Origin of the sequence: Bowmanella denitrificans (assembly GCF_002887595.1) — a bacterium.
GTDB lineage: Bacteria > Pseudomonadota > Gammaproteobacteria > Enterobacterales > Alteromonadaceae > Bowmanella > Bowmanella denitrificans.
The window spans coordinates 344,232-401,902 of the sequence record NZ_PEBU01000001.1 but is presented as its reverse complement, the minus strand read 5'-3'; the positions used below and the strand labels follow the sequence as shown (position 1 = coordinate 401,902).

At 50.7% G+C, this 57,671-nt stretch carries 56 protein-coding genes (2 of these 56 cut by a window edge); 34 read left to right on the top strand and 22 right to left on the bottom strand.

The window, feature by feature from the left end; translation table 11 throughout:
- On the bottom strand, positions 1-524 hold the 5' portion of the coding sequence (locus CSR04_RS01910; protein WP_102794535.1) for an NAD(P)H-hydrate dehydratase. It extends 958 nt beyond the left edge of the window; 524 of the gene's 1,482 nt are visible here — the first part of the coding sequence; it begins with the start codon at positions 522-524; the stop codon falls past the left edge of the window.
- A gap of 20 nt (positions 525-544) precedes the next feature.
- Between CSR04_RS01910 and queG the strand changes: the two genes are divergently transcribed.
- Positions 545-1,681, top strand: a complete 1,137-nt coding sequence (gene queG, locus CSR04_RS01905; protein WP_102794534.1) for a tRNA epoxyqueuosine(34) reductase QueG — start codon at positions 545-547, stop codon at positions 1,679-1,681.
- 54 nt (positions 1,682-1,735) lie between these two features.
- Here queG and hemE read toward each other — a convergent pair whose 3' ends face one another.
- Positions 1,736-2,803 (bottom strand): uroporphyrinogen decarboxylase, encoded by a 1,068-nt coding sequence (hemE, locus tag CSR04_RS01900; RefSeq protein ID WP_102794533.1) that lies wholly within the window; start codon positions 2,801-2,803, stop codon positions 1,736-1,738.
- Positions 2,804-3,129: 326 nt separating this feature from the next.
- Positions 3,130-3,936 (bottom strand): NAD(+) diphosphatase, encoded by an 807-nt coding sequence (nudC, locus tag CSR04_RS01895; RefSeq protein ID WP_102794532.1) that lies wholly within the window; start codon positions 3,934-3,936, stop codon positions 3,130-3,132.
- A 234-nt stretch (positions 3,937-4,170) separates the two neighbouring features.
- Between nudC and rsd the strand changes: the two genes are divergently transcribed.
- On the top strand, positions 4,171-4,635 hold the full coding sequence (gene rsd, locus CSR04_RS01890) for a sigma D regulator (RefSeq protein ID WP_102794531.1): 465 nt from the start codon (positions 4,171-4,173) through the stop codon (positions 4,633-4,635).
- Between the two features lie 143 nt (positions 4,636-4,778).
- Here the strand turns inward: rsd and rho are convergent, their stop codons facing one another.
- Together rho and trxA are read right to left on the bottom strand one after the other, a co-directional pair.
- Positions 4,779-6,044, bottom strand: a complete 1,266-nt coding sequence (rho, locus tag CSR04_RS01885) for a transcription termination factor Rho (protein WP_102794530.1) — start codon at positions 6,042-6,044, stop codon at positions 4,779-4,781.
- Between the two features lie 324 nt (positions 6,045-6,368).
- Positions 6,369-6,695 (bottom strand): thioredoxin TrxA, encoded by a 327-nt coding sequence (gene trxA, locus CSR04_RS01880; RefSeq protein WP_102794529.1) that lies wholly within the window; start codon positions 6,693-6,695, stop codon positions 6,369-6,371.
- Positions 6,696-6,800: 105 nt separating this feature from the next.
- On the opposite strand from trxA, the gene rhlB reads away from it, so the two are divergent.
- The gene (gene rhlB, locus CSR04_RS01875; protein WP_102794528.1) at positions 6,801-8,063 is read left to right on the top strand and encodes an ATP-dependent RNA helicase RhlB; all 1,263 of its coding nucleotides are present in this window, start codon (positions 6,801-6,803) and stop codon (positions 8,061-8,063) included.
- Positions 8,060-9,571, top strand: coding sequence for a Ppx/GppA phosphatase family protein (locus tag CSR04_RS01870; RefSeq protein WP_102794527.1), 1,512 nt, complete (start codon positions 8,060-8,062; stop codon positions 9,569-9,571). Before rhlB ends, CSR04_RS01870 begins: the two co-directional genes overlap by 4 nt.
- A gap of 19 nt (positions 9,572-9,590) precedes the next feature.
- Here CSR04_RS01870 and CSR04_RS01865 read toward each other — a convergent pair whose 3' ends face one another.
- A complete protein-coding gene (locus CSR04_RS01865) occupies positions 9,591-10,874 on the bottom strand; it encodes an amidohydrolase (RefSeq protein WP_102794526.1) in 1,284 nt (427 codons plus the stop codon).
- A gap of 163 nt (positions 10,875-11,037) precedes the next feature.
- On the opposite strand from CSR04_RS01865, the gene CSR04_RS01860 reads away from it, so the two are divergent.
- Positions 11,038-11,928: a patatin-like phospholipase family protein gene (locus tag CSR04_RS01860; protein WP_245921284.1), complete on the top strand. Its 891-nt coding sequence runs from the start codon at positions 11,038-11,040 to the stop codon at positions 11,926-11,928.
- 15 nt (positions 11,929-11,943) lie between these two features.
- On the opposite strand, the gene CSR04_RS01855 is transcribed toward CSR04_RS01860, so the two are convergent.
- From CSR04_RS01855 to CSR04_RS01825, 7 genes are all read right to left on the bottom strand, one after another.
- A complete protein-coding gene (locus CSR04_RS01855) occupies positions 11,944-15,060 on the bottom strand; it encodes a CHAT domain-containing tetratricopeptide repeat protein (protein WP_172449202.1) in 3,117 nt (1,038 codons plus the stop codon).
- A complete protein-coding gene (locus CSR04_RS01850; RefSeq protein ID WP_102794523.1) occupies positions 15,048-15,413 on the bottom strand; it encodes a hypothetical protein in 366 nt (121 codons plus the stop codon). The genes CSR04_RS01855 and CSR04_RS01850 overlap by 13 nt, the downstream gene beginning before the upstream one ends.
- Positions 15,414-15,435: 22 nt before the next feature.
- Entirely contained in the window at positions 15,436-16,884 is a 1,449-nt protein-coding gene (locus CSR04_RS01845; protein WP_102794522.1) for a peroxidase family protein, read from the bottom strand.
- A gap of 64 nt (positions 16,885-16,948) precedes the next feature.
- Complete coding sequence (locus tag CSR04_RS01840) at positions 16,949-17,575, bottom strand: hypothetical protein (RefSeq protein WP_102794521.1); 627 nt, start codon at positions 17,573-17,575, stop codon at positions 16,949-16,951.
- The gene (locus CSR04_RS01835; RefSeq protein WP_102794520.1) at positions 17,575-18,387 is read right to left on the bottom strand and encodes an RNA polymerase sigma factor; all 813 of its coding nucleotides are present in this window, start codon (positions 18,385-18,387) and stop codon (positions 17,575-17,577) included. Before CSR04_RS01835 ends, CSR04_RS01840 begins: the two co-directional genes overlap by 1 nt.
- A gap of 29 nt (positions 18,388-18,416) precedes the next feature.
- Positions 18,417-19,361 (bottom strand): nucleoside hydrolase, encoded by a 945-nt coding sequence (locus CSR04_RS01830; RefSeq protein ID WP_102794519.1) that lies wholly within the window; start codon positions 19,359-19,361, stop codon positions 18,417-18,419.
- 50 nt (positions 19,362-19,411) lie between these two features.
- Positions 19,412-20,305, bottom strand: coding sequence for a ribokinase (locus CSR04_RS01825; RefSeq protein ID WP_102794518.1), 894 nt, complete (start codon positions 20,303-20,305; stop codon positions 19,412-19,414).
- 210 nt (positions 20,306-20,515) lie between these two features.
- Between CSR04_RS01825 and CSR04_RS01820 the strand changes: the two genes are divergently transcribed.
- From CSR04_RS01820 to CSR04_RS01805, 4 genes are all read left to right on the top strand, one after another.
- The gene (locus CSR04_RS01820) at positions 20,516-21,967 is read left to right on the top strand and encodes an NAD-dependent succinate-semialdehyde dehydrogenase (protein WP_102794517.1); all 1,452 of its coding nucleotides are present in this window, start codon (positions 20,516-20,518) and stop codon (positions 21,965-21,967) included.
- Positions 21,968-22,062: 95 nt separating this feature from the next.
- Positions 22,063-23,220 carry a PepSY-associated TM helix domain-containing protein gene (locus tag CSR04_RS01815; RefSeq protein WP_102794516.1) on the top strand — a complete coding sequence of 386 codons (1,158 nt, stop codon included), beginning with the start codon at positions 22,063-22,065 and terminating at the stop codon, positions 23,218-23,220.
- Positions 23,220-23,690: a hypothetical protein gene (locus CSR04_RS01810; protein ID WP_102794515.1), complete on the top strand. Its 471-nt coding sequence runs from the start codon at positions 23,220-23,222 to the stop codon at positions 23,688-23,690. Before CSR04_RS01815 ends, CSR04_RS01810 begins: the two co-directional genes overlap by 1 nt.
- 53 nt (positions 23,691-23,743) lie before the next feature.
- The gene (locus CSR04_RS01805; protein ID WP_102794514.1) at positions 23,744-24,346 is read left to right on the top strand and encodes a YiiX/YebB-like N1pC/P60 family cysteine hydrolase; all 603 of its coding nucleotides are present in this window, start codon (positions 23,744-23,746) and stop codon (positions 24,344-24,346) included.
- 4 nt (positions 24,347-24,350) lie between these two features.
- Here CSR04_RS01805 and CSR04_RS01800 read toward each other — a convergent pair whose 3' ends face one another.
- Together CSR04_RS01800 and mpl are read right to left on the bottom strand one after the other, a co-directional pair.
- Positions 24,351-24,977, bottom strand: a complete 627-nt coding sequence (locus CSR04_RS01800) for a flavin prenyltransferase UbiX (protein WP_102794513.1) — start codon at positions 24,975-24,977, stop codon at positions 24,351-24,353.
- Positions 24,967-26,325: a UDP-N-acetylmuramate:L-alanyl-gamma-D-glutamyl-meso-diaminopimelate ligase gene (gene mpl, locus CSR04_RS01795; protein ID WP_102794853.1), complete on the bottom strand. Its 1,359-nt coding sequence runs from the start codon at positions 26,323-26,325 to the stop codon at positions 24,967-24,969. Before mpl ends, CSR04_RS01800 begins: the two co-directional genes overlap by 11 nt.
- A gap of 192 nt (positions 26,326-26,517) precedes the next feature.
- Between mpl and CSR04_RS01790 the strand changes: the two genes are divergently transcribed.
- On the top strand, positions 26,518-27,489 hold the full coding sequence (locus CSR04_RS01790; protein WP_102794512.1) for a class 1 fructose-bisphosphatase: 972 nt from the start codon (positions 26,518-26,520) through the stop codon (positions 27,487-27,489).
- Positions 27,490-27,587: 98 nt separating this feature from the next.
- Here the strand turns inward: CSR04_RS01790 and CSR04_RS01785 are convergent, their stop codons facing one another.
- The gene (locus tag CSR04_RS01785; protein ID WP_102794511.1) at positions 27,588-27,878 is read right to left on the bottom strand and encodes a YebG family protein; all 291 of its coding nucleotides are present in this window, start codon (positions 27,876-27,878) and stop codon (positions 27,588-27,590) included.
- Between the two features lie 133 nt (positions 27,879-28,011).
- Here CSR04_RS01785 and CSR04_RS01780 point away from each other — a divergent pair, with 133 nt between their 5' ends.
- Positions 28,012-28,233 carry a hypothetical protein gene (locus CSR04_RS01780; RefSeq protein WP_102794510.1) on the top strand — a complete coding sequence of 74 codons (222 nt, stop codon included), beginning with the start codon at positions 28,012-28,014 and terminating at the stop codon, positions 28,231-28,233.
- Positions 28,234-28,319: 86 nt separating this feature from the next.
- On the opposite strand, the gene CSR04_RS01775 is transcribed toward CSR04_RS01780, so the two are convergent.
- A complete protein-coding gene (locus tag CSR04_RS01775; RefSeq protein ID WP_102794509.1) occupies positions 28,320-30,314 on the bottom strand; it encodes a sodium-translocating pyrophosphatase in 1,995 nt (664 codons plus the stop codon).
- A 371-nt stretch (positions 30,315-30,685) separates the two neighbouring features.
- Between CSR04_RS01775 and ppa the strand changes: the two genes are divergently transcribed.
- The 3 genes from ppa (at position 30,686) to CSR04_RS01760 (ending at position 33,010) form a co-directional block, all read left to right on the top strand.
- Complete coding sequence (ppa, locus tag CSR04_RS01770; protein ID WP_102794508.1) at positions 30,686-31,234, top strand: inorganic diphosphatase; 549 nt, start codon at positions 30,686-30,688, stop codon at positions 31,232-31,234.
- A 95-nt stretch (positions 31,235-31,329) separates the two neighbouring features.
- Complete coding sequence (locus CSR04_RS01765) at positions 31,330-32,547, top strand: MFS transporter (RefSeq protein WP_102794507.1); 1,218 nt, start codon at positions 31,330-31,332, stop codon at positions 32,545-32,547.
- Positions 32,548-32,551: 4 nt separating this feature from the next.
- Positions 32,552-33,010: a DUF3299 domain-containing protein gene (locus tag CSR04_RS01760; RefSeq protein WP_102794506.1), complete on the top strand. Its 459-nt coding sequence runs from the start codon at positions 32,552-32,554 to the stop codon at positions 33,008-33,010.
- Between the two features lie 58 nt (positions 33,011-33,068).
- Here CSR04_RS01760 and CSR04_RS01755 read toward each other — a convergent pair whose 3' ends face one another.
- Positions 33,069-33,485: a type 2 periplasmic-binding domain-containing protein gene (locus tag CSR04_RS01755; RefSeq protein WP_102794505.1), complete on the bottom strand. Its 417-nt coding sequence runs from the start codon at positions 33,483-33,485 to the stop codon at positions 33,069-33,071.
- A gap of 12 nt (positions 33,486-33,497) precedes the next feature.
- A complete protein-coding gene (locus tag CSR04_RS01750) occupies positions 33,498-34,652 on the bottom strand; it encodes a porin family protein (protein ID WP_102794504.1) in 1,155 nt (384 codons plus the stop codon).
- A gap of 296 nt (positions 34,653-34,948) precedes the next feature.
- Between CSR04_RS01750 and CSR04_RS01745 the strand changes: the two genes are divergently transcribed.
- Positions 34,949-36,568, top strand: a complete 1,620-nt coding sequence (locus CSR04_RS01745) for a methyl-accepting chemotaxis protein (RefSeq protein WP_102794503.1) — start codon at positions 34,949-34,951, stop codon at positions 36,566-36,568.
- Here the strand turns inward: CSR04_RS01745 and CSR04_RS01740 are convergent.
- From CSR04_RS01740 to uvrA, 3 genes are read right to left on the bottom strand one after another with little or no spacing between them, the layout of a single operon-like run.
- The gene (locus CSR04_RS01740; RefSeq protein ID WP_102794502.1) at positions 36,565-37,260 is read right to left on the bottom strand and encodes a 2OG-Fe(II) oxygenase; all 696 of its coding nucleotides are present in this window, start codon (positions 37,258-37,260) and stop codon (positions 36,565-36,567) included. The genes CSR04_RS01745 and CSR04_RS01740 overlap by 4 nt on opposite strands.
- A complete protein-coding gene (locus CSR04_RS01735) occupies positions 37,257-37,655 on the bottom strand; it encodes an acyl-CoA thioesterase (protein ID WP_102794501.1) in 399 nt (132 codons plus the stop codon). Before CSR04_RS01735 ends, CSR04_RS01740 begins: the two co-directional genes overlap by 4 nt.
- A gap of 28 nt (positions 37,656-37,683) precedes the next feature.
- Positions 37,684-40,512, bottom strand: coding sequence for an excinuclease ABC subunit UvrA (uvrA, locus tag CSR04_RS01730; protein WP_102794852.1), 2,829 nt, complete (start codon positions 40,510-40,512; stop codon positions 37,684-37,686).
- 185 nt (positions 40,513-40,697) lie between these two features.
- Here uvrA and CSR04_RS01725 point away from each other — a divergent pair, with 185 nt between their 5' ends.
- The 19 genes from CSR04_RS01725 to CSR04_RS01635 form a co-directional block, all read left to right on the top strand.
- On the top strand, positions 40,698-42,050 hold the full coding sequence (locus tag CSR04_RS01725; protein WP_102794500.1) for an MFS transporter: 1,353 nt from the start codon (positions 40,698-40,700) through the stop codon (positions 42,048-42,050).
- Positions 42,051-42,105: 55 nt separating this feature from the next.
- Positions 42,106-42,681 (top strand): single-stranded DNA-binding protein, encoded by a 576-nt coding sequence (locus CSR04_RS01720; protein WP_102794499.1) that lies wholly within the window; start codon positions 42,106-42,108, stop codon positions 42,679-42,681.
- 439 nt (positions 42,682-43,120) lie between these two features.
- Positions 43,121-43,951, top strand: a complete 831-nt coding sequence (gene pilM / locus CSR04_RS01715; protein ID WP_146027081.1) for a type IV pilus biogenesis protein PilM — start codon at positions 43,121-43,123, stop codon at positions 43,949-43,951.
- Positions 43,951-44,565 carry a PilN domain-containing protein gene (locus CSR04_RS01710; RefSeq protein WP_102794497.1) on the top strand — a complete coding sequence of 205 codons (615 nt, stop codon included), beginning with the start codon at positions 43,951-43,953 and terminating at the stop codon, positions 44,563-44,565. Before pilM ends, CSR04_RS01710 begins: the two co-directional genes overlap by 1 nt.
- Positions 44,540-45,184 (top strand): type II secretion system protein GspM, encoded by a 645-nt coding sequence (gene gspM, locus CSR04_RS01705; protein WP_172449201.1) that lies wholly within the window; start codon positions 44,540-44,542, stop codon positions 45,182-45,184. The genes CSR04_RS01710 and gspM overlap by 26 nt, the downstream gene beginning before the upstream one ends.
- Positions 45,185-45,186: 2 nt before the next feature.
- The gene (locus CSR04_RS01700) at positions 45,187-45,516 is read left to right on the top strand and encodes a hypothetical protein (RefSeq protein WP_102794495.1); all 330 of its coding nucleotides are present in this window, start codon (positions 45,187-45,189) and stop codon (positions 45,514-45,516) included.
- On the top strand, positions 45,506-47,170 hold the full coding sequence (mshL, locus tag CSR04_RS01695; protein ID WP_102794494.1) for a pilus (MSHA type) biogenesis protein MshL: 1,665 nt from the start codon (positions 45,506-45,508) through the stop codon (positions 47,168-47,170). The genes CSR04_RS01700 and mshL overlap by 11 nt, the downstream gene beginning before the upstream one ends.
- A gap of 2 nt (positions 47,171-47,172) precedes the next feature.
- Positions 47,173-48,081, top strand: coding sequence for an ExeA family protein (locus CSR04_RS01690; protein WP_102794493.1), 909 nt, complete (start codon positions 47,173-47,175; stop codon positions 48,079-48,081).
- Positions 48,000-49,136, top strand: coding sequence for a tetratricopeptide repeat protein (locus CSR04_RS01685; protein WP_102794492.1), 1,137 nt, complete (start codon positions 48,000-48,002; stop codon positions 49,134-49,136). The genes CSR04_RS01690 and CSR04_RS01685 overlap by 82 nt, the downstream gene beginning before the upstream one ends.
- Position 49,137: 1 nt before the next feature.
- On the top strand, positions 49,138-50,871 hold the full coding sequence (locus CSR04_RS01680) for a GspE/PulE family protein (RefSeq protein ID WP_102794491.1): 1,734 nt from the start codon (positions 49,138-49,140) through the stop codon (positions 50,869-50,871).
- A 1-nt stretch (position 50,872) separates the two neighbouring features.
- Positions 50,873-52,093 carry a type II secretion system F family protein gene (locus tag CSR04_RS01675; protein WP_102794851.1) on the top strand — a complete coding sequence of 407 codons (1,221 nt, stop codon included), beginning with the start codon at positions 50,873-50,875 and terminating at the stop codon, positions 52,091-52,093.
- 1 nt (position 52,094) lies between these two features.
- Entirely contained in the window at positions 52,095-52,604 is a 510-nt protein-coding gene (locus CSR04_RS01670; RefSeq protein WP_102794490.1) for a hypothetical protein, read from the top strand.
- Between the two features lie 35 nt (positions 52,605-52,639).
- Complete coding sequence (locus CSR04_RS01665; RefSeq protein ID WP_102794489.1) at positions 52,640-53,242, top strand: prepilin-type N-terminal cleavage/methylation domain-containing protein; 603 nt, start codon at positions 52,640-52,642, stop codon at positions 53,240-53,242.
- 99 nt (positions 53,243-53,341) lie between these two features.
- Positions 53,342-53,857, top strand: coding sequence for a prepilin-type N-terminal cleavage/methylation domain-containing protein (locus CSR04_RS25330; protein WP_102794488.1), 516 nt, complete (start codon positions 53,342-53,344; stop codon positions 53,855-53,857).
- A gap of 39 nt (positions 53,858-53,896) precedes the next feature.
- Entirely contained in the window at positions 53,897-54,463 is a 567-nt protein-coding gene (locus CSR04_RS01655; RefSeq protein ID WP_102794487.1) for a prepilin-type N-terminal cleavage/methylation domain-containing protein, read from the top strand.
- Entirely contained in the window at positions 54,450-55,040 is a 591-nt protein-coding gene (locus tag CSR04_RS01650; protein WP_102794486.1) for a type IV pilus modification PilV family protein, read from the top strand. The genes CSR04_RS01655 and CSR04_RS01650 overlap by 14 nt, the downstream gene beginning before the upstream one ends.
- A gap of 1 nt (position 55,041) precedes the next feature.
- A complete protein-coding gene (locus CSR04_RS01645; RefSeq protein ID WP_102794485.1) occupies positions 55,042-55,914 on the top strand; it encodes a PilW family protein in 873 nt (290 codons plus the stop codon).
- Positions 55,915-55,942: 28 nt separating this feature from the next.
- The gene (locus CSR04_RS01640) at positions 55,943-56,329 is read left to right on the top strand and encodes a type II secretory pathway protein (RefSeq protein ID WP_146027080.1); all 387 of its coding nucleotides are present in this window, start codon (positions 55,943-55,945) and stop codon (positions 56,327-56,329) included.
- A protein-coding gene (locus tag CSR04_RS01635; RefSeq protein ID WP_102794483.1) for a DUF6701 domain-containing protein crosses the window boundary here: on the top strand, positions 56,326-57,671 show its 5' portion. Its footprint extends 1,993 nt past the window's final position; 1,346 of the gene's 3,339 nt are visible here — the first part of the coding sequence; it begins with the start codon at positions 56,326-56,328; its stop codon lies beyond the right edge, outside the window. The genes CSR04_RS01640 and CSR04_RS01635 overlap by 4 nt, the downstream gene beginning before the upstream one ends.

The window sequence follows — 57,671 nt, the reverse complement described above, 5'->3', positions numbered from 1 at the left end:
GCTATATCAGCTTCTGCACCGCTATCGGCCAGCAGTCCAGAGGGCACATCCAGGCTTAAGACCGGAATGTCAGTGTTTTTCAGTACCTTGATCACACTGGCATAAGGTTCTCTGAGCTGCCCTTTGGTGCCGGTGCCCAGCATCGCATCCACAATCAGGTCGAAGTCTTCTAGTGGCTGAGGCCAGCTGCTGATTTCACCGCCAGCCTGTTGCCAGTTATTGCAGGCCTGCAACGTATCCGGACTAAACTTTGATTGGTCGCCCAATGATACCAGGCAAACCTTAAGGCCGGCTTTTTTAGCCATGCGCGCCAAGACAAAGCCATCACCACCGTTATTGCCATGGCCATTTAACACTAATATACGCCTGGCCTGCGGGAATTCGCTTTGTAAGGTGATAAATGCAGCAGCCCCAGCTCTTTCCATCAGCTCATACATACTGATACCCACATGTTTGGCCGCAGTGACTTCATGTTGGCGTACCTGCTCCGCGGTAAAGGCTTTATATGCTAGACTGGCGGGCATTGTGATAGTGAATCGATTCAATGGCTGAACTCTGCGACAAGTTATTAGCTGACCTGACCGAGCATATCAAGAACCTGGGTAAATCGCTGGGTTTTCAGCAGGTCGGTATTTGTGATGTGGATTTAAGCCGCCATGAGGGGCATTTGCAAGCCTGGTTGGACAAAGGCATGCACGGTGAGATGCAATATATGGCAGAACACGGCATGAAACGCGCCCGCCCCCATGAACTGGTGCCTGGTACTTTGCGGGTTATCAGCGTGCGCATGGATTACCTGCCGCCGGATGCCGGCTTTGCCCGCAATCTGAAAAATCGTCAGCTGGCCTACATTAGCCGTTACGCGCTTGGGCGCGACTACCATAAACTGATCAGACAGCGGCTGAAAAAGTTTGGCGAACAAATTCAGCAGAAAGTCAGTGAACTGGCTTTTCGCCCGTTTGTCGACTCGGCACCTGTTTTGGAACATGCGGTGGCGGAAAAGGCTGGTATCGGCTGGACGGGTAAGCATTCTCTGACCATTAACCGCGAAGCCGGTTCCTGGTTTTTTCTGGGCGAATTGTTTATTAACCTGCCTTTGCCGATAGACAGTCCGGTGGCTGAGGGCTGCGGTAGTTGTACCGCCTGCCTGACGATCTGCCCTACTGGTGCCATAGTGGAACCCTATGTGGTGGATGCCAGGCGCTGTATTTCTTATCTGACCATTGAGCAGAAAGGCCCGATTCCCGAGGAATTTCGCCCGCTGCTGGGTAATCGCATTTACGGTTGTGATGATTGCCAGCTAGTTTGCCCCTGGAATCGTTATGCGCAAATTACCGATGAAGCAGACTTTCATCCCCGCCAGCAGTTGCATGGTAAAACCTTATTAGAGCTGTTTGCCTGGGACGAGCAGAAGTTTCTGAAAAATACCGAAGGCTCGCCTATTCGCCGTATTGGCTTTGAGCGCTGGCAACGCAATATTGCCGTGGGGTTGGGCAATGCACCTTATGCCGACGAGATTGTTGCCTCACTGCAAGCAGCCAGAGAGTCTGCCTCGGAACTGGTCAGGGAACATATTGATTGGGCGCTGGTCCAGCAAGCACAAAGAAAGCCGGGGCAAGCAGACCGGCAGACCCTCAGGTTAATCCGTAGTGTGGAAAAAGGTCTGCCCAGAGACGCGTAATAGATGCCTGTTGTTATCAGTCAGTTCTGCTGGTGGCTGATTTAACTGATAACTTTAAGCTTTGTGGTATTGCGCACTGTAGTGGTGCACGGCGTCAACAAATACCTTGGCGTGTTCGGGCGGCACATCCGGGTGAATACCGTGACCGAGATTAAATACATGGCCCTCGCCCTGGCCAAAACCAGCCAGAATAGATTGTACTTCCTGCTCAATTCGGTCTGCAGGTGCATACAGCATGGATGGGTCCATATTGCCCTGCAACGCTACTTTATCGCCGATTCGGGCCTTGGCGTCGGCAATATTGATGGTCCAGTCCAGCCCCACTGCATCACAGCCAGTGGCAGCAATGGCTTCCAACCACATGCCACCGTTTTTGGTAAACAGCGTGACGGGCACCCGGCGCCCTTCGTTTTCTCTTGTCAGACCATCGACAATTTTGTGCATATAACGCAGCGAAAACTCTTCATAATCCCTTGGTGACAGGACGCCGCCCCAGGTATCAAACACCATTACCGATTGCGCACCAGCGGCTATCTGCGCATTCAGGTACAGAATGACTGAGTCGGCAAGCTTGTCCAACAGCAGATGCAATGCGGCAGGTTCAGCAAAAGCCATTTTTTTGATCAGGCTGAAGCTCTTGGTGGAACCGCCTTCCACCATATAAGTGGCCAACGTCCAGGGGCTACCGGAGAAGCCTATTAAAGGCACTTTACCCGCTAATCCCTTGCGAATAGTGCGAACCGCATCCATCACATAACCGAGCTCGCCCTCTGGATCGGGAATCGGCAGGGCCTGGATGGCTGCCATATCTCTGAGTGGCCGCTCAAACTTGGGGCCTTCGCCTGTTTCAAAATACAGGCCCAGGCCCATGGCATCGGGAATGGTCAGAATGTCTGAAAATAGAATGGCCGCATCCAGGTCAAAGCGACGGAGTGGCTGCAGAGTCACCTCGCAGGCCAGTTCAGGATTTTTGCACAGCGACATAAAGTCGCCAGCCTGTGCACGGGTGGCCCGATATTCCGGCAGGTAGCGGCCAGCCTGGCGCATCATCCACACAGGCGTGATATCCACGGGCTGCTTTAACAGGGCCCTTAGATACCTGTCATTCTGTAGTGCTTGCATGATGTTCTCCTGGTCGGCTGCGCTAAAAACCGGCGCATTCTACCAGCTATACGAGATGGATACATCAGACAATCCTTGCGTTGAATTTAAAGCCTCAAAAGACCACCACGCTCTAGGTTGAAGCTGTAAATTAAATGTTATTCGTCCTATTTGAGGCATGAAAGCTTGCACTGCTTCGGTATTCTTTGCTATAAAACCGTTGCGCTAGTGAAATCTAAATAAAAGAAGCCCGGTCACGGGACCTCCACGCTAAAATATTTAAGCCTTACCTTTCGGGGTAAGGCTTTTTTATTTTCAATGGGGGAATGCCCGGGTTGACATCTTCTTCAAAAAGATTGGTCAGGCGCATTGATGGTAGTCTGGATTAATTGACCAGCAATGGAAAAGCTGGGTGGTATCAATGGTAGGTTATTAAAGTCAAACCAGTCAGCCGCCAGAATTTCTTTACCATCTACCTGGATCTCACCTTCATCCCATTCGGCCAAAAAGCCGACCATTAGCGAATGGGGGAAGGGCCAGGGCTGGCTGGAAAAATAACGTAGGTTCTTAACTTTTATGCCTACTTCTTCCATTACTTCACGATGTACGGCCTGCTCCAGACTTTCTCCACTTTCCACGAAGCCAGCCAGGGTCGAATACATGCCTCCTTTGTGGTGAGCTCCCTGCGCCAACAAAATTTGTTGCCCTTTTCTGATGGCGACGATAATGCAAGGAGAAATGCGTGGATAACAGCGGTGCTGGCAGCGATGGCAATGCATCGCCAGTTCCCAGTTGACGGCTTCCATCTGGCTGCCGCACTGCCCGCAATATTTGTGGGTACGAAGAAACAATGCGACTTGCCAGGCACGGGCCAGAATATTAAATGCGTCTTGCTGCTCACTCATCAGGGCGGCACGCAGACTAACAAGTTCCAGGTCGTCATGTTCAGGGGTTTCCTGCCCCAAATCCACCATATAGCAGTTGCTTTGGCGATACTCGCCAACCTTAACCACATCGTCGGCATAAGCAGAGATAAAAGATAACTCTGACCAGCTTTGCTTTATCAGACAAGCCTGTCCTTTGCATTGTACCAGCTTGTCTTGCGACAAAATCAACCAGTAGGCTTGTTCATCTATATCGGGACGGTGTTTCATAGGCAATTCAGATAATCGGCTAGGCGGCAGACTTTAACATATGAGGGCTGAAGTACTGAATGCCAAGGAAATTTTCTTAAAATCTATACCTATAAAGGTTGACCAGCTTAGCGATTGATACCGACATTGGTCTGACCGAGAGGTTAAACGCTTTTGCAATTGAGGCATTTTGATATACTGGCATTTACAACTGATTTACCTCATCTGGTATTCAACCGGTGTGAGAGGGTAGCTATGCTGAATAAAGTCGAACAAGCCGAACAAAAATGGGGTGGCGCCCATGACGCCATTGACAATTGGATTGACGCCCGTAAGGCACTGCTGGTGGAATATTGCCGACTGGCAGGTTTGCCACCATTCGATGCGCGTCGACAAGCCTTGCCCAGCAAGGAAAGCGTAGAGACATTTTGCGAAATGTTGATGGATTATGTTTCGGCAGGTCATTTTGAATTTTATGACAAGATTGTCGATGGCAGTCAGGCCAATGGCGCGGGTAAGCAACTGGCTGATGAAGTGTATCCGAAGATTTCTGATACCACCGAGCAGGCACTGAATTTTAACGACTGCTATGCGGACATTGATGAAGACCAGGATATGCAGGGCTTCGATAAACATCTTTCAGAACTGGGTCAGGCAATGGAGGAGCGTTTTGAATTAGAGGACCGCTTAATCCACACCCTGTATCAGGACCATTTATAAAAAAGGCGCCAATCAGGCGCCTTTTATGTTCAGGATGAACGGTATGCCGTGGGTTCATGGATGAACAGGAACGGCGATGTTCAGGATGAACGGTATGCCGTGGGTTCATGGATGAACAGGAACGGCGATGTTCAGGATTAAAGCTAACTCTTCTGACGACGCATAGCGTCAAAGAATTCATTGTTGGTTTTGGTCATGGACAGCTTGTCGATCAGGAATTCCATGGCATCAATTTCTGACATCTCATGAACAATCTTACGCAGGATCCACATTTTCTGCAGCTCATCCTGAGTGGTCAGCAGCTCTTCGCGGCGAGTGCCTGAACGATTGAAGTCGATGGCCGGGAACACACGTTTCTCTGCAATCTTACGGTTCAGGTGCAGCTCCATGTTACCTGTTCCTTTGAACTCTTCATAAATCACTTCGTCCATTTTCGAGCCAGTGTCGATAAGGGCCGTAGCAATAATTGTCAGACTGCCGCCTTCTTCCACATTACGCGCTGCACCGAAGAAGCGCTTGGGCTTGTGCAGGGCATTGGCGTCTACACCACCTGTCAATACCTTGCCAGAGGAAGGAATTACAGTGTTGTAGGCACGGGCCAGACGGGTAATGGAATCCAGCAGAATTACCACGTCTTTCTTGTGCTCGACCAGGCGCTTGGCTTTTTCAATCACCATCTCGGCAACCTGAACGTGGCGGCTGGCCGGTTCATCAAAGGTTGATGCAACCACTTCACCTTGTACCAGGCGTTGCATCTCCGTTACTTCTTCCGGACGTTCGTCAATCAGCAGCACCATCAACACACACTCTGGGTAGTTGGCGGCGATACTTTGGGCAATATTTTGTAGCAACAGTGTCTTACCGGCTTTGGGCGGAGCCACAATCAAACCACGTTGGCCGCGGCCGATAGGTGAGGCTAAATCCAAAACCCTGGCGGTAATGTCCTCAGTACTGCCGTTGCCGCGTTCCATACGTAAACGCTCTTTGGCATGCAGTGGGGTCAGGTTTTCGAATAGGATCTTGTTGCGGGAATTTTCTGGGCGGTCAAAATTGACTTCGCTGATTTTCAGCAGAGCGAAATAACGCTCGCTGTCCTTCGGCGGTCGGATTTTGCCAGAAATGGAATCACCGGTGCGTAAGTTAAAACGTCGAATCTGGCTGGGAGAGACGTAAATGTCATCCGGACCGGCCAGGTAAGAGGAATCAGCTGAGCGCAAAAAGCCGAAGCCATCCTGCAGTATTTCCAACACGCCATCACCGAAAATGTCTTCGCCGCTCTTTGCATGGGCTTTGAGGATAGAAAAGATGATGTCTTGTTTGCGCGCGCGGGCCATGTTTTCCAGGCCCATTTTTTCGGCCAGTTCTACCAGCTCGCTGACGGGTTTATTTTTGAGTTCCGTTAGGTTCATATCGGTGGGTCTTAATGATTGAAAATGCTCTTAATGCAAGTATGTTCAGACTTAAACAGGGTCGTAAACGTCAGATTGCGTCGGTGTGACGCGGGGATTAAGCTCTGCGCTCCATGCGCCACCCGTCAAGCGGGCCGACTGCAGGCGATAAACACTGTTCCAGACAGCCTTTTGTTCGAATCGAATGGGTTCGACGCTGAGAACGAAATCTAACTTAGCACCAAAAATTAACAGCGTCTAGTAATCTTTCGCTGCTAATTTATTCATTCGCGGTAGCTTTTTACAGGATGATTAAAAATGCCCGGCTTGGCCGGGCATTTTTAATCAGATATTTTCTTTCAAAAATTCGCTTAATTGCGTCTTAGAAAGTGCACCGACTTTGGTTGCTGCTACGTTTCCACCTTTAAAAAGCAGCAGAGTGGGGATGCCACGAATACCATATTTTGGTGGAGTCTCGGTATTATGGTCGACATTCAGCTTGGCAACTGTTAACTTGCCTTCGAATTCGTCAGCCACTTCATTTAGAATTGGCGCGATCATTTTGCACGGGCCACACCATTCCGCCCAGAAGTCAACTAGTACAGGACCTTCGGCGTTGATAACATCTGCCTCAAAACTGTCATCAGTCAACTGGATAATTTTGTCGCTCATTCTTTTCTCCAAACTTGGCTGCCTCGGCAGAAAAAGCCGGGCAAGCGATTGTGGCTATTTATATAGAAACTGTTTTTTAATGCAAGCACTGATAAGCTATAAGCTATGCAAACAACTCATCTAACTGAAACACATTTTTCTGACCTGCCGATGCATGCTGATGTTATTAAGGCATTGTCAGCGGCCAACTTTCAACATTGTACACCGATTCAGGCATTAAGCCTGCCTCCATTATTGGAGGGGCGTGATGTGGCGGGCCAGGCACAGACAGGTACGGGTAAAACCATCGCCTTTCTGACCGCGACTTTCCATCATCTACTGACTCACCCCCAACAGGAAAAAGCCCAGCCAAGAGCCATTATTATGGCTCCAACCAGGGAACTGGCGGTGCAGATCCATAAGGATGCGGAGCTGCTCAGTAAGCACACCGGCATCAGCCTGGGTTTGATATATGGGGGTGAAGGTTACCAGAGTCAACGTGAAAGCCTGGAAAAAGGGGTGGATATCATTATTGGTACCACCGGGCGAATCATTGATTATTACAAACAAGGCATTTTCAGTCTGGCGCATATTCAGGTGGCCGTGCTGGATGAAGCCGACCGTATGTTTGACCTTGGTTTTATCAAGGACATTCGCTATCTGTTCCGACGTATGCCGGCGCCGTCTGAGCGCTTGAGCATGTTGTTTTCTGCCACGCTGTCCATGCGCGTGCAGGAACTGGCATATGAACATATGAACAGTCCTGTGCATGTGCAGGTAGAGCCGGAACAAATGACTGCCAGTCGGGTGAGGGAGGAGCTGTTTTATCCTTCCAACGATGACAAGATGCTGTTGTTGTTAACTCTGCTGGAAGAAGAATGGCCCGAAAAAGCCATTGTATTCGCCAATACCAAGCACAGCTGTGAAAACATCTTTGATTGGCTGCAGGCCGACGGCCACCGTGTGGGACTGCTTAGCGGCGATGTTCCGCAACATAAACGTCTGCGTATTCTGGACGGATTCAGCAAGGGCCAATTGGACGTATTAGTCGCTACAGATGTGGCGGCCCGGGGCCTGCACATTGAAAAGGTCACGCATGTGTTCAATTACGATCTGCCCGACGATGCCGAAGACTATGTGCACCGAATTGGTCGTACCGGCCGGGCGGGTAAGAGTGGCCATGCCATCAGTTTTGCCTGTGAAAAATATGCGTTGAATCTGCCCGCTATTGAGGAATATATTCGTCATACTATTGTGGTGACTGACTATGACCACAGCGCGTTACTGGACGACGTTAAAGCCCCGCGCCAGCAATACAGAAAACGTATGCAAAGTGGTAAGAATCTCAGTAAAGGTAAGCCCAGGAGCAGAAGTCCAAGAAACCGATGAGCAGAGAGTCCATGCTGGCCATGCCCGAGCCGCAGCAATATTATGCTGCGGTGGATCTGGGTTCTAACAGCTTCCATCTGGTGGTCGTCCGGGTGGTGCATGGTTGCATCCATATCGTCGGTAAAGTGAAGCAGAAAGTTCGCCTTGCCGCTGGGTTGGATCCGCAAATGCAGCTCGATGAACTGAGCATGGAGCGAGGCTGGCGCTGCCTGGAAACCTTTGCTGAACGCCTTCAGGATATTCCCGCCGCCAACATTCGGGTGGTTGCTACTGCCACGCTGCGTTTGGCTCGTAACGCCGCAAAGTTCCTGCACAAAGCCGAACAAATTCTCGGCCACCCCATCGATGTGATTAGTGGTGAAGAAGAAGCCCGGCAAATTTATCTTGGCGTTGCTTACACTTCGGCTAATCAGGGCAACAGCCTGGTGATTGATATTGGTGGCGCCAGTACCGAGATTATTCTGGGCAAAGACTTTACACCGAAGAAACTGGTGAGTCTGGACATGGGCTGCGTGACCTTTATGGAACGTTACTTTGCCAATGGTCAGTTAACCCAGGCCAACTTTGATTTAGCCCAGCAGGCCGCCAGAGACTTGCTTTGCGGGGTTGCCGGGGATTTCACCTGCCATCAATGGCGTCAGTGTCTGGGCGCGTCGGGTACACCGCAAGCCATCACCGAAATTCTGGTTGCACAGGGTATCAATGACACTATACGTTTAAGTTATCTCAAGGACCTGATGCAGCAATGTGTTGCCTGCGGTAGTCTGGGTGACTTGCATATTCATGGCCTGTCCGAGGCCAGAAAACCGGTATTTGCCAGTGGGCTGAGTATCCTCACTGTGCTTTTCGAGCTGTTAGGTATTGAACAGATGCAAATATCGGGCGGGGCACTGCGGGAAGGTCTGCTCTACGGCATGCTGGAAAACATTCACCACCATGATGTTCGTCAGCGCACGCTGGACTCGCTGACCCAACGTTTCCAGATAGAAGAAGCGCAGGCACACAGGGTGGCGGAAACGGCCTTATCCCTGTACCGACAATTGCCGCAGGACGCAATAGCCTGTCAGCTGGATGCCGAAGGTATACTGCTGGCGGCAGCCAGGCTTCACGAGATAGGTCTGCACATTGATTTCAAACACAGTCACTGCCACGGTAAGTACATCCTGTCGCATTTAAGTATGTCTGGCTTTACCAAGATTCAGCAGGAGTGCATTAGCGAACTGGTTGGCAGCCATCGTCAGGATATTAATCCTCAGAGCTTCGCTCAGTTCCAGCAGGAAGTGGCACAGCTTCTTAAGCTTCTGTGCCGTGTGCTGCGTATTGCACATGTGCTGTCTATTCGCAGAAAAGATAACTTGTTACCGCAGATAAAAACCAGTCTGGCTACTGACATCCTGACACTGACATTTCCGGCAAATTGGCTGAAATCACATCCTTTACTGGATGCAGAGCTTGCCAATGAGAAATGGTTGCAGCATCGGGCCGGTTGGGAACTGCAAATTCACTAACCGACCCGGTGGTCTGCAGTTACTGACGTTGCTGCATATAGTCCAGCGTCAGGTTAGTGAGCAATTCCACACCCAGTTTCATGCCGGCTTCGTCAATTCTGAATTCAGGTGTGTGATGGGCAGGAGCCTGGTGCTTGGGTAAATCCACCGACTTTCCACCAACAAACAGATACAGTCCGGGGACTTCTTTTTGGAAAAATGAGAAGTCCTCGGCCCCGGTCACGGCTTTCACTTCCTGAACTTTTCCCTGACCAGCAGTACGATGCAGAGTTGGCAGCATTTTGTCCATCAGCGTTGGGTCGTTGTACGTTACTGGATAACTGTCGCCATAAGGTAAAATGACTTCTGCTTCGGCCCGCATGCTATCGGCAATGCCTTTGGCCTTGCGGTGCACCGCGGCATGCAAGTCCTCACGCATAGCATCATCCAGAGTACGGATGGTCCCAACCAGCTCGACCTGATTGGGGATGATATTGGAACGGTTACCACCGTGAATAGAACCCACGGTGATCACTGCCGCATCCTGGGTAAGAGGTAGCTCGCGACTGACGATAGTCTGCAGCCCCATCACGATCTGTGCGCTGGTCACCACAGGGTCAACGCTTAACCAAGGATATGCCCCATGCGCCTGTTTGCCCTTGACCACGATTTTATAAGGATCCACAGCGGCCATGATGCCGCCGTGGCGATATTCTACCGTGCCTACATCAGTGTCAGAGCTTATATGCAGGCCGAATACGACATCCACACCTTTCATTACTCCTTCTGCCACCATGAGTTCTGCACCGCCTTTTTCTCCGACAGGTGCGCCTTCTTCAGCGGGCTGGAACACAAACTTTACTTTGCCGCTGAGCTGCGACTTCATGTCGGTGAGGATTTTAGCTGCGCCCATTAACATGGCCATATGAGTGTCATGACCACAGGCATGCATTACCGGAACTTTTTCACCGTTATATTCGCCTATTGCTTGTGAGCGAAACGGAAGCTCGTTTTGTTCTTTTACCGGTAAACCGTCCATATCGGCCCGCAATGCCACCACTGGCCCAGGCTTCCCCGAATCCAGAATGGCCACCACGCCGGTATGAGCTACGCCGCTTTGTACCTGCAGACCCAGTCCCTTAAGGTAGTTTTCGATATACTTGGCCGTTTCAAACTCACGGTTAGACAGCTCTGGATGCTGATGAAAGTGACGGCGCCATTCGATAACCTGAGGCTCCAGTTGTGTGGCTTGTTGACTGACCTGGTCGGCAACTGCGGCGCTGCTAAGACAAATCAGGGCAATTGCGGATAAGGCGGTTTTCATTATTGTTCTCCTGTTGTTATAGCCCATCACTTTAGAGTCTGGCTCATATGGCGGTCAATGCGCTCTAATCAATCTTTTTGCGCAAAATGCTTATGTTGTCTTGAATCTGTCACTTTTGTCCCTAACCATTAAGACTATGGAAGAGAAAAACCAAGGATTAGCATTGCAAAGTAACACTGAGGTCGGCCCTGCTTTTGCCTTGGTGGCTGAAGGTGGGGGGCAGAAAGGTATCTTTACAGCTGGTGTACTGGATGCATTTTTAGAACAACAATTCTGGCCTTTTGATCTTAAAATTGGCGTCTCTGCCGGCGCGCAGAATCTGGCCGCATTCAGTGCCAGGGCTAGGCAATATGCCAGTCAGGCCATACAGCACTTGACCACTAAGCAGGATTTTTTTCGACCGGCCAAGTTTTTTATGGGCGGCAATGTTATTGATCTTGACTGGTATTTTCGTCAGGTGCAGGAACAGGGCGAGATGCGTTTTCCAACCGATGTGAGTCATCTGAATGGGGAATCGGGTTTCTATGCTGTTGCCACCGATGCTGCCGACTTTCAGCCGGTCTATCTGCCAACCAATAACAGTAATCTTTTTCATCATCTGAAAGCCTCCAGTGCCATTCCATTTCTGTATCGGCCCGGTGTTTGGCTGGAAGGAAGGCAATTGGTAGATGGCGGAGTGGCAGACCCGCTGCCGGTACGCTGGGCTCATGCTCAGGGAGCCAAACGTATTGTGGTGATTCGCACGGTAGCGGCCGACTACTCAGGGCAGGTACCTTTACTGGAAAGGCTCAAACCCTTGCTGAAGAAGGTGCGTCATTCGCCGAGAATGATGGAAATGTATTTACATTATCAGCGTCAGTATGCTGATGCGTTAGCTTTTATCAATCAGCCACCGGATGGCGTGCAGGTATGGCAAATAGCGCCACCGCAAGAGTTGCGTAGTTTAGTGCTGGGTTCTCCGCCGCAGGCCCTTAAACTGGATTATCTGATTGGCCGAAGAGAGGGACAGCGCTTTTTGCGTCAATGGAATAAAGATGAGCGAAGAATGGCGTGATTGGGTTAACACGCCCTATTCAAATCGCATCTGTACATCAGGGACAGTGGAATGCAATACATAAGGCGCCCAGTAATAAGGGCTACGATATCTGGGATGGCGACGAAGGTGACTGCGGGCATCTTTTAATGCTTCGGGCAGTGAGCCCTGCGTAAGCAGGCTCTGATAAAATGCCTGCATAAACAAGGCGGACGCCTTGTCTGCCACCGGCCACAGGGTTGAAACAACGTGTTTGGTGCCCTGAGCCATAAAGCCATGTACCAGTCCAACCATACCTTCCCCAGTTTGGGCTTTACCCATTGCCGTATCACAGCCATTGATGACTACCAATTCATTACTAAACGGATAGCTGAATAATTCAGGTAGCGTAACAAAACCTTCAATTGGTATTCCTGACTGATCCAATGCTGCTAACTGAAAGCCCATATTGTCGGGATTGACGGGATTGAAATAGCCATGGGTGGCAATATGCAGAACTCTTGCGTTGCGTACCTGGGCACTAAAAAGGTTACGACGGTTTGCTTCGGCACCCACATATAAGGTTGCCTTCTGATTGGTGAAAAGCCGGGCAATATCCCGGGCTTCTGTTGCAGTGTAGTGCAACGGGCTGACTCTCTCACTCCAGTTCCGAAACACGGCTTGTTCTGGCGCTGCAGTGCTTGCTGAGGAGAACAGCGGATCGGCGAAGAATGCCATTTCGCCGTTGTCATGTCGCACGGGTCTGGCCTGCAGAATCGTATTGGCAGAAGGAATTCGTGTTAAGGCGAATCGCTCTCCCAGTCTGGTCCCATTCTTTAGCGGCAGTGCAGCAAAAGGTAAGATATGCAAATTAGCATGTGGCACCAGCATCAGCTCAGTAATGTCTTGTTGGTCTGCCAACTCGTCAGGTATCAGCGACGCTAATGCGGTCATCGCACTACTGTGTATTTGCTTAAATTCCACCATTTGGCTGCGGGCCTGGGCAATCAGGGTATTTAGTTGATGCTCAGACAATGCCTGCTGCTGCATGTGCAGGCTGGTCTTGGTGAGGGTGAGTATGACTAAGCGTTGAGGCAATACCAGGTAATACAATATTGCCTGGCGGGGGGAAAGTTTAGCCTGGACTTGCGTCATATCCAGCAACTCGGGAGGTTGTTGAGGTGATTCTCCCAAAACTTGCCCACTATGCAGGGTTTCCAATAAGTAGAAGTCCAGTGGCATGGCCTGGCTGTTTTGAGCAGCACTGTATCCGGCAAGTTCGCTGGCCTGATTCATATCAGCGTTGCTACTTGGGTAACCTGTCGGCGTTTTTTGCAAGTGCTGACGTAAGCTGACGGCTTTAAATCGCTCAATTAAGTTGAACAGTGCAGGAGCTTTTTCATCGGCTGTTTTGTGCTGCTTAAGTAATAACTGCGCCTGCAGGTTATAGATGCTGTTGGTCTTATGACTCCAGGCCGGGCCGTATCGTTGCGCTTCCAGATGTTGATGTAATTGTTCAACCCCGTTTATGGCCATATTCCCTGCTGCAATGGCTGCCTCTGAATGCCCCTGTTCGGCCAGAATCTGGCTGGATAAGTGCTGCACCTCTATTTCCAGCGTCGCATCCCGGCTGATGGCGGCATCGTGTTGTGCTTGTGCGAGAGTCTCAGTGGCGGATTGCCAATCATTGTTTGCCGCTTGCTGCTTGGCCACTGCCATTTTGAGCCTGGTCGACAGGTCGGCATTGCTTAGCTTGTTCGCCAGTGCCTGTATCTGATGTAATTGCTTGACAGCATCCGTGGTGATCAGCCCTAACCTTGCTGTCGCTTCGAGATTGGCATCACTTAGCGCCAATGCCATGGTCAGGCAATCTTGATAAGCATTGGTAGCATCATCCGGCATATTCTGCGCTTCGTGCAATTGCCCGATTCTGCAATGCAGTAATGCCGCTTCAACAGGTTCTGCTTTGTCGATGATGGACAACGCCGCATATAAAAATTGCCGCGCTTTTAAATAATCTCCCAGGTACAAACTAACCGTGCCCAGGTTTCTTAACAGCAGCGCTTTAAGTTCTGGTTCATCCCTATGCTCAATTCTGGACAAGGCCCGGGTATAGTAAACTAGGGCGCTACGCAGACCGCGATGACGTTCGTGGATTGAGCCGATGTTATTCTCGATATTGGCCAGGTTGCGGTAAAAGCCTGCCTGACGGGCATAATCCGCCGCCTGCAATTCGAACTGTAACGCCTTAGCCATGGCCTTGTTTCTGTCTGACTGGGGCTTTCCCACGGATTTTTGCAGTTCAGCAAAGCTCAGATTACTGTGTACATAAGACAGAATTTTGAAGTCGTCTGGAGCCAGTTGTTGTGCGTTGCTAAGATATGATTGACCCTCAGTAAGCTGGCCTGCTAGCAGAGCTATTAAGCCTTTCAGAGTGAATAGTTCTGCTTTTTCGTTGCGCCTTTGTAACTTATCGGCTGCGGCAATGGCTTTATCTGTCCATTGTCCTGCTTGTATGAGATCCCCTTTGGCCAGCGCTATGCGAGCTCTAAGTTCAGCCATTTTATGCAGTAATTCAGGGAGTTCCACTAAGGGAGCGTGTTGTAGCCTGGCGGTTGCTTTGTCCAATTGATGACGGTGTGCATAGGCAAGAAGCAATAGGTGATCAGCTGAATTTGCAAGTACCGGCGCATCCTGGTGCATCGCCGCAACGCGCTCATACAGTGCTAAAGCTTGTATTCTGGCGGCGGTGTGCTCTTCGGCCCAAAGCTGTCCTGCCTGCGATAACAGTTTGCCAGCCAGATCATTGCCTGGTGGCAGTATGACCTGACTGAAGCGCCAGTCACCTTTGCCACTATGCGCAAAACTGGCATAGATGCAGGCTTGAATTGCGGGGCTGGCGGGGGGAAGAAAAAAATACTCAGTGCTGCTGCGGCCACCGGGTTGATCCAGGGTCAGGTCTTGCGCCTGAGTCTGGATATGCAGGGTGATATCCAGGTCCAATTGCTGCCACTGCAAAAGTGTTGGCTGTTGTGAGTGACTGCTAATGTGCTGCTGAGACAATAACGGGCGATGGCCTAAATAGTCCGGACAACCTTGCGCATCTAATGTCAGTGATACAAGCAGCAGAGCGAACAAGCCGCCCTGCCACCATCCATTTTTCAGGGGGTGCACTTCCAATTGCCGAGTTCGCCATCGGACCATAACAAGTAATGATTCATTTTATCCGCGGTAGCATTCCATTCTACAACCTCTGTCATGGAGAGTCCCGGTTGGATTTCAATCGGCGTTGATACCAGTCGCTCGCCGATTAAGAAAAAGCTGGCGGTGGACAGGGCGCTATTGATAGAAGGGTCACTGGACTCCATCTGAATCACCCAGCGGCCAAAACGCTTGACTTTATTCAGGGTAATTTGCGTACCCGCGGCAGGGTAATAAGGTTCTTTGGCGGGGTCTGTGGTGTCAGGAAGATCACCCAGGGCGTGAAACTGGCCACAAAACATGTTGAGCTTTTGTTCGAGGGACATAGTTTTCTCCTTTTGAAAGGCCTTATTGTCTGAGTAGGTCGGCAATCTTATAAACGGCTTTATCCAGAAATTGCCCGCTACGGGTCAACCAAGTGAATGTTTCTCTTTCCGTTTCCAGTAAAACGGAGGGATGGCTTTGCAGGCAAAGGGATAACAACACTTCAGCGATGATTAAACTGCCTAACGGTCCCATGCGTACCCCCTGACCAACACTGTCGGCCTCTGCCAGCAGGTAATACCAAAGCGGGGTTTTGTGTGTCAGGCCGTGAGCCGGAAATGTTCTGGCCACCGCATCCATTATCCCCAGCTTCTGACCATTTTCATCACGCAGTATGGCGGGGTTTAACTCCAGGTCGGTTAGTTCGCGAAGGCCGATACGTTCGGCCAGTTGTGCATGCTGTTTGAACAGATGCCGTACCAATGACTGGCCATCCGGCAACCCTAATTCATTACCTCTGAGCAAATTGAGTACGGCCAGGTTAACGTGCAGGTCCTGGGTTTCTGACAGACGCACATCGACAGACGGATCTATGGCCAGAGCAAAATTGAAAAACCGCGGTAAAGTTTGATCTGCGGGTGGGAAGAACAAGTCCCAGTCAATCAAGTAGCTTGCAGGAAGGTAGGGACTGCCCAGCATGCCGCCCTTGCCGGTCATCTGAAACATTTCTTGTAATGTTGCTGCTTTGCCAGAGTTTAATGTGTAGCGGAATCTGACCATGGAGTGGCCAAACCTATAAGCCGCAGCAGAGAACTCTAAAGGGATACGGGGTTCTTCTGCAGCAATGGGATTAAGTAGCCCGGGTTGTTTGTCCAGCAGCAGATGGTGCAGCACCCTGGCATCCATCAAGGTCGGCATAAAATCATAAATGACGGCCTCCTGATAACATCGCACCATGGACTGCCTGGCGTTGTCGTACCAATGCCTGGGTGTGCTGCGAGGCTCCAGTTGACGGTAATGCTGAACAAAGCGGTTATGTAACTTAATAAACTTAAGGTGCATCTGTGCGACAATCAGATTCTCATCATTGCGGTCGTCGCCAATCAGAGGGCGTTTGTCCGCGCTGACTCTGGGTAGATCTGCACCAGCCAGCAGTCGGCCATCGTCTGCTATGGCATGGCCCAGCAATAGCTCTCCGGTATCCTTATTCAAGGGGATTGTGGGGTCTGCAAAACCCAGTCCATATATTGAATCCAGGTCCATTGCCGGGGTGCGCACCTGAATCAGTTGATCAATCGGGAGTTGCGCATCACCCGCAGGTTCGCTGCCACGTTTGAGCCGGGTAATATCATGGTCGACAAACTGGCCGAAGTAGACATAGCCAGCCGCTACTTTTTGCTGTCGTCCTGAAGGCGAAGCCTGTTTCATGGCTTCACCTAATGCAATAAGCACTGCCTTCTGATAGCGGGTAGCAGGCAAGTTAAATAGTGAATAAAACTGGCCGTTGAGTGGTTGTCCATGGGAAAGAGCCAAGATTGTCTCCTTTAAATTTCTGCCAACCCCCAACGCGCGCTAAATTTGCATTTCGCAGCAGAGCTTATTCCACTCTGGACAGGATAAGGTCAAACACCTGTGGTTGCTGATGCGCATCGGGCGTTAACAGTAGCTTATATTCACCGGCCTTCAGTCTTGATACGGGAACAGATAACGTCAGTTCACCGCTATCAGGTTGGGGGGCCAGATGTTCAAATTGGGCAACGGTGCTTTGGGTCGCCATTGCCTTTAACTCGACCTGATAAGCACTATCTGGGCTAACCGGCTGAACAGACAATACCAGCAGGCTCTGACCTGCATGTATTTGTATATGGTTGGCTGCCGTGCTCTGACTGCGGGTTTGCTCCAGGTAAAAAATATTAACATCGGCAAATTGAGTTGGCGTCATGGCATGCCAGCTCAGAACACCAACCAGCAAACAGCAGGCCAGGGTAACAAGACTGGCCCTGATTGGTGTAGAAAACAACTTACCCAGGCTTATGAAAGGCTTAGCACGCCGTCCTTGAGCAGGCAGTGCCTGAATCATCATTTGATCCAACGCCAGTTGTTCCACCACATCGGGTTTATCCAATAGCCAGATTTCAAATGCCTGGCTTTCCTGCTCTGATAGCTCGCCTCTTAAATAACGCAAGGCCGTTTCTTGCTGCACTTGCAAGGATTCCATGTCCATTATGCTGTCCTTCCATTGTCTGATGAGTCTGTAATATCCTCCGAAACATCCATGCCAGTTTTGAAGCGGCTTGCAGAGGTGTCAGTCAAAAGGTGTTGGCTGACGGCATTTCCTCCCACTTTGTTTGAAAATAAATCGGGTAGCTGGGCAAGGTGTGGTGTGTTGATGGCCAACGCCAATATCAACAGGCCGGGAATTTCCCCACTGGGTACCTTGTTATCCGGGTCCTGCAATTTATGCAGTATGACTTGCTTTAGTCTTTGTCTGGCCCGCGACAGGATACGATCAAAATGATCGGCTTCTAATGATAGGCGGGCACAGATGTCCGCCTTACTTTGCTGATGTAAAAAGTAGCTGCGTAAAATATCCCGATCACGTTCAGTCGGCAGACTGTCCATCATTGCAGATACCCAGCCAACAACTTTATCGGCATAAACCTGTTGATACACCTCCATGCCAGGGTCAGGCACGGTGAATAGCCAGTCGGCCGAATCTGTTGCGCGGCGCTTCTCTTTACGAAAATATCCGCTAAGCAGATTGCGCCCAACCTGATGGATAAAGGCTGCCAGGCCAAGGGGATTGTCTATCTCTGCGCGCCTGGCTTTTTCCAGCACAATAACAAAGGTGTCCTGACAAATATCCGCCACCAGTTCAGGATCCTGAGTCTGGCGATGCAATATAAATTGCAACCCCCGCCAGAATCTATGCACCAGTTCTTGTTCAGCCGCTCTGTCGCCGTCGGCAATACGTTCCAGCAAACTGGCAAAATCACAAGGGTCTGAGGTGTTATACGACCCTGACGGCGGACTCATAATATACCTCTGTCAGCTAAGCTGAGCGCTCAGGCACTCAGACGACCAGTCACCAAATCCAGCAGGGCCTGCGCTCGTACTTTCATACATACTTTCTGTTGTGGCAGATTATCCCAGCCCGGGTAGGGGAATTTCCTGTCATCTGGTGCAAACGTGGTTTGACCTATTGCCAGACCGTCCGTCACTACACGAATTCGTCCTTGTTCCACTTCGAACAGCGAAGGATCAAGAATATAAGCGATGGTGGATGGGTCATGTACCATACAACCTGCAATACCCAGCGTTTGCTGATAGAAGTCAATGTAGAAGTCGCATGCCTGACGCAGGAATTCTCCCTGCTTGGGATTGAGCTGAGCGATTTTTTGCATATCGTCATGTTTAAGCAGTACCTGGCTGGTGACATCCAGACCAATCATGACCACTGGCCAATTTGCAGTGAAAACCTTATCTGCCGCATGGGGGTCGCCCATAATATTGGCTTCGGCAACGGGGGATACGTTGCCACAATGGCGGGCTGCACCGCCCATTAGCACCACCTCTTTGACAAGGGCGGCCACATCCGGTGCTTTTTCCAGAACACGGGCGATATTAGTCAGGGGACCGAGCGGCACCAATGTCACTTCACCCGGATACTTACGTACCTGCTCAATGATAAAGTCGACGGCATGTTGGGTCTGTGCTTGTTTATCTGATTCAGGCCAGTTGATATTGCCAAATCCATCATCACCATGCACAAAGTCAGCATAAGGGGCAGGAGTTCGGGTGACTGGCACGGCTTCGCCTTTGTAAACCGGTATGTCATAGCTGGCAAACTCTGACAGTATCAGTGCGTTGGTGGTGGCCTGCTCTACTGAGACATTGCCGAATACCGTGGTCAGACCCAATACATTTAATTCTGGAGAGTTGGCCGCCATCACGATAGCCAGGGCGTCATCTACCCCAGGATCCGTGTCGATGATAATTTTTCTGCTCATTGTCATTCCTTACTTTTAAATCTGCGAAGCCTGAGCATCGCAAAGCATTATTATGGTTGTCTGGCCAGGAAATCATCGACTTCCTGACGACTGGGTATAGAGGGGATGGCGCCAGCACGAGTTACCGCCAGTGCGGCAGCAGCACTGGCTCTGGGCAGCGCATCTGGTACCGCGAGTCCGGCAGTAAGACTAGCCAGGAAATAGCCGATAAAGGTATCTCCAGCAGCCGTTGTGTCGACTGCATCCACCTTAAACGCATTTACGCTATGGCGCTGGTTGCCCTGACAATAACAGGCGCCCTTTGCTCCCAGAGTGATAAGCAATGCCAGATCTGGCGCTTGCTGCTGCATTCTTTCAATTGCTGTATCCAGATCCGACGCACCAGTTAAGTCCTGAGCTTCAATCTGGTTAACAATTAATAGATCCAGTTTATCCAACAGATTAAGGGTTAAATCCCGGTCCATTGGCGCCGGGTTAAATGCGACCTGCATACCCTTTTGCCTGGCCAATGTGGCGCTTTCATGCAGCAAGTTGGTTTCATTTTGCATTAGCAACCAATCCTGCTTTTCGGCTGACTGCAACTGGCTGGCTATCCAATCCTGTTGTAATGCCCGATTCGCGCCCGCATGCAAAATTATGGCGTTTTCGCCCTCGTCATCAATCTGAATAAGTGCGTGACCTGTGGCGTGCTGATCCTGTTGGTAGATACCGCCGGTCTCTACACCCAATTCCTGCAGCTTGCTGAGCGCTGAATCGGCGCTGGCAACACAACCGATGTGAATGACCTGGCCACCGGCTTTGGCAGCGGCCACCGATTGATTTGCGCCCTTGCCGCCAAGGTGCAGTGCATAAGCGCTGGACATCAGGGTTTCGCCTGGACGAACGAAGTGTTCAACTCTGTAGCAGTGATCCCAGTTGATGGACCCCAGGTTGTAGATTCTCATGTAAATTGCCCGTATTACTTAGAAACCACAATCTACCAGCGAAAAGTGGCAATACCAACGACTATCGGCACCTAAATGGTGCGATTGCGTGGACAATGTGCAGTCGCCGATAGCAGATAAGAAACCCCTTACCTAAAGTTTAGACCTTTGCTATTGAATGCGATGATTAAACGGCTATGGTGTTGAATACAGTCTTAACAGGAGAGTCAGATGCTGGGAATAATCGACAGCGGCCTGATCAAATCAGCCGGTTTTATTAATGGCCATTGGCACATTGGTGACAAGCAGTTTGTGGTGTCTAATCCGGCTGATGGGCAGGAACTGCTCAAAGTGGCGGATTTGGGCCCTGAAGACGCTGAACTGGCAGTGCAGAGTGCGGCTGAAGCCTTTTCTGCCTGGTCAAAGAAGGCCGCCATGGAACGCAGTCAGTTGCTGCGAAAGTGGTTTGAACTGATGATGCAGCATCAGGACGATTTGGCCCGCTTGCTGACCCTGGAACAAGGCAAGCCCCTGACAGAAGCAAAAGGCGAAATTGCCTACGGTGCGCAATATGTGGAATGGTTTGCCGAGGAAGCCAAGCGCGTTTACGGTGACACCATACCCGCCCCGGGCGCAGATAAGCGTCTGCTGATCATCAAGCAACCTGTTGGCGTGGTGGCCGCTATCACCCCATGGAATTTCCCCAATGCTATGATTGCCCGTAAAGCTGCCGCCGCCCTGGCTGCGGGTTGCACCTTTGTGGTTAAGCCCGCTTCAGAAACGCCCTTGTCTGCCCTGGCAATGGCCGAATTGGCTCAGCGCGCAGGCATTCCTGCCGGGGTATTTAATGTGGTGCCAGGCAAAGACGCCAAGGCGATAGGCAAGGTACTGACGGAACATCCGCTGGTGCGTAAGTTCAGCTTTACCGGCTCGACAGCCATTGGCAAATTATTGATAGCACAATGTGCCAGCACCGTTAAACGGGTGTCTATGGAGCTGGGTGGCAACGCGCCTTTTCTGGTATTTGACGATGCCGATCTGGATGCTGCTGTGCAAGGCTTACTGGTGTCGAAGTTTCGCAATGCCGGGCAAACCTGTGTCTGTGCAAATCGGGTTTTTGTGCAACAAAGCGTCTATACGGAATTTTGCCACAAGCTGTTGAAAGCCGTTGAGGGTTTAAGAGCCGGCAATGGTTTGGCAGAGGGTGTCAATATCGGCCCGCTGATTTCCCAGCAAGCGGTGGATAAAGTCGATGAACTGATAAAGCAGTCGGTTCAGCAAGGTGCGCAGGTAAAAGTGGGTGGACAACTGCACCAGAGTGGTGGTTGGTTGTATCAGCCTACTGTGTTGACCGGGGTAAGCAACCAAATGCCGGTGGCCCGTGAGGAAATTTTTGGTCCGGTGGCGCCCCTAATCCCCTTCGAAGACGAACAACAGGCGCTGCAAATGGCAAATGATACCGACTTTGGTCTGGCTGCTTATTTTTATGCCAGGGATATTGGGCGTATTTGGCGGGTTGCTGAAGGACTGGAGTATGGCATGGTCGGCATAAACGAAGGAGCAATATCCAACCCTGCAGCGCCTTTTGGTGGCGTGAAGCAATCCGGTAACGGCCGGGAGGGCTCTAAATACGGCCTGGATGATTATCTGGAAGTTAAATATCTGTGTATGGGTGGCGTTTAGAACCAATAAAAACTATTGCTTTTATAAGTGTTGTTGATAGTAGTTCTCGTTACATTTACCATTGGGCCTGTGTTTGTTGATTTGGCATTGGATAGATGGCGAGAATTTCCAACCGTTTCTGGTTCCAACTGCATGGCTGGTTCGCTTTACCAGTATGGCTGCTGTTCAGTTTTATTTGTCTGAGCGGCACTATCGCGGTGCTTAGCCATGAGTTAACCTGGTTAACCAACCCGGCGGCCCGTGCCGATAATCCGCATAAGTTACCGGCTAAACCTGTTGCAGAACTGGTGCAGACGGTACAGCAGGCGCATCCCACTGCGGCAGTGGGAGCGGTGATGGTGTTTGAACCCTATCTGGTAAATGCGGTGGTTTTCACCGACGCAGACAAACCCCAGGCCATTGCCTACGTCAATCAATACAGTGGCGAAATTCAGGCGGTGGAACAAGGGCTGACCTTTATCGGCTTTATGCGCGCCCTGCATGGCTGGCTGCTATTTCCCTGGCATGGCAGTTACAGCATAGGCTATTACCTGGTGAGCCTGATGTCGGTGATGATGCTGGGCTCGCTGATTACCGGTCTTATTGTTTACAAGCATTTCTGGCAGGCCTTTACCCGGCCGAAAATACGCACCCATCAGGGCCAGCGCACTCTGCTGGCTGACCTGCATCGTTTAGCCGGCGTCTGGTCTATCTGGTTTTTACTGATAATGAGCCTGACCGGGCTTTGGTATTTAGTACAAGCGATATTCTGGCATGCAGATATTGATATTGAGCCCCATGCGCCGCTGGTGGCAGCGTCTCAGTTACCCAGCCAGACTGATTCAACACCCATACCAGTGGTTGACTTTCAACAGGCAATGGACAAGGCCCAGCAGCTGTACCCGCAATTCGCCCCTGCCTACTTGCGCTTGCCCGAGCACAATCGTGATATGTATCAATTGATGGGCGGTGGTGATCATATTTTCTATGATCAGTATGCTTATCAGGTCAGCGTTAATCCCTGGACCGGGGAAGTGGCTGACAGTCGCTCACCTGCTGATATGAATACTCTTCAGGTTATCAGCCATATTGCCGACCCTCTGCACTACGGTACCCTTGGCGGGCTATGGACCAAGATCTTGTGGTTTGTATTTGGTTTAGTTTTAAGTGGCATGTCGATTACCGGCTTTATGATGTGGGGACGTCGCACCTTAAAAGGTGCCAGTAAGTCCAGGGCTCAGGTGGTACAGGCAGAGTTGGGAGAGACCGTCTGATGGCAAGGCTGAAAAACACCTTCTGGCAACGCAATAAATATAAATTAAGTGGTCTGATTCTGGTGCTCCCTTTCTGGTTTCTATATCAGAGCCTGACCCCGGAATTTCCACCTGCATTGGAAAGTCGTCAGGCGGGTCCTTTTTTGGTGACCCCTATGCCTTTTGATCACAAGCCACCTTATCAACATCACGATGAGTTTGTTAAAGACTTCCTGCTGACATTTAACCAGGGGGATATCGCCGATATTCGCCAGGCTTATCTGAATATTGGGCCAAGCCCGCTACCTTTAGCCACACTGCAGCAAGGTGAGTCCGGTATATTGCATGGCAGCCGCCATGGTCAGCATGTACATGCCATCGCCAAGCCAAAGTTAGCAGCAGAGGATCGCATCTGGCTGGTAATCGAAGACTGGCAGGGCAATCAGTACCAGGCGCAGTGGCCAGTGCCGACAGCGCTTTTTCTGCCATAGCATAGGTTGTCAGCAATAGGGTAAACTCCCGGTTTTTTTGCAAGGGACTACCAATGTCAGACGCTGTGTTAGCGGCAGAAGCAACGCCATCTGTACAACATATTAAGCTGGATTATGCCCAGGTTCGTCAGACCATGCAGGATGGCGACATATTGCTATTTGGCGGGACCAATGCCTTTTCTCGTTTAATCCGCTGGGCCTGCAAATCAGACTATTCACATGCAGGTATTGTGGCCTGGTGGGGCGAGCGACTGATGGTACTGGAAGCTAAGGGGCCGGGCGTAGTGACCAGCCCGATCTCAGACAATCTCTGTCACTATGCTGGCAATATTGATTATTTCAGACTCAGGCCGGAACAAGTTCTGGACCCTGTTGCACGCAAGAAAATGCTGGATTTCGCTTTGTTACAGCTGGGTAAGAAATACAACTTCTGGCAACTGGTACCCTTCTTTTTCAGGCTGGTGTTGAACAAGCTGCACAAATACCGGGGCTGGCAAGATCACGATATTGCCAGCGCCTACTTTTGTTCTGAGTTTGTTTCCGCCATCTATAGCAGAGCGGGTCGTGACTTGGATATTCTGTACCCTAATCATTTCACCTCGCCCCAGGCCATTGCGCAGTCCACACTACTGGAAAAAGTAGGGCGGCTGCGTTAACTACCTACTTGCTGGCGGCTCCCTGATAACCCCAACGGGCCATTAATTGCTGGTCGATACCAAGGTGGTCAAGGATACGGGCCACCACAAAATCCACCAGATCCTGGATGGATTGCGGTTGGTGATAAAAGCCCGGGCTGGCCGGCATAATGGTGGCGCCAAGATTTGACAACTTCAGCATGTTTTCCAGATGCAGGCTGGACAAGGGCATTTCTCTTGGCACCAGCAGCAGTTGCCCTCTTTCTTTAAGTACTACGTCCGCCGCCCGCTCAATCAGATTGTCGCTGGCACCCACCGCAATAGCAGACAAAGTGCCAGTAGAGCAGGGGCATACCACCATTTGCTTCGGAGCCGCAGAGCCCGAGGCCACGGGTGAGAACCATTCATCCTTGCCAAATACCCTGATTTGCTCAGGTTGGGCCTGATAACGCTCAATCAGCCAGGCGGCTGCTGCATCTGGCTTGGCCGGGATTTGCAGATTCTCTTCGGTGGCCAGCACCACTTTGGCCGCCGAGGAAATCAGTACAAACACCTGGCAATTAGCTCTTACCAGCAATTCCAGCAGGCGCAAGGCATATGGCGCCCCCGAAGCACCGGTAATGGCCAGGGTAATCTGTCTGTCAAAGGCCATGCTGGTTCTCCAATGCACTGAGTAGTTTCTGATGCAGGCCGCCAAAACCGCCGTTACTCATCACCAGAATGTGGTCGCCAGGCTTGGCTTCGCGAATGACGGCTTGTTGCAATGCGTCCATATCGCGATACACCTGACTGGGTACGGTGCTGGCCTGGCAACTTTGCTGTAAGGACCAGCGAAGTCCCTCAGGTTCAAATATAAAGGCGTTGTCTGCCTGTTGCCAGGCGTTTGCCAGTTGGTCTTTAAAGACGCCCTGTTTCATGGTGTTGGAACGGGGCTCCAGCACCGCCAGAATGCGGGCGTTGCCCACCTTGGCGCGCAGTCCGGCAATGGTCAGGGCGATGGCGGTGGGGTGATGCGCGAAGTCATCATATAAGGTGATATCCGCTACCTTGCCTTTGACTTCCATACGACGTTTTACGTTTTTAAAGCTGTTCAATGCCTCTATGGCCAATGCAGGTTGCACCCCAGCATGACGCGCCGCAGCCACAGCCATCAGAGCATTGTGGCGATTGTGTTCGCCCTGCAGTTGCCAGTCTATGCGGCCCTGTTTGACGTCATTCAGCAGAATGTCAAAGCTACTGCCATCGGCCGAAACCTGGGCTAATTGCCACTCTTTTCCGGTCTGCTGTATGGGGGTCCAGCAGCCCATCCGTAATGTATTTTCAACATTGTCATCAACGGCAGGAGAGATCACCAGACCATTACCCGGTACCATACGCAGTAAATGATGAAATTGCTTCTGAATGGCGGCCAGATTGTCAAAGATATCGGCGTGATCAAATTCCAGATTATTAATAATCAGGGTGCGCGGGCGGTAATGCACAAACTTAGAGCGTTTATCGAAAAAGGCGCTGTCGTATTCATCGGCCTCAATGACAAAAAAGGGCGAGTCGCCCAGGCGGGCTGAAATACCAAAGTTTTCCGGCACACCGCCAATCAGAAAACCAGGATTAAGCCCGGCATGCTCCAAAATCCAGGCCAGCATACTGGCTGTGGTGGTTTTACCATGGGTACCGGACACCGCCAGCACCCAACGGTCTTTGAGCAGATTCTCCAGCAGCCACTGCGGGCCGCTGGTGTAGGGCAGATTGCGATCCAGCACATATTCTACAGCCGGGTTGCCGCGGCTCATGGCATTACCTATGACTACCAGATCGGGTGCCGGGTCTAATTGCTTAGGGTCATAACCTTGCGTAAGACTAATACCCAACTGTTCAAGCTGAGTGCTCATGGGAGGATAAACATTGGCATCGGAGCCGGTTACGCGATGGCCGAGTGCTTTGGTCAGCGCGGCGATACCGCCCATAAAGGTGCCGCAAATGCCGAGAATATGTATATGCATAATTAACAGGTCAATTCGAATCTGCGCCAAGCCTATCAGAAACTTCGACTTTGAATAATACCTGTGACCATGCCCGGCGACATCTGTGGTCAAACTGGTTACAATAAAAGAACAAAAATAAAAACAAAGCCCTACGGCTTAGACCCATGGGCAGTCCCTACATCAATAAAAATTCTCTAAGGTCTGAAGTTTATGAAACGACTCAACACACAGTTACAGGAAGACGGTTGTCCCCTAGAACTTATTCTGCTTATTCGCACCCTGTTGGCGGCCTGTAAGGAGATATCCTTCAGGGTCAGCCAAGGCGCCCTGGCCGGCGTACTGGGGTCTACCCTGAGTGACAACGTGCAGGGCGAAAGGCAAAAAAAGCTGGATGTGATCTCTAACCAAATTCTTAAGGATATCCTCAGTGAATCTGGCTATGTCAAAGCTATTTCCTCTGAAGAAGAGGACCATGTTATTGGTTGCAATCCTGACGGTAAATATCTGATTAGTTTTGATCCGCTGGATGGTTCTTCCAACACCGACATCAACAGCCTGATCGGGACAATTTTCTCTGTGATGCATGCACCGCAGTGGATGGAACCTGATGATCCATCTGCCTTTCTGCAGCCGGGCACTCAGCAAGTAGCTGCAGGTTACGTATTGTATGGCCCGTCGACCATGCTGGCCATGACCACAGGTCGGGGTACACATTTATATACCCTGGATAAAACCCACGGTGGCTTCCTGCTGACCCGCAACAATGTGCAGGTTCCGAAGGAAACCCAGGAGTTTGCTATCAATACTTCTAACCAGCGTCACTGGGAACCTTGCATGCAAGAGTATGTGGCAGATCTGCTGGCTGGTGATCAGGGCCCAAGGGGCAAAAACTACAATATGCGCTGGGTGGCGGCCATGGTAGGGGACATCCACCGGGTATTGTGCCGGGGCGGTATTTTCGCTTACCCCTGGGATAACCGTGAACCGAACAAGCCAGGTAAACTGCGCCTGATGTACGAAGCCAACCCAATGGCATTTCTGATGGAACAAGCCGGTGGCGGCGCGTCAACTGGTCGGGGTCGTATTCTGGAAGTGATGCCTACCGACATTCATCAGCGTGTACCTGTATTGCTTGGCTCGGCCGACGAAGTGGAAGCCTGTGTCAGCTATTACAAAGACTAATTGCGGCAAATGATTCACCCGGCCGCTTGGCCGGGTATCAGGGCTGTTTATCTTTCAAATATCGATATCGTTCAAATCCAGCCCCTGTCGTTATTGGTTCAGGCCTGTTTCTTTTCCAACTTCACCACTTCGGCTTTTTCTTCTTCCAGTAAACCGGCTGCGGCACTTCCTTTAAGTAGCTTGCCAACCGCATCTTTGTTTTGCGCCAGCATAACGGACAGTTCTTCCATTACAGACTCTTCCAGTTTAATGCCCTTGGCCTGAATATAGTCAGCCAGATTGTCGGCAACATCCAGCATCTTGTCATAGAGATCCGCCTCTTTTTTATCTGTTGTCACCAGCTTCTCTACCCCTTTGTGCTCAACCACATAGCGTACGATGATGGCCATCACAGCCTCCTTTGTTGGAAATCTGTTCAGAAGATTAACACGGATACTGTATAAATGAACAGTTATTTTTGTGATTAGGATTAAATCTTCTATGCTCAAGAGGTAGGTGTTAATGAACTTGAAAGGAGAGACAATGACAGATTCCCATTGCGTAAAAGATGCAAAATCCAACGCCATCGCCAGAATGGAAGGATTACAAATGGCCATTGCCAATGGTGAAGTGGACAGGGTCAGGCAATTACTGGCTAATCAGGTGTTGGACAAACTACAAAAAAGTTACTTGCTTGATCTGGCCGAATTAAATCAAAAAGCGGAGATAGTTAAGTTGCTTGAAAAGACGCCTGTTAAGCATTAAGCGCTGGCGAAAAGTCGGTGAAAGTAAAAAATCTGGTCCTCGCAAACGAAAAAGGCTGCTACTGCAGCCTTTTTGGGGGATAGCGCTTAAAGCAGTGGTGCAATCACCAGACTGACAATGGCCATTACGTTAATCAGGATATTCATGGCCGGCCCGGAGGTATCTTTGAATGGGTCACCTACAGTGTCGCCCACCACGGCGGCAGCGTGTACTGGAGATCCTTTGCCACCGTGATTGCCCTTCTCAACATATTTTTTGGCGTTATCCCAGGCGCCGCCAGCGTTTGCCATCATCAATGCCAGCAGCACACAACCCAGCAGTGCACCGCCCAGCATGCCACCTAAGGCATGGGGACCAATGCCAAAGCCAACCAGTGGCGGTACGGCAACAGCCAACACCCCAGGTAGAATCATTTTCTTTAGTGCTGCGGTGGTGGCAATGTCCACACAGCGGGCAGTATCAGGTTTGGCTTCGCCTTCCATCAGGCCTTTTATCTCGCGAAACTGGCGACGAATTTCGTGGATCATTTCAAAAGCAGCATCACCCACAGCGGTCATGGTAATTGAAGCAATTAAGAACGGCAGGATACCGCCTATAAACATACCCACCAGCACTTCAGGATTGCCTAAATGCAATGTGAAACCGGGATAGTGATGGGTCATGGTTTCCACAAAAGCGGCGATGATGGCCAGCGCAGCAAGGGCTGCCGCGCCAATGGCGAAACCTTTACCGATGGCCGCAGTAGTGTTGCCCAGTTCATCCAGCGAGTCGGTAATTTGCCGGGTTTCTTTGCCTAGCCCACCCATTTCTGCGATGCCGCCAGCGTTATCAGCCACCGGGCCGTATGCATCAATGGCCATGGTGATACCCACGGTCGCCAGCATACCTACGGCCGCGATACCTACGCCATACAGGCCAGACAGGCTGGTGGAAATATAGATAATAGCGCTCAGCGTCAGCACCGGGATCACCACAGACTGCATACCGACCGACAGGCCGGTAATCATGACGGTTGCAGGGCCGGTTTCACCGGATTTAGCTATTTTACGAATCGGAGAAGCCGCTGTGTAATATTCTGTCACCAGACCTATGACAATACCACCCACAGCGCCAGTGACCACTGAGCACCAGACATGATAGTCAATGCCCACCTGCTGAATAACAAAATAAGCGGCCACGACAAAAAGTACTGCTGCGCCTATGGTTCCAGCACGCAATGCAACATCGGGTTTACTGGCCGACATCGCCTTGACCAGTAAAATACCCAGCACTGAACATAATAACCCGGTTGATGCGAGCGCCAGGGGCAGGAACATCATAGACTCCCGGCTGCCGAGACCATCCAGCGCCATGGTGGAAGCAATAGCGATGGTCGCAATCATCGCGCCGCAGTAAGACTCGAATATATCTGAGCCCATTCCAGCCACGTCACCCACATTATCACCCACATTGTCGGCAATTACGCCTGGGTTGCGAGGGTCATCTTCAGGAATGCCGGCTTCAATTTTACCGACCAGGTCAGCGCCTACATCTGCGCTCTTGGTGAAAATTCCGCCACCGACCCTTGAAAACAATGCCACACTGGAGGCCCCCATACCAAAACCATGGATAACATGGGCCGTGGCAGGATCTCCACCAAAAAACCAGTACAGCATGCCTAGTCCCAATAACCCCATGGATGCCACACATAATCCCATAATGGAGCCGCCCATAAAGGCGACGGACAGGGCTGCGGCTGCACCCTGGTCGTGTGCGGCCTGGGTGGTACGGACATTGGCCTTAGTGGCCGTGAACATACCTATATAGCCAGCCAAAGCAGAACAAATGGCACCTACAGCGAAAGCGATAGCGGTATTGGCACCAAGCGACAGATATAAGGCAATGCCCAGAACCAGGGCGAAAATAAACAGCATCTTGTATTCACGGTGCATAAACACCATTGCGCCGAGGTGTATCTGATCAGCAATGCTGCCGATAGCTTGATTGGTAACGGGTATGCGTTTAATCAGTAGATAAATAACTAACGCGAAGAGCAGGCCAACAAGACCCAATACGGGCGGTATATAGAATATTTCAGTCATAGCTTCCCCAAAATTAAACAAGGCACAGCCGTGCGATTTGCACGGTGGGCTGGTCTCAGGGGCCTGGCTACAACCTCAACAAAGTAGCTAACCCCTTTGTTTTTACTTGGCTTTTTAGCAACAGTCGCAACCACTATAGACCCCTGATGGAAGCTTGTCAGCAATATTTGCAGAAATTTTGCCCACCTAATCAGACCGCTGTTGAGTTCTGAGTTGTTTAAATCGGCAACTTAATACTCTGTACATTCCTGTAAGACATTCAGTCACTTAGACCAAAGTCTTTCCGTGAGGTTGGTTTGAAGCTGTTTATTTGCCGTTTAAAAAACGTATAATCCGCGCACTTCCCGTTTTGTTAAAGATAAGGACCCGCCATGAGTTTAAATGCCGTTCCTGCAGGTAAGAACCTGCCTGAAGAAGTGAATGTAATTATTGAAATCCCGGCTCACTCCGACCCGGTTAAATACGAAGTGGACAAGGAATCTGGCGCGATTTTCGTTGATCGCTTTATGGCCACCTGCATGCACTACCCAACTAACTACGGTTATGTGCCTCATACTTTATCTGAAGATGGTGATCCGGTTGATGTGCTGGTTATCACACCCTTCCCTCTGCTGGCGGGTTCTGTGATTGCGTGCCGCCCGGTTGGTGTACTGAAGATGACAGACGAGTCAGGTACCGACGCTAAGGTTTTGGCAGTACCAAAGGACAAGTTGTCTACTATCTATCGCAATGTAAAGGACATCGAAGATGTACCTGAATTACTGCGTAATCAGATTGAACATTTCTTTGAGCATTATAAAGATCTGGAACCCAACAAGTGGGTGAAAATTGACGGCTGGGACAACGCTGAAGCTGCCAAAGCGGAAATTGTGTCCAGCGTTAAACGCTACGAAGATACGCCGGATAAACCAGCGTTCTAAGGCGAATTCCATATATAAATCGGGCCAGCATTGCTGGCCTTTTTTATGCCCTAAAGGCTACAATTGCCGTCCGTTGTCCCGGCTTTGGGTTACCCATGCCATCCTTGCAAGCTATCCGTCAGAATCCGCAATTTTTACTGTTGGCCATGGCCTTTGTCATGCCTCTGACCTTCTCGGTATGGAATGCGTTACTGAATAACTTTGTTATCGACGCCGCACAATTTAATGGTGCGCAGATTGGCCTATTGCAAAGCTTGCGGGAAGTGCCTGGGTTTCTGGCGTTTACTGCCATTTTTGTGCTGCTGGTACTCAAAGAACAAACCTTTGCATTAATTTCCGTGGCGGTGATGTCCATCGGCATCGCATTGACCGGCTGGTTTCCGTTTGAATATGGCCTGTACGCCACCACAGTATTAATGTCTATTGGTTTCCACTATTTTGAAACGGTTAACCAGTCACTGACCCTGCAGTGGCTGGACAAGCAGCAAACCGCAGAGTTTATGGGACGTCAACTGGCAGTAAAAAGCTGTGCTTCGCTGCTGGCTTACGGTGCTATCTGGATTCTGATGGAGTGGTGGGGTATTAGCTATAATGCAATGTATATGCTGGCAGGTGGTGCGGGACTGATTATTGTACTGACCCTATGGTTGTTGTTCCCGCGTTTTTCCCAACCTAGCACCCAGCATAAGCAACTGGTATTGCGTCGTCGCTATTGGCTGTACTACGGCCTGACATTTTTCAGTGGCGCACGGCGGCAGATCTTTGTGGTGTTTGCCGCCTTTATGATGGTGGAGAAATTCGGTTACAGTGTGGGCGAAATCAGCTTACTCTTTATGCTCAATTATGTGTTTAATTTGTTGTTTGCCCCGAGCATAGGTCGCTTTATCGCGCGAGTGGGTGAAAGACGGGCGCTGGTGGTTGAGTATGTCGGTCTGATCATACTGTTTATCAGCTATGGCCTGGTGGAAACCGCTTGGTTGGGTGCGACATTATATGTTATCGACCACCTGTTGTTTGCTATGGCCATTGCCATGAAAACCTATTTTCAGAAAATTGCCGATCCTCGTGATATTGCCTCTACCTCGGGGGTGAGCTTTACCATTAATCATATTGCGGCGGTGGTGATACCGGCGCTACTGGGCATGGTATGGCTGGTATCGCCTAGTATGGTGTTTTTTGTCGGCGCGGGGTTTGCCTGTTGTTCGTTGTTGTTGTCGCTGAATATTCCGGCCCTGCCGATGCCGGGAAATGAGGTGCGCAGAAATCCATTTGGTTGGGCTAATCAGCCAGATCTTGCAGTTGAAAAGGTGTGAAGTGATGAGAATGCTAATGGTTGTCCTGGGGTTGTTGCCAATGTTGGCAATGGCTGAGGCCAAAGACTTGTATTGGGAAGATATGGTACCCAAAGATTACGTGGCACCTGAGCAAAGTATCAGCCACGACGGCGACAGTATGGCACAAATGAATCTGGATGCGCCGGTAGTGGCTGAACTGGACGGTCAGGAAGTCAGAATTCCGGGCTTTGTGGTGCCTTTGGAAGGTGATGACCAGAAGCTCACGGAATTTTTGCTGGTACCTTATTTTGGGGCTTGTATACATGTTCCACCCCCACCACCTAATCAAATTGTTTACGTAAAATTTGCTGAGGGTACCCCGGTTGAGAGTTTGTATGATGCTGTCTGGATAACCGGCAAATTGTCTACTAAGGGCTGGAGTGGTGATATAGCCACGGTCGGCTACAGTCTGCAAGGGATAAAGGTTGAACCTTACGAGTAGGCAACAGCATACACAGGGTGCCTGAAGCACTCTGTGTATGGCTGTTTGAAAGGCTTCTTCAGAAAGTGCCGACCACTTTCACATCTGCTGTGACCTTGGCGGCATCGATGTAACCAATCATATTGGGATTGGCCGCGATCAGACTTAACATCTCGCTGTCCGTTGCCACGGTTTTGGGTGGATTTGCCTTGCCCGTAAACACCAATTTCGCCCAGTAAGCTTTTATCTGGGATGTGTCGCGGCTAAGCACATTACTAACGAACATATCTTTAACCGCAACCCCATCGTCGAAATCTATCGGCACTGCTTGTGCACCGCTTGGGAATGTTTTGGTCTTTGCCAGGAATACTCTTTGTATTTCGTCCTGACTCAGACTGTCTCCATTGGACGGATGTACAATCACGGCCACCTCAGCCTGGGCAGCCAGACTCATGCCAAACAATACCGCACCTGTTACTTTGAAGATTGATTTCATGGTCTGTTCTCCTCAGAAGATAAAGTCGATGCCGACCCGGAATTGATCCATGCTTTCTTTATGATCCTGACTACCAACCTGGGTGGCCGCATTTCTATCCCATATATCATCATACTTAGTATATTCAGCTTTTAACGCTGCACTGTCATGGAAATCCCAGCGAATACCAAGCCCTGTTTCGGTAAATTCATACATCTGGCCATCAAATGCGGCCTGAATACCCGGCCTGAACGGTGCCGGAAACATGGCTGCCGTTGTCGTATTTCGGTCTGTTTCAGCTTCACCATAGTAAACATAGGGTTGCAGTGAACGTACCCGATAGCCCAGGTTTACATACCACTGGTTGTTGACCAGATTTAACGAGTCATCAATATCGACCCGGGACTTCTCAGCATTAAATACCAGGCTGCCATCGTCATAGCTTAGTCCATAGCCGAGGAAGGTGCCTTTATCGTCATTAATGCGTAAGTTGTCTGTAACGCTGACCGGGACACCGGCTTGATTTAACTGTGCGGCTAGTCCTTCAACCGTGACCACCGGAATGTTCACATCTGTTTGCATATAAGTGGCATAGGCGGTGAAAGACTGCCATGAAAGCTGGCTGTTTATGCCCATTGCGTTGTTTAGTTTCCCCGCCGTTGGCGTGGTGGTGCTAAAGAACGTTTCTTCCACCCGCCCGGCGTAGGCATTAACGCTGACGTCGATACTCGAGAGGCTGAAGTTGTGCAGCACACTGACACCGTCATAGGTGGAAAAAAGCAGGCTGTACATAGTTCGAGGCGGTGAAATGAAGGGATAGGCAAAGCCCACATCCAGATAATCCGAATAGCGATAAAAAGGAATACGCAATCTACCGGCCCGCAGTGTTGTTGAATCATTTACCGCGTAGCTAAGGTAAGCCCATTCAAAATTAGCATCAAAATCATCTGCGCCTTTCGCCAGAATTTGGGCCGTGACCGACAGATTTTCGCCCAGATCGGCCATAGCCTGCAGCGCAAATTTACTTTGTGGCTTAAAGCCAATGTCTTTATCGTAGAGATTGTTGCGAAAGTTCAGATCATCGCTGACACCGACCACCACTGACCCGAAACCGTTAATGGTCACTTCGGCTGACAATGGCAGTGAGACGATAAGCAGCGAGACAGCAGGTAAAGACCTGAGTTTCATCTGTGTACTCCCATATGCTTATAGTTTAGTTGTGCTGACAATCTAACTATATGCAATGTCTAGAAATTCGCCATGAAATGAAAAACGAAAAAATCTTGCAAATGCCATGTTCTTGGCTGTACTTGGTTAAACCTCTGTCTTATACGAGGCAGTAATGTAGTGACTGACTGAATTTTTGACATTTTTGCAGCAAATTCGATTTCAACTGAGAAAGTTTAATAAAGTCAAAGTGCTACAGTTAAAAAAGCAGACTATGTTTAACAACAGTGGCAGCACATTAAAGGCCAGGATTCAGCATGAACATACTTAACAAAATGCCTGTGGCGACGAAAATTTTCCTAATTCCTGTTATTGCGACCTTAAGTTTTGTTATCTACCTGCTTATTACCGTTTCTACGGCGCTGAATAACAGCACTATGCTGGATCAGGCCAGGGAAGTGCAGTTTCCAGCTTTGCAAAGCTCGGCGTCTACTTTGGTGCAGATGCAGAAACTCAGAGACACTCTTAGCAGTGCGGTTACCACGGGGGATGAGGATGCCATTACCGCAGCCAGCAACATTGCCGCAGAAGTAAGGAACGCATTGGATGACATCGCAGCCATGAGTGCGGATTTCAGTGCGGACATTCAAAAAATCGGTGGTAGCTTTGATAACTACTATAAAGTGGCATTTGGTCTGTCGGAGTCCATGGTGCAGGGGACAGCTGACTTTTCCAAAATTGGCGAATTATCTGAACAGATGAACCAGTCCTATGACAATGCCATAGGCCACATGGCGACGTTCCGGGATCAGCAGCAACAAGCTTTTGAGAAAGCTTTTCAGAACTCCAACGAAGCTAACGATACCTTAATTAGTACAGGTATTGTGATGGCACTGATTACCACAGTGATATTGTTTGCTACTGCATTTCCCATTGTGACTGGTATCAAAGGCAGTATTGTGGAAGTGGTACGTTCGCTTAAAGATATCGCCAGGGAGGATGGTGATTTAACCGTCCGTATTCAAACCAAGAGCCAGGATGAAATTGGCGAGTTGGTACATTGGTTCAACCAGTTTATGGAAAAGCTGCAGACCGTGGTTAAAGACATTGTGAATGCCAGTCTGCCACTTTCACAATTAGCCCAGAACCTGCACCAACTGACCGAAGAAACAAACCGTACCATAGATGTTCAACAGAATTCCGCGACCCATGCCAAACGAGCAGTGGATACTATGAGTGAATCGGTCGCCAGTGTTGCTCAAAGTGCCGCTCTGGCAGCGGATGCCGCAGGGGAAGCAAGTGGTGCTGCCGGGCAGGGCCAAAAAGTTGTGGATGAAACGGTGCAGAGCATCCAGCAACTTGCAGACAATGTCAGGGCGTCAGCCGAGGTGATACAGAAGCTTGAAACGGATTCTAACAAAGTCGGTACGGTACTGGATGTGATTAAAGGCATTGCTGAACAAACTAATTTACTGGCCCTCAATGCAGCCATTGAGGCTGCCAGGGCGGGGGAGCAGGGGCGAGGTTTTGCGGTCGTGGCGGATGAAGTCCGTACCCTGGCATCCCGTACCCAGCAATCCACAGAAGAGATTCAGGCGACCATAGAACAACTGCAAAATGCGGCCCGTTCGGCCGTAACTGTAATGGAAAAAGGTACTGAACGCGCCAATGGCAGTGTACAAACCGCGAATAAAGCTGGCGACAGTTTGAGCGTTATTACTTCAACGATTAATCGCATTACCGATATGAACCGGCAGATTGCCGGAGCCACTGATGAACAACAGTCGGTGGCCAGAAGTATTGTCGGCCATGTAGATGAAATCCATCATCGCACCGAACAAACCTCCGCCAGTTCGGCCAAGCTGGCGTCGGTCAGCCGTGAATTGGCCGAATTGGCGGGTAATCTGGAAGCTATCGCTAAACAGTTCCGGGTTTAAGCTGTATATATTTGCTCTGCAGGGTTAAACAACACCCAGGAGGTCAGGATATATTTGTCGTTAGAGCGTGGCACCTGACCTCTGTGGGTATGGGTAAAATAGGCCGGAGCAATAACCATCCTACCAGCCCTGGGTTGAACGGACACATCCTGGTAGTAGAAGTCAGTTTCTCCGCCCTCTTCGACGTCGTTTAAATAGAACATAAACAATAGAATACGATGTAAGGCATCATTGGCGCCCGCCTGCGGATAGACTTCTGAATGCCAGTAGGGGTAACCGCCACGAGCCACGGGATACTTTTGCGCATTGATGTCGCCAAGGCGAAACAGATACTGCACCAGATTGGCCAAATTCGGCAGGCCGACTTCTGCAAAGTTGTCCTGGCTGAGCTTGACGGGTTCGCCTGTTTTGGGGTGTCGTACGGTCAGGCCAATAGGACCAATCAGGGCAAAAAAATATTTGGCAAAATAGCCCATCACCTGTTGGGTGGTAGTTTGCAGCACCTGGGGAAGCAAGCCTGCAAACTCAGGTTGGCTGGTGATAGAAATATCCTCACTAACCTTTTTACTGGTGTCCACACCGCCACCTGTGCGGCCCGCATGACGATTGGGGCTGTTGTCTATCTGCTCGATCAGTGCCTGGCAAAGCGCCGTTGGCAGGGCATTATCGATAATTTCAATAAACTGGCTCATGCGGCCTCCGTGCTCAGCTTTATCAGTTCACTGCGTACCTGCTCAGATATGGCTTTAGATGACTGAGTTGCATAGTCAAAATGTACCATAGTGGTAATACCCGTGGCGCATTGTTGCTCGTCCTGCCAGATTTCCTGATACACATCGAATGAACTTTTGCCTATGCGACTAATACCTGTGCGTACCTGCACCGGTTTGCCGTAAAAAATCTGCCTGAGAAAATCGATTTTGTAACTGGCCAGAATCAATGGCCAGTTGGTCAGATCTAATTCTGGGCTAAAAAGCCGGAATATGGGTTCTCGGGCAGCCTCAAACCAGCCTGCCAACACAGTATTGCTGACATGGCGTAAGGCGTCTGTTTCGTAAAAGCGTACATCATATTCCTGGCTTAGCATGCTTGCCCCTCTTATCCGCTTTTCTGGCTCAGACTGCCAGCATAGGTTTCAGAAAACGTCCGGTATGGGATACCGGTGAATCCGCCACCTGTTCGGGCGTACCCTGGGCTATTATCTGCCCGCCGCCACTACCACCTTCCGGCCCCAAATCCACCAACCAGTCGGCGGTTTTAATCACATCCAGATTGTGTTCTATCACCACTACGGTGTTGCCGTGGTCGCGCAATCTGTGCAGTACCTGTAATAATTGCTTGATGTCGTGGAAATGCAAACCGGTAGTGGGTTCATCCAGAATGTACAGGGTTTTACCTGTATCCCGTTTGGAAAGCTCGCGGGCCAGTTTAACCCGTTGTGCCTCGCCGCCAGACAAAGTGGTGGCACTCTGACCAAGTCGAATATAAGACAGTCCCACATCCATCAGGGTCTGAAGTTTTCTGGCTAAGGCTGGAATCGCATCAAAGAACTCGCGGGCATCTTCCACCGTCATATCCAGCACTTCCTGGATGTTCTTGTTTTTATATTTGATTTCCAGAGTTTCACGATTGTAGCGCTTACCTTTGCAAACATCACAAGGTACGTAAATGTCGGGCAAGAAATGCATTTCCACTTTGATCACACCGTCACCCTGGCAAGCCTCGCAGCGTCCGCCTTTGACGTTAAAGCTGAAACGCCCAGGCTTATAACCACGGGAGCGGGCTTCCTGCGTACCGGAAAACAACTCACGAATCGGCGTGAAAAGTCCGGCATAGGTGGCTGGATTTGAGCGTGGTGTGCGGCCAATCGGGCTTTGATCGATATCCACCACTTTGTCCAGATGCTCCATACCTCGCACGGCCTGATAGGGCGAAGGTTCGCCGACAGTGGCACCGTTCAGCTCTTTGTGGGCTATTACATACAAAGTGTCGTTAATCAAAGTTGACTTACCCGAACCGGACACTCCGGTAACACAGGTCATCAAACCAATGGGCAGGCGCAAGTTAACTTCTTTAAGATTATTCCCCGTGGCGCCATCCAGTTCTAACCAAAGGTTGTCCGGGTTTGGTGTGCGCGTCGCAGGCACTTCTATTTTTTCTCTGCCCGAAAGGTATTTTCCGGTAAGTGAATGCTCGCTTTTCTTTATGTCTTCCAGGCTGCCCTCAGCGACGATCTCGCCGCCATGCACACCGGCTCCGGGGCCGATATCCAGAATGTAATCAGCTTCCCGGATGGCGTCTTCGTCATGTTCAACCACAATCACGGTATTGCCCAGATCGCGTAAATGGATAAGGGTGCTGAGCAAACGTTCATTGTCGCGCTGGTGCAGGCCGATACTGGGCTCGTCCAACACGTACATAACCCCGACCAAACCTGCGCCAATCTGGCTAGCCAGGCGGATTCGCTGAGCTTCACCGCCGGACAGGGTGTCGGCACTGCGGGACATTGACAGGTAATTCAGGCCCACATTAACCAGAAAGTTCAGCCGGTCACGGATTTCCTTCAGGATCTTTTCGGCAATCTGTGCCCGTTTGCCGGTCAGTGCCAGACTTTCGAAAAACGCCAGGGCTTCGGCGATGGACATATCGGTGACGGTGGGCAGGCGGATTTCGTTAATAAATACGTTTCTTGCTTCTAAGCGTAAACGGGTGCCGCCACAACTGCCGCAGGGCTGTTGACTGAGGTATTTGGCCAGTTCTTCCCGCACGGCATTGGACTCGGTTTCCCGGTAACGCCGCTCCATATTAGGCAGGATACCTTCGAACGGATGTTTGCGTTCCATCACGTCACCGCGATCGTTGATATAGCGGAACTTAATGGATGTTCCTTTGCTGCCGTTTAGCACCACATCCCGGGCTTTGCTGTCCAGCTCATTAAAGGGCTTGGTGAGATCAAACTGATAATGTTCTGCGACCGCCTGTAGCATCTGGAAATAGTAATAGCTGCGTTTGTCCCAGCCACGAATGGCACCACCGGCCAGGCTCAGTTCCTCATTGACTATCACCTTACTGGCATCAAAAAACTGTCGGGTGCCAAGGCCGTCGCAGGTCTGACAGGCGCCAGCCGGGTTGTTAAAGGAAAATAATCTGGGTTCCAGCTCTGCCATACTGTAGCCACAATGAGGGCAGGCAAAGTTGGCGGAAAAGACGATTTCTTGTTTGCCGGGCTCGTCCATCCAGGCGATTTTGGCTGTGCCACCGGATAACCCTAGGGCGGTTTCAAAGGATTCAGCCAAACGTAATTGCAGATCGTCACGTACCTTGAATCTGTCTACCACCACTTCGATAGTGTGCTTTTTATGCAGATCAAGGGTTGGCGGATCGGACAAATCACAGATTTCGCCGTCGATACGGGCCCGGATAAAGCCCTGCGCAGCCAGATTTTCCAGGGTTTTAATATGTTCCCCTTTGCGCTCTTGTACCACAGGGGCCAGCAACATCAGCTTGGCACCCTCTTCCATGGTCAGGACCTTGTCCACCATCTGGCTGATGGTCTGGGCATCTAACGGCACATTGTGATCAGGGCAGCGAGGCTCCCCAACTCTGGCAAACAACAGACGCAGATAGTCGTAAATTTCGGTAATGGTACCCACGGTAGAGCGCGGGTTATGTGACGTGGATTTCTGTTCAATGGAAATGGCCGGTGATAAGCCTTCGATATGATCGACATCCGGTTTTTCCATCATGGACAGAAACTGACGGGCGTAAGCCGACAAGGACTCGACATACCGGCGTTGTCCTTCGGCATACAGGGTATCAAATGCCAGGGATGATTTACCGGAACCGGACAAGCCGGTGATCACAATCAGCTTGTCCCTGGGCAGGGTTACACTGATGTTCTTAAGGTTATGAGTGCGCGCGCCACGTACTTCTATTTTGTCCACAAAAAACACACCTGAGCAGGGAAACGAAACCCCTAGTATTGCATAACCCTTGCCCTGGAAACGAACAAAATATCTGAATCCTGCTTTTTCGTTCTGCCTTAGTGTCTGCTGTGTTACACTGCGCGGCCGAATGGGAGCTGCAATCTGCTCTGTGAAGAAAACCTGATATAAAACACTAAGTTGTTGTGAACAATACCGAATTGCGAGGGGCGTTGTCCCTGGCCACCGTTTATGTACTGCGAATGCTGGGCCTGTTTATGGTGATGCCGGTATTGGCCGTGCTGGCCCTGTCTTACCCTGATTACTCTCCGTTGTTGGTCGGCCTGGCGATTGGTGGGTATGGGCTGACGCAGGCCATGTTACAAATTCCAATGGGCTTGCTTTCCGATCGCCTTGGTCGAAAACCCGTTATTATTCTGGGGTTAGTGCTGTTTGCACTGGGCAGTCTGGTCGCTGCTCAGGCAGATACCCTGCTGTGGGTTGTTATCGGGCGTATTATGCAGGGCGCCGGTGCGGTGGCCGGTGCGGTTATGGCGCTGGCTGGCGATATCAGCCGAGAGAACCAGCGTCCCAAAGTCATGGCCATTATCGGTATTGCCATTGGTTTTTCTTTTTATCTGGCCTTGCTACTTGGCCCGCTATTGGCGGAAAAACAGGGGCTTGCCGGCATCTTTGGCTTTACCGCCGTGGCGGCTCTGATCTGTATACCGTTGGTATTGTTTGTGGTGCCCGGGGCACAGAATATTTCACCCAGTGGTGACACGCTTCCCAAACTGGCTGATGTGGGCAGGTTACTGGCAGACAAGGCCCTGCTGCGGCTGAATATCAGCGTCGCCCTATTGCATATGCTGATGACGCTGATGTTTGTTAGCTTACCTAAGCGTCTGGTTAGTGAAAACTGGCCACTGGCCGAGCACTGGATGCTATATTTGCCTGTACTGTTGTTATCGGTATTTGCCATGGCACTGCTGATGCGCGTGAGTCGGCAAGGCCGGCAAAAATCGATGATTTATCTCAGCATTATATTGCTGGCTTCAAGTATGCTGGCGATGGCCTGGCAACAAGCGCCATTGGCAGCTCTGTTGGTGTTTTGCTGGTTGTTTTTCACTGGCTTTAACTACCTGGAAGCGAACCTACCTGCTATGGTGTCGAACCTGGCACCAGCAGGCAAAAAGGGATCTGCCATGGGAGCCTATGCCAGTTTCCAGTTTTTCGGAGCCTTCGCCGGCGGCCTGGTATCAGGCCTGTTGAATCAGTTCAGTGCTGGTCAGTTCAGCTATTTGTTTGCTGCACTTATGTGCCTTTTGTGGCTGGGGCTGATCAGAGGTTTAGGGAGTGGTAGTATCCATCTTAAGCGTTATGCGCTGAGTTTGGATCCACGAATTCAGCCTATTCAGGACAGCCTGAAGCAGGTTTCGCAAATGGCAGGGATACGGGATATCACCTTGGTTGAAGACGAAAGCGTTTTGTACCTTAAGGTGGATAGTCGCGAGTTCAACCTGCAAAAGGCCAGGCAACAACTGGGTCTGGTAAGTTAACGTAAATTTATGACGCTGCAGCCGTATTTGGGTTCAGCGGACAAGAGGAGCAATTATGGCAAGCAAAGGCGTCAATAAAGTCATTCTGGTTGGTAACCTGGGGCAGGATCCTGAAGTGCGTTATATGCCTAACGGAAACGCCGTGGCCAATTTGAATCTGGCGACATCGGAAAGCTGGAAAGATCAAAGTGGTCAAATTCAGGAGCGCACGGAATGGCATCGGGTGACCATGTACCGCCGCCTGGCGGAAGTGGCCGGTGAATATTTGCGTAAAGGCAGCCAGATTTATATTGAAGGTAAGCTGCAGACCCGCAAATGGCAGGACCAAAGTGGCCAGGACAGATATACCACAGAGATTATTGCCGACCAGATGCAAATGCTGGGCGGTCGCGCCGGTGGTCAGGAAGGGGGCCAGTATCAGGCCCGCCCCAATCAGGCGCAGCCTCAGCAAGGTGGTACTCCGAGTCAGGGCTTCGCTCAGCCACAACAAAACCAGTACCAGGGTGGTCAGTATCAGGGCAATCAATATCAGCAGAATGCCAGCCAGGGCCGTGGGCAGCAAAATACGCCTCAGCAGCCAGGCAATATGCCTGAACCTGATTTCGATTTTGATGACGATATCCCATTCTAACGTTTACTAAAGGCCTCAACTGAGGCCTTTTTTATGTTCAGGATGAACGGGACGAAAAACTGCTCCTGCATTTTCGTCACTTCCGCCCTCCTTGGCGGTCGTATGCCGTGGGTTCAGGGATGAACAGGAACGGCGATGCTTGCTTGCCAAGGTCAGGGTAAGGCTGGGATAAAATATGTCTAAACTGTAAGGATGGCAAAGGCAGTAAACCTATTTGGCACGAAACTTTATCTATTGGTTAGTGCTGGTCTGACCCTGTTTTGAGCACGACCAGAAAAACTGGTTAAATAGGTAAATGTCTGATGTAATTAGTGGAAATAATTATAATGACTGCAAAGTGATGATGCGTCTTGGTTGGGGGGATGTCTTAAAAAGCAGGTTCCGAAAACCTGCAAACTATTATTCGGTTGGTCTGGAATTTGGCCAGCGTAGTCTCCTCTTGTCTCTTCTTGCCCTCAAGGATGGTCAGCCATATTGGGTCGCGCAACATAAAATCGATATTCATGACTGGCAATCTGGCCTGACGGATTGGGTTAACGATAACCGGGCGCAAAATACGCCCTGTCATCTGGTTTTTTCTACTAACAGATATCAGCTTTTACAAGTGGAACGGCCAGCCGTGCCAGACAGCGAACTGGTCCAGGCGCTGCGTTGGTCAGTAAAAGAGTTGCTGGCTACTGAAGAAGATATGTTGGTGGACTATTTTGATATGCCTGCTCAGGCCACGGGAATGAACAAAATTAATCTGGTGGCTGTGCCTCGCATATTAGTGGAAGAGGTGGTTGAGGGAGTACATAGTGCTGGATTAACACTCAACAGTATTGGCATAGAAGAACTTAGTCAGTGTGACCTGCTTGAAGCCTGCGCAGAAGCTCAAATCACCTTATTGCAGGAACCCGGTGAAGAAATTTCCCTGAGTATTATCAAAGACGAAAAACTTTATTTTACCCGTCGATTACGCGGATATGAGCAACTCAGCAGCTACGGCCTGGAACAAATTCATCAGGGCGTGGCAGACAGTCTGAGCCTGGAAATCCAGCGATCTATGGACTATTTCGACAGCCAGTTGCGTCAGGCGCCGGTTAAACGTCTGCTGGTTTGTATTGATACTCCCTTTCTTGGCGAATTGTCGCAACTGTTGCAGCAAGCGACCTTGCTGGAAACCCAGGTCATCGAACCCAGACTGACAAAAGAGGACGGCCTGATATTTTCCTCTGAGAGTGCGACCAGTTTAGGAGCGGCCATGCGACAAATGCATGAGGGGCAGTGATGAAATTTCGGGTCAATCTTTATCCACAAGAACTGCGACCAAGATATGAATTGATCACCCTGTCTTTTGTGTTTTGTATCTGGATATTAGCCATCGGCTTGGTTGGTGGCAGTTGGTGGTATGCAAGTGACCAGTTGGCGCAGTGGCAAAGTTTGGATAGCAGTCAGGAGCAACGCCTGCAAGCAGAACGGACAAACTTGCGTAACCAGGCACAACTTATGCACCAAGAGCCAAGCGAAACTCTTGCACAACGTGTGGTGGAATTGCAAAAGCAAGTCGCATTGCGACAACAAATTCTGTCGTTGTTACAGAAGCAGCATCAGCCCAACGGTGGATATGCCACGCTGATGCTGGACCTGGCAAAGTATCACCATGAGAAGGTATGGCTAAACAGAATCAGGGTGGTGGACGACCAACTGCTCCTGCAGGGAGGAACAACAGAAGGGAGCGCTGTACCAGACTGGCTGGCGCAGTTGGCACAATCGCCAAACTTTCAGGGCCAGGAGTTTGCCACAATCCAACTGAACCGGGATGAGCAGGACAACTTGCAGTTTATGCTCAGTTCCGAACTGGCCAACAAGGAACAGCATGAAGCGTTTTCAGAAAATCAGTGAAAGCTTCGTTGCCCGCACCTTAAGGGAGCGTGTCGGCACGCTGCTGGCCGGGCTGTTGCTGATTGGTTACGGCGGCTGGATGATGCTGGTTGCGCCTTTGTTCGCCAGCATACAACAGCTTGAAACTCGCCATACTCACCGAATAATGGAAATTGACACCGTGCAGGCGCAGATTAGCGAACTCAAGGCGGCCAGTTCCGACCCGGATGCACCACTGAACAATCGTATTGCCGCTTTATTGCAGCAGCAGGATGTGCTGAATCAAAGGTTTTTGGCGCAGAGCAGTGAACTTATTCCGGCATCCAGAATGAAAGAGGTGCTGCAACAATTGCTAGCTCAGCACAATGAGCTGAAATTAGTGGCGCTTTATTCCCTGCTACCACGTAGCATGCTGGATGCCGAGATGAGCACGGAAGATATCAGTTTATATCAGCAGAGCTTGGTGCTGGTCGTGGAGGGGCGTTATTTTGCCATTCAGGCCTATCTGCAGCATATCCAGTCGTTGCCCTGGCGTTTTTATTGGCAGGAGTTTGATTACAAGGTAACCGAATACCCACTCGCACAATTGCATATACAGCTTTATACCTTAAGTACGGGTAAGGCCTTCGTGGGAGTATGAGGATGCAAAGACTGTTTTGTTGCTGTGTAGCGTTGATTGCCATTGGTGCACAGGCACTGCCTGATCCTACCAAGCCGCCAGACATACAAGTCCAGAGCGCTTCCGGGCCGCCAGGGGGTGAAGCGGCCATCCAAGTCAGCGCCATATTCCTGGGTAATGACAGTGCGTACGCCATCGTAAATCAACGAATTTTACATGTTGGCGATGAGTTTAACGGCATGCTAGTCACGGCCATTGACCGTCGGGGCATCAGCTTTCAGCAGCAAGGTATTGAAAAGCGGGTGACATTTAAACATGCCGCAATCATTAAGGATAAGTTTGATGGGTTCTAGATTCTGTTTGCTATTGGTTGCTCTACATCTGGTGGCCTGTCAAAGCAATGATGCGGGAAAAACCACAGCGGCTAAGCTGGAGCAGGCAGTGACAGAGCAAAGTGGCCTGCAACCCGCCAGCCGTACACCACTGCAAGAAGTGCCCGCGGCTGTGGCGGCCGCACTGGCAAACGGGGCTGGCAACAGCAACCCGGAACCCTCGCTGTTTGGCGATGACAGGTTCGATATCAAGGCTGAGCAGGTCGATGCCGCGACATTTTTTTCCGGCTTGGTGCAAGACACGCCCTTTAGCGTCGCGATTCATCCGCAAGTACAGGGCAAGGTCACTCTGGATTTGAAACAGGTTACTTTGATGGAAGCCATGGATTTGACAGAGGAACTTTACGGATTTGACATTCAGCGCAGTGGCAGTGTTTTTCGGATATACCCCTCAGGGATGCGCACCGAAACATTTTCGGTGAATTACCTGCTGATGAGTCGGGATGGCAGTACCCAATCCAGTATTATGTCTGGTGGAGTGTCTCAGTTCGACAGTAACAATAATCAAGCCAATAACGGCGGTTCGAATAACTTTGGCGGTAACAGCCAGACTGGTGGTAATCAGTATGGTAATAACAGCAACCTGAATAACAATATCAATGGCACCAATATCCTTACCCGCACCCAGACTGATTTCTGGAAAGATCTCAAGGAAGCCTTGCGTGCTTTAGTGGGTTCCGACAATGGTCGTAGCGTGATTGTTTCCCCCCAGGCGGGGTTGGTGACAGTGCGGGCGATGCCTGATGAGCTGCGCAGTATCCGTGACTATCTTGAACGCTCGCAACAAACCGTACAGCGTCAGGTTATTCTGGAAGCCAGGATTATCGAAGTGTCGCTCAATGATGAGTATCAACAAGGGGTAAACTGGAATCAGGTGCTGGCGCATGTGGGCAGTACGGATTTTCGTTTTTCCACCTCCGGTTTTAATCTGGGCAACAATATCAGCAGCAGCCTGGGCGGCGCTGCCAGTCTGGCCTTTGTTAATCAGGACTTTAACGGCGTCATCAACCTGCTGTCCACCCAGGGCAATGTGCAAGTGCTGTCCAGCCCCAGAGTAACAGCCATCAATAATCAGAAAGCCGTAATAAAAGTGGGGGATGACGAGTACTTTGTCACCGATGTGTCCAGTCAGAGTACCATCAGTTCCTCCACCACGGCGGTTACGCCCAATATTGAACTGACCCCATTTTTCTCCGGCATTGCCCTGGATGTGACGCCGCAGATCGATCAGGGAGGCAGCGTATTGTTACATGTGCATCCGTCGGTGATTGAAACCCAGGAACAGGAGAAAGTGGTCACACTGAATGAAGAACGTTTTGTACTGCCTCTGGCGCAAAGCAACATTCGTGAATCAGACACTATTATTCATGCCCGCTCCGGTGAAATTGTGGTGATAGGCGGATTGATGCAAACCATCATTAGTGAGAGTCATTCCAAAACGCCGGTACTGGGCAGTATTCCGCTACTGGGTGAATTGTTTAAAAACCGCCGCAAAATAGAGCAGAAAAAGGAGCTGATCATCCTGCTCAGACCCACAGTGGTGGGACCGGATACCTGGCGTAGGCAATTGATGCAAAGCCGTGACCAGGTACAAGACTGGATTAGCACAAACTGACTATGTATTTGTATCATTTCGGACTCAGAGAATTGCCCTTTACGCTGACCCCCAATACCAGCTACTACTTTGGCTTGCCGAGTCATAAGCAGGCCATAGAGGTGCTTACCCTGGCTCTGAAAACCGGCGAGGGCTTTATCAAAGTGACGGGTGAAGTAGGAACCGGCAAAACCCTGTTGTGTCGCAAATTGCTGAATGAGTTACCCGACCATTTTGTGTCTGCCTATATTCCTAATCCCTGTTTATCACCTGCTGAGCTAAGAACCGCAGTAGCCCGTGAATTGGGCGTGGCTTTTGACGGACCGGTAGACCAGCAGGAATTTACGCTACGTATAGAGCAGCGTTTGATAGAGATTCATCGCCAGGGTCAGGCAGTGGTATTGATTATTGATGAAGCGCAGGCATTACCGGTGGAAAGTATTGAGGTATTAAGGCTGTTCAGCAACCTTGAAACCGAATCCCATAAATTGTTGCAGGTGGTGCTGTTTGGTCAGCCAGAACTCGACCAGAAATTGGATTTACCTGAACTTCGTCAATTAAAACAGCGTATTGGATTCAGTTATCGTCTCGATGTTATGGACCTTGAACAACTGGTGCAGTATGTGCGTCACCGCTTGCAGGTTGCGGGTTATCGGGGTTCAGACGTCTTTAGCCGGGCATGTTGCAAGATGCTTTTCCGGGCGTCACAAGGCACCCCCAGACTGGTCAACGTGCTCTGCCATAAAGCGCTAATGCTGGCCTTTGGTGAGGGCAAACAGCAGGTTGAGCCTGGCCATATGCAGCTCGCTATCATTGATACAGAGGCGGCTGTCAGGCGTGATGGGCATATATGGCGGATCTGGTCATTCGTGTTGCTTTGCTCGGTTTTGTCAGTCGCAGCGGGTTACTGGCTGTGGGTAAGATATTTATGAGTGTCGTCAATAAAATGCTGCAGGACCTGGAAAAGCGTCAGGTAGCTGGAAATGACTATCGTGGTGAGTATCAGCCACCCGCCAGGCGTCGCTCGCTATGGTGGTTATTTGGGGTGTTGCCCCTGGGTTTGTTACTGCTGCTCAGTGTCTGGCTGGCACCCCATTGGTTAGACTTTTCAACTGCACCCACGCCATACCAGGGTTCTGAACAGCCACAGCCACAGCCACAGCCACAGCCACAGTCGCAGCCAACTGCTAACACTGAGGCACAAAGTTTAGCGGCGTCCATCCCCGGGGACGACAAATCAGAAGCCCCAATACAACCAGCCCCGCAACAATCAGCGCCGAATAGCGATGCCACTGAAAATGCGGTTGTGCCAGAACCAGACGTAGCAACATCAAACGTGGCCGAACCCATAGAGCAAAAGCGCGAATCCACACCCAAGGGACAACTGAGTATTTCTGCCAGAACGCCAGAGAGAGACAGTGGTTGGGCTGAATTAAAGGCCAGGGCAAAAATCGCGTTGGATGAAAAGCGCAATGCCGATGCCCAAAGGCTTCTGATGCAAATGCTGGAGATGCGACCCGACGCACATGGCGTTCGTCAGCATTTGGCGGAACTGCTGTTTGCTCAGGGCAAATCGGCCCTTGCCAGAAAGTTATTGGAAGATGGCTTACACCAGGATGCTGACGAGTACCGAACACGCCTGATGCTGGCCCGCTTACTGATAGTAGAAAAACTACCTGAACAGGCTTTGACTGTGCTGATGGCTAAGCAACCTGCATTGGTGTCTGGCGCCGACTACTATGCTTTGCGAGGCCAAATTGCCCAGCAGCAGGGTATGTTTAATCAGGCCGTTGCGGACTATCAAAGACTCACTCAATTTCAGCCTGACAAGCCTGAGTGGCGGTTAGGCCTGGCTGTCAGCCTGGACCAAATGGGGCAATTCGCTGAGGCAAGGGCACATTATCTGTGGCTGAGCCGGGACAGTCGCTTATCAACGCCGTTACTCGCCTTTGTTGAACAACGTCTCAGGGCGCTGGGGGAGGAATAGCATGCAGCCAAAACTGAAAATGCGTCTTGGCGATCTATTGGTTCATGAAGGTGTTATCAGCGAAGAGCAATTGCAACAGGCATTGAACGCTCAGCGGCAGTCAGGTCGCAAGCTGGGTCATACCCTGACAGACCTGGGGCTGGTCTCTGAAGAGCAACTACTGAGTTTTTTGTCCCAGCAACTGAACGTGCCCTTTATTGATATCAGCAGTCGCCCGTTACAACCTGAGGTGGTGAAACTATTACCAGAGGTACAGGCAAGGCGCTACCGTGCGCTGGTGCTGGAAAACCACCAGGATCATATGCTGGTGGCGATGAGCGATCCGGCTGACCTGGCAGCGCTGGATACCCTGGCCGGGATCTTGAAAAAGCCTATTCAGGTTGCTGTGGTCCGCGAGTCACAATTGTTGTCGGCCTTTGACCGGCATTATCGACGTACCGAAGACATTGCATCTTTCGCTCAGGAACTGGCAAGTGAAAACCGCGAGGCGGAAGAATTCGACTTTGCCGATCTTGGCACTGAAGACGAAGACACCGCGGTCGCCCGCTTGCTTAAATCGATTTTCGAAGATGCGGTACAGATGCAGGCGTCAGATATTCATATCGAACCTGACGATAACATGCTGCGTATTCGTCAGCGGGTGGATGGCGTGTTGCAGGAAAACCTGATCAAAGAACGCAATATTGCTTCAGCACTGGTATTACGCCTTAAATTAATGTCCGGTCTGGATATCTCTGAAAAGCGTTTACCTCAGGATGGCCGTACCCATATAAAGGTCAAAGGACATCAGATTGATGTGCGTCTTTCCACTATGCCAGTGCAGCATGGTGAATCTGTGGTAATGCGCTTGTTGGACCAATCGGCAGGTCTGCTCAGCCTGGAAGAAACCGGTATGCCCGCAGAGCTGCTCAAGCGTTTTCGCCAGTTACTAAAACGCCCTCATGGTATGGTGCTGGTCACCGGGCCCACAGGGTCAGGAAAAACCACCACATTGTATGGTGCATTGAGTGAGCTGAATCAGCCAGGCGTTAAGATCATCACAGTAGAAGATCCGGTGGAATACCGACTGCCCCGAATCAACCAGGTGCAAATCAACCACAAAATTGGTTTGTCGTTCTCCAATGTTTTACGCACCACCTTACGTCAGGACCCGGATATCATCATGGTGGGGGAAATGCGTGACCATGAAACGGCCGAAATCGGCCTGCGTGGCGCCCTGACCGGCCACCTGGTGCTGTCAACCCTGCATACCAATGATGCCATCAGCAGTGCGGTACGTTTGCTGGATATGGGCGCGCCGGGGTATTTGGTGGCCAGTTCATTGCGGGCGATTGTGGCGCAGCGACTGGTCAGGCGGGTATGTCAGCGTTGTGCGCAGCCTTATCAACCAGACAGAGATGAGTTGTTCTGGCTAGGCAGTCTGGCCGATGATATTGCCACCATCCGGTTTCAACAGGGGGCCGGTTGCGATGAGTGTCACCAGACTGGTTATCGTGGGCGGGTCGGGGTATTTGAATTACTGGAAATGACGGAAAGTATGATGAATGCCCTGAAAAACGCTGACACCAATAAATTCAGTGCGGCCGCCAGAGCCAGTGCGGGCTATCAACCGTTGTCCAAAATGGCATTGCACTACGCCCGACAAGGCTTAACCACAGTGGAAGAAGTGTTGAAACTGGTAGAGATGGTGGCTGAGGAACTACCAGCGCCTACAACTGCGAATGTGGGCCAGTAACATGCCGCTATTTCAATATCAGGCCAGAACCCGCAGTGGTACTTTGCAAAGTGGTACGTTGGAAGCTCAGGATCAGGCCAGTGCTGCGCAAGTCTTGCTGAACCGCGAACTGGTGCCTATTGCGATCCAGCAAAAAGCACAAAGCACACAAAGTCAAAGTCTTCGGGCGTTATTCATTCCCAGAGTAAGTCTGGATGAACTGGTGATCTTTGCCAGGCAAATGTATTCGCTGACCAAGTCCGGCATTCCTATTTTACGCGCAATTGGCGGTTTGGCTGAAAGCACCGCATCCAGGCGTATGCAGGTAACTTTGTCAGATGTGGTTGAACAACTAGAGCGGGGCCGCTCTCTGTCCAATGCGCTGCACAGGCATAAAGCGGTGTTCAGCAGCTTGTTTGTGGCGGTGGTGCATGTTGGTGAGAATACCGGTCGACTGGACGAAGCCTTTCGTTTACTGGCCCTGTATCTGGAACGGGAGCAGGAAACACGCAAGCAGATAAAGGCGGCTACCCGTTACCCGATGTTCGTGCTGATTGCCATCGTTGTGGCCTTAGTGGTGATGAATATCTGGGTTATTCCTACCTTTGCCGGGATGTTCGCCAAGTTAGGCGCTGATTTGCCGGTGACGACCAGAATATTGATAACAATGTCTGACATCTTTGTCCATCACTGGCCCTGGATGCTACTGGCCATTGCTGCTGGCTGGGCACTGCTGCACCGTTACCTGCGTACCGACGCGGGGCAACTACGCTGGGACAAATATAAGCTGAGGATTTATGCGGTAGGCAGTATTTTGCAGCGTTCGCTGCTGTCCCGTTTTGCCCGCAGCTTTGCCATGATGGCCCGGGCAGGCGTGCCTGTTACCCATGCGCTTAGTCTGGTGGCCGAAGCCGTGGACAATAAACATATGGCCAGACAAATACTGGATATGCGCAGGAATATTGAAAAAGGCGAGAGTCTGTCCAGAGTCTGTGCCAGCAGTAAAATGTTTACGCCACTGGTGCTGCAGATGATTAATGTGGGCGAAGAAACCGGGCGGGTGGATGAGCTGCTGACGGATGTGGCGGAGTTTTACGAGCGCGAAGTGGAATTCGATTTAAAAAGCCTGACCGCCAAGATTGAACCTGTTTTGATTGCCATTGTGGCCATCATGGTACTGGTGCTGGCTTTGGGTATCTTCACACCTATGTGGGATATGGCCCGGGCCTACCGGGGGGGATGAAATGAGCGACCAATCCGTCAGTGACAACAACCTGCAACGCCTGATGATACAGATCATTATAGTGGTGGCCTTTGCCCTGTTAATGGTGTTTTTTATCTGGTATCTGAATGACAGCGAAGACGATATCAAAAAGGTCAGTCTGGAAATGCTGGCCGATGAAATGGCTGAAGCGGTTGTCAGCGCCCGCTGGCAGTGGGAGGCGGAAGGCCGCCCCGCGCGGATTTTGCAGATCCGCTACAACAGCCAGGGCAAAGAGGTAGACCGGCGCCCTATTGCTATGAGCCATATTGGCTGGCCAAGAGTAGAGCCTAACAGCGAAGGATGTGCCGCCCTGTGGCAATCGGTGCTGAATGTGCCTCTTGAGGTAGAGAGCTTTAAGGTTTATCCGGAATATTTTGACGGCGTGGCTATTAGTGGCAAGGCGCTGGACAGTACCTGCCGCTTCAGACTGTCCACCGGGCCTTTCTTTGAATATCGCATTTACACCGGTCAGGTGATTAAACAACAGTAACAGGCTGCGCAAGCAATGTGACAAGGGGATGGATAATGACTAAAAACCATAGGTGCAATCAGGGCTTTACCCTGATTGAATTGGTTATCGTAGTAGTGGTGCTGGGCCTGCTTGCTGCGGTGGCATTGCCGCGGATGCTGGAAGTAACCGAAGATGCCGAAAGTGCCACCGTTGAAGGTGTGGCAGGCGGCTTTGCCACCGGGGTTGGCCTGATTCGCGCCCAATGGGAATTGGAAGGGCGTCCGGCGCAAAACGGCGGTGCTAACAGTACCTATGTCACCGTCGGAGGCATTCAAATTGGTATTGATAAGGATACCGGGTATCCCACTGGGGAACTGGCCAATGACGGCAGCTCAGAAGACACCGCACTAACCAATCTGGACTGTGTCAGTGTGTTTAATTTAATTATGCAAAGCGCGCCTACCATCACCCCTGACTGGAACCAAAGACCATTTGCCAACCATAGATACTATACTCAGGCTGGGAATGGCGCGGGATCGGGCGGCAATGACGTATGTTATTACTATCTTACCCAGTCGGTGAAAAACCGCAGCAGCGCACCCTCAGACAATAATGTCGGTGACGGTTTTGTCTATGACCCGCGCATTGGTCAGGTTGTCGTTTTCAGTAACCAGTAAAAAATGAGTAATAGCAAGGATTTACAGTTGCTTTCAGGGCAGAACGCAGCAGAATAATAATCAGGGATTTTAGCGGTTTGACTTAACGGGGTAAAAAGTATGAAACAACGTGGTTTTACATTAATTGAGTTAATTATTGTTATAGTGATTTTGGGTATTCTGGCGGTAACGGCCGCACCTAAATTTATTGATATTCAGTCTGATGCCCGTATTGCAACATTAGATGGGGTTGTCGCAGCAGCACAAAGTGCCATGGCAGGTGTCAATGGCAAAGCATTAATTGCAGGAACGGAAGCTGCAGCAGACTCCGATGTGACGGTAAGTGGGGCCACGGTTCAAACTGTTTATGGCTATCCAGAAGCGTCGGCAGCAGGCATTATTGCGGTGCTTGATATGAACTTTTCAGTGACTGCCACAGCCTCTGACTGGACTTATGCGGCAGATGCAAATGCACCAGCGAAAGTTTACATAGCACCTTACGACAGAGTGACTAAAGCTGCAGCAGCACCCACTGTCGCAGAACTTATAGCATCAGAATGCTATATCACCTACACAACGGCTACCAGTGCCACGGCAAAAGCCACAGTCGCAGTATCCGATACAGATAATTGCTGAGTTAGGATTTCATAGTTCTGGCTATCGAAAGGGACGAAGATGAAAACCGTCGGTTATACCCTACTGGAATTGATTATAGTGATCATTATTCTTGGGGTACTGGCGGTGTCGGCCTATAGCCGCTTTGCCGGTAAAGATGGCGTAGTGGAATATACCTATCAGGCCCGACTGATATCCTCGTTGCGCGCTATGCAAATGCGTGCCATGCAGGATACCCGTGATGGTTACTGTTTTCAGGTGAACCTTAGTGCCGCCGCGTTTGGTCCGCCGGATTTTACCCATACTGCCCCGGGCAATCCCAATCTGGCCTACAAACTAGCTGGTAGCGCGGCAGAAATTGCCAGAACCTGTTCTACTGCCATCGGCAGCCTGACTCCTGATTACTTGCGTACCAATGGTAATGAAATGGCTGAGGAAGGGCTGAGCCTGGATGGTATTGCTTCCATAAACCATATTGGTTTTGACAGTCTGGGACGGCCGGTAAATAACAGCAACCCTGCTAACCCGGTGGCGCAGTGCACCTCAGGCTGTCGAATTGATATAAAAGGCGTGATCAGTGCCGGAGTGTGTATTGAACCCCAGGGGTATATCCATGCCTGCCCCTGAACGTGGTTTTACCCTGATTGAGCTGATTATCGGCATTACCGCCTTTGCCGTGGCGCTGACTTTGATCAGCAGTTTGATTTTGCCCCAGGCTAGCCGCAGTGTGGAACCCATTTATCAGGCCCGCGCGGCAGAGCTGGCCCAGTCATTGTTAAATGAAATCAGTGGTCGGGCGTTTGATCACCATTCCGACAGAACTGGCGGTTTGCTGCGCTGTGGGGAGGATGCTGACTTTCCAGCAGATGGCTTGCAGGCCGATGAGCTCTGCACTGCACCAGCCAATCTGGGCTGTGAAGAAGGTGGCACAAACCGTGAAGCCTTTAACGATGTGGATGACTATATCTGTCTGAGCGGGTTAAACGCAGCGCAAATTCTCAACCCAACGGCTGCCGCCAATCCTATGCTGGCCAAGGATATCCAGCTGTATCAGGGCTTTGAGGTGCAGATCGCGGTGTTCTATGACGCAAACAAGGATGGCAGCAACGATAACGCGATAGGTGACTTTAAACTTATTAATCTGTCGGTTACTACCCCCGCAGGGGAACAGATTGCCTTTTCCACTTATAAAGGCAACTACTGAGATGTCAGGGGGCGGCAAAGGTTTTACCCTGATGGAACTGATAGTGGTGATCACCATCCTAGGCGTGGTATCACTGACGGTGTTTAGTTTTATTGGTTTGGGCACACGTATATACGTGGATGCCACCGAGCGCGACCAACTGTTAAGTGAAGCGCGCTTTGTGGTGGAAAGACTAAACAGAGAATTACGCAACGCAGTGCCTGGCAGTATCCGTACCCGCCAGGCCAATACCAATAGCAGCCACTGCATTGAGTTTGTACCAATTAAGTGGAGTGGCTTTTATACCGATATTCCTGTTGCCCCGGAAGCGCCTGCCAGCACTTTTCAAGCCGTGGAATTGGCCGCGAGCATGGACAGTTATGTTTTTAGCTCGGGCGACAGGGCGATAGTTTATCCATTGACCAGTCGGGATGTGTATAACAGTGCCGATGTGCCCCGTGAGCAATACCCTATCAGTTCGGTGTCAGGACCGGATGCTGATGGTCTTATGAGTATTCAGCTGAACGGCGCTGTGCAGTTTGCCAATGATTCACCGGCATCGCGTTTCTATATTGGTGGCCAGCCTGTGGCCTATTGCTTCTGGCGGGAAGGTGGCGCGTCAGATACCTGGCTCTATCGGTACCAGGGATATGGGTATATTTCCTCGCCCACCAATAGTGCATCGGTGATGACACTGATCCGTGCCGGCCAGTCATCATTAATGGCGAAAGGTGTGCATCCTTATTCAACCCTGGCCGCAAATGACGAGCTACCATTTAAGGTGCAGGCGGCTACCCTAACCAGAAATGCCCTGGTGCAGATTAGGCTAAGATTTGAACTGAATGAGGAAATTGTCACTTACCACTATGAAGTGCAGGTACCCAATGTTCCCTGAGCACAGAAAGCAGAGAGGTAGTATGCTGATGATTACCTTATTTGTGCTGGTAGTGATGGCGCTACTGGGCTTTGCCTTAACCCGGATATTATCAGCATCCAGCGATACCATAGTGACCGAGGTGTACGGCGTGCGCGCTTTACAAGCGGCCAAAAGTGGTCTGGAAAGTCAGCTGGTGGCGGTATTTCCATTGGGCGTGGCTGGCGGTGATCCTAATGGCTGTGCGCCGGATACCGGATATCAGCCGATACAGGCCGCAGGCCTGGTAAATTGTTCGGTACGAAGCCTTTGCCAGACACAGGAGTATCCCATAGCTGGGGTAAGGTACTACCGTTTTAGCGCCGAAGGGGCGTGCGAGGCCGGTGATGCAGTGGTGAGTCGCAGGCTATCCATAGATGCCAGGGTATCGCTATGATTAGACTGATTGCTGTTTCAGCCTATTTGTTCCTATGCTCAACGGCCTGGGCTGCAACATATAATCTCGCCTCAGGTTCGCTGCCTGGTGGCTGTGCCAGAAACACCAGCACCAACACGGTAACATGCGGCAATTTAACCCTTTCCAGTAGCGATTCAATAACCATAAGTAGTGGTAGCTGGCTGTTAAATATTACCGGCAGCGCCAGTTTGGGCGGGGCGGCCATTAACAATGGTGGCAGCGCGTCGCAATTAACTGTCAGAGTGGCAAGCAGCTTAACCACAGGAACGGGGTTTACCGCCAAAGCAAACTTTGAAGTGGCGGGCTCTACGACCATTGGTTCGTCCAACCAGATCGTCGGTAATCTCAGTGTTACCACCTTAACCGTGGGGAGTAGCTCGACAATCACGGGTAATGTTCAGGCAACCGGTGCTGTCACCAATCATGGCTCAGTGATCGGTTATATCAGTGCCAAGGGCTGCATGAGTAACAATGGCTCTATAAGCGGGGATGCCAATTCCCCTTGCTTACAAAACAATGGCACCATTGGCGGAACCCAGTGCAGCATCAACGACAATGTGGGGCCTTGTGGCCCGGTGTTAACCTGCTTTAACGACGACTTTAACAGTGCCTCGGCTTTCCCACAGAACTGGACCTTGTCTACCAGTTCTGGTTCATTTGTACCCACCATTGCGAGCGGCAGAGTAAGGCTGACGGAAGCGGCGCAGGATCAAGCCACCCGAATTACCATGAACCGGCGTTTCCCCGCCGCCAATAACAGAGTGGAAATTGAATTCGATTACTACTCATACGCAGGTAACAGTGCTGATGGCATTGCGGTAGTTTTTTCTGATGCCACGGTAACACCTCAGTCTGGCGGGTTTGGCGGCTCATTGGGTTATGCTCAGCGCACTGATCATGGTAAACCTGGATTTGCCGGAGGCTGGCTGGGTATTGGTATGGACGAATACGGGAACTTCGCCCGGGCCGTAGAAGGGCGTGTTGGTGGCTATACCGGTTCATTGCAACCAGACAGACTGGTCATCAGGGGATCAGCCAGCAGTCAGTACCGGTATATCACCCGTTCCGGCACCCTGAGTCCGGGTCTGGATAAAACGGGTACCAGTGCCGGACCTGGTCACAGATACAAAATTATTATCGACTCTACCTCTGTAGGTCAGTCCTTGGTCAGTGTGCTGCGCAATACTGGCAGCGGCTTTGTGGAAATTATCAGCCCTTTGGATATTCTGAGTTTTGGCTTCCAACAGAACGTACCTGAAAAGCTGCTACTCAGTTTCACTGGTAGTACAGGTGACGTCTACAACCGCCATGAATTGGACAA

Coding starts and splice junctions, on each gene's coding strand:
- rho (WP_102794530.1), bottom strand. CDS start 6,044: ATGAACCTAACGGAACTCAAAAATAAACCCGTCAGCGAGCTGGTAGAA.
- CSR04_RS01765 (WP_102794507.1), top strand. CDS start 31,330: ATGCCATCCTTGCAAGCTATCCGTCAGAATCCGCAATTTTTACTGTTG.
- CSR04_RS01870 (WP_102794527.1), top strand. CDS start 8,060: ATGAGCAGAGAGTCCATGCTGGCCATGCCCGAGCCGCAGCAATATTAT.
- queG (WP_102794534.1), top strand. CDS start 545: ATGGCTGAACTCTGCGACAAGTTATTAGCTGACCTGACCGAGCATATC.
- CSR04_RS01735 (WP_102794501.1), bottom strand. CDS start 37,655: ATGCTAAGCCAGGAATATGATGTACGCTTTTACGAAACAGACGCCTTA.
- CSR04_RS01785 (WP_102794511.1), bottom strand. CDS start 27,878: ATGGCCATCATCGTACGCTATGTGGTTGAGCACAAAGGGGTAGAGAAG.
- CSR04_RS01720 (WP_102794499.1), top strand. CDS start 42,106: ATGGCAAGCAAAGGCGTCAATAAAGTCATTCTGGTTGGTAACCTGGGG.
- CSR04_RS01780 (WP_102794510.1), top strand. CDS start 28,012: ATGACAGATTCCCATTGCGTAAAAGATGCAAAATCCAACGCCATCGCC.
- CSR04_RS01790 (WP_102794512.1), top strand. CDS start 26,518: ATGAAACGACTCAACACACAGTTACAGGAAGACGGTTGTCCCCTAGAA.
- CSR04_RS01670 (WP_102794490.1), top strand. CDS start 52,095: ATGAGCGACCAATCCGTCAGTGACAACAACCTGCAACGCCTGATGATA.
- ppa (WP_102794508.1), top strand. CDS start 30,686: ATGAGTTTAAATGCCGTTCCTGCAGGTAAGAACCTGCCTGAAGAAGTG.
- CSR04_RS01750 (WP_102794504.1), bottom strand. CDS start 34,652: ATGAAACTCAGGTCTTTACCTGCTGTCTCGCTGCTTATCGTCTCACTG.
- CSR04_RS01810 (WP_102794515.1), top strand. CDS start 23,220: ATGGCAAGGCTGAAAAACACCTTCTGGCAACGCAATAAATATAAATTA.
- CSR04_RS01690 (WP_102794493.1), top strand. CDS start 47,173: ATGTATTTGTATCATTTCGGACTCAGAGAATTGCCCTTTACGCTGACC.
- CSR04_RS01760 (WP_102794506.1), top strand. CDS start 32,552: ATGAGAATGCTAATGGTTGTCCTGGGGTTGTTGCCAATGTTGGCAATG.
- CSR04_RS01755 (WP_102794505.1), bottom strand. CDS start 33,485: ATGAAATCAATCTTCAAAGTAACAGGTGCGGTATTGTTTGGCATGAGT.
- rsd (WP_102794531.1), top strand. CDS start 4,171: ATGCTGAATAAAGTCGAACAAGCCGAACAAAAATGGGGTGGCGCCCAT.
- CSR04_RS01680 (WP_102794491.1), top strand. CDS start 49,138: ATGCAGCCAAAACTGAAAATGCGTCTTGGCGATCTATTGGTTCATGAA.
- CSR04_RS01865 (WP_102794526.1), bottom strand. CDS start 10,874: ATGAAAACCGCCTTATCCGCAATTGCCCTGATTTGTCTTAGCAGCGCC.
- rhlB (WP_102794528.1), top strand. CDS start 6,801: ATGCAAACAACTCATCTAACTGAAACACATTTTTCTGACCTGCCGATG.
- CSR04_RS01640 (WP_146027080.1), top strand. CDS start 55,943: ATGATTACCTTATTTGTGCTGGTAGTGATGGCGCTACTGGGCTTTGCC.
- CSR04_RS01820 (WP_102794517.1), top strand. CDS start 20,516: ATGCTGGGAATAATCGACAGCGGCCTGATCAAATCAGCCGGTTTTATT.
- CSR04_RS01675 (WP_102794851.1), top strand. CDS start 50,873: ATGCCGCTATTTCAATATCAGGCCAGAACCCGCAGTGGTACTTTGCAA.
- CSR04_RS01710 (WP_102794497.1), top strand. CDS start 43,951: ATGAAATTTCGGGTCAATCTTTATCCACAAGAACTGCGACCAAGATAT.
- CSR04_RS01650 (WP_102794486.1), top strand. CDS start 54,450: ATGCCTGCCCCTGAACGTGGTTTTACCCTGATTGAGCTGATTATCGGC.
- mshL (WP_102794494.1), top strand. CDS start 45,506: ATGGGTTCTAGATTCTGTTTGCTATTGGTTGCTCTACATCTGGTGGCC.
- CSR04_RS01850 (WP_102794523.1), bottom strand. CDS start 15,413: ATGTCCCTCGAACAAAAGCTCAACATGTTTTGTGGCCAGTTTCACGCC.
- CSR04_RS01830 (WP_102794519.1), bottom strand. CDS start 19,361: ATGAGCAGAAAAATTATCATCGACACGGATCCTGGGGTAGATGACGCC.
- CSR04_RS01825 (WP_102794518.1), bottom strand. CDS start 20,305: ATGAGAATCTACAACCTGGGGTCCATCAACTGGGATCACTGCTACAGA.
- CSR04_RS01745 (WP_102794503.1), top strand. CDS start 34,949: ATGAACATACTTAACAAAATGCCTGTGGCGACGAAAATTTTCCTAATT.
- CSR04_RS01740 (WP_102794502.1), bottom strand. CDS start 37,260: ATGAGCCAGTTTATTGAAATTATCGATAATGCCCTGCCAACGGCGCTT.
- CSR04_RS01840 (WP_102794521.1), bottom strand. CDS start 17,575: ATGGACATGGAATCCTTGCAAGTGCAGCAAGAAACGGCCTTGCGTTAT.
- CSR04_RS01815 (WP_102794516.1), top strand. CDS start 22,063: ATGGCGAGAATTTCCAACCGTTTCTGGTTCCAACTGCATGGCTGGTTC.
- CSR04_RS01685 (WP_102794492.1), top strand. CDS start 48,000: ATGGCGGATCTGGTCATTCGTGTTGCTTTGCTCGGTTTTGTCAGTCGC.
- CSR04_RS01835 (WP_102794520.1), bottom strand. CDS start 18,387: ATGAGTCCGCCGTCAGGGTCGTATAACACCTCAGACCCTTGTGATTTT.
- CSR04_RS01655 (WP_102794487.1), top strand. CDS start 53,897: ATGAAAACCGTCGGTTATACCCTACTGGAATTGATTATAGTGATCATT.
- mpl (WP_102794853.1), bottom strand. CDS start 26,325: ATGCATATACATATTCTCGGCATTTGCGGCACCTTTATGGGCGGTATC.
- CSR04_RS01700 (WP_102794495.1), top strand. CDS start 45,187: ATGCAAAGACTGTTTTGTTGCTGTGTAGCGTTGATTGCCATTGGTGCA.
- trxA (WP_102794529.1), bottom strand. CDS start 6,695: ATGAGCGACAAAATTATCCAGTTGACTGATGACAGTTTTGAGGCAGAT.
- CSR04_RS25330 (WP_102794488.1), top strand. CDS start 53,342: ATGAAACAACGTGGTTTTACATTAATTGAGTTAATTATTGTTATAGTG.
- hemE (WP_102794533.1), bottom strand. CDS start 2,803: ATGCAAGCACTACAGAATGACAGGTATCTAAGGGCCCTGTTAAAGCAG.
- CSR04_RS01805 (WP_102794514.1), top strand. CDS start 23,744: ATGTCAGACGCTGTGTTAGCGGCAGAAGCAACGCCATCTGTACAACAT.
- CSR04_RS01775 (WP_102794509.1), bottom strand. CDS start 30,314: ATGACTGAAATATTCTATATACCGCCCGTATTGGGTCTTGTTGGCCTG.
- gspM (WP_172449201.1), top strand. CDS start 44,540: ATGAAGCGTTTTCAGAAAATCAGTGAAAGCTTCGTTGCCCGCACCTTA.
- nudC (WP_102794532.1), bottom strand. CDS start 3,936: ATGAAACACCGTCCCGATATAGATGAACAAGCCTACTGGTTGATTTTG.
- CSR04_RS01665 (WP_102794489.1), top strand. CDS start 52,640: ATGACTAAAAACCATAGGTGCAATCAGGGCTTTACCCTGATTGAATTG.
- CSR04_RS01645 (WP_102794485.1), top strand. CDS start 55,042: ATGTCAGGGGGCGGCAAAGGTTTTACCCTGATGGAACTGATAGTGGTG.
- CSR04_RS01800 (WP_102794513.1), bottom strand. CDS start 24,977: ATGGCCTTTGACAGACAGATTACCCTGGCCATTACCGGTGCTTCGGGG.